The organism is Streptomyces sp. NPDC048523 (assembly GCF_043199815.1).
In the GTDB taxonomy this organism is placed as follows: Bacteria; Actinomycetota; Actinomycetes; order Streptomycetales; family Streptomycetaceae; genus Streptomyces.
This window is the reverse complement of record NZ_JBICWQ010000001.1, coordinates 1467283-1524031: the sequence shown is the minus strand read 5'-3', so window position 1 is coordinate 1524031 and position 56749 is coordinate 1467283. Positions and strand designations below refer to the sequence as shown.

Genomic DNA, 56749 nt, shown 5'->3' with positions numbered 1-56749 from the left:
TCGGGCAGGCGTACGCCTGGTCCGTGTTCAAGCCGCCGCTCGAGTCCGCGCTCGGTCTCAGCGGCACGCAGAGCGCACTGCCCTTCCAGCTCGGCATCGTGATGCTCGGCCTGTCCGCCGCGTTCGGCGGCACGCTCGTGGAGCGCAACGGGCCGCGCTGGGCGATGACGGTGGCGCTGATCTGCTTCTCCTCCGGCTTCCTGCTCTCCGCGCTGGGCGCGGCCACCGAGCAGTACTGGCTGATCGTCCTCGGCTACGGCTTCGTCGGCGGCATAGGCCTCGGCATCGGTTACATCTCGCCGGTCTCCACGCTGATCAAGTGGTTCCCGGACCGGCCCGGCATGGCCACCGGCATCGCCATCATGGGCTTCGGCGGCGGCGCGCTCATCGCCTCGCCCTGGTCGGCGCAGATGCTGGAGTCCTTCGGCTCCGACAGCTCCGGGATCGCGCTCGCGTTCCTCGTGCACGGGCTGTCGTACGCCGTCTTCATGCTCCTCGGAGTCCTGCTGGTGCGCGTGCCGCGCAGCGAGAAGCCGGTCGAGAGCGCCCCCAGTGCCTTCGAAGGGCCGCAGGTCTCGGCGCGCAACGCCGTGCGCACACCCCAGTTCTGGTGTCTGTGGGTCGTCCTCTGCATGAACGTGACCGCGGGCATCGGCATCCTGGAGAAGGCCGCCCCGATGATCACCGACTTCTTCCAGGACACCTCGACGCCGGTCTCGGTGTCGGCCGCGGCCGGCTTCGTCGCGCTGCTGTCGGCGGCCAACATGGCGGGCCGTATCGGCTGGTCGTCGACGTCCGACCTGATCGGACGGAAGAACATCTACCGCGTCTACCTGGGCGTGGGTGCGGTGATGTACGGGCTCATCGCCCTGTTCGGCGACTCCTCCAAGCCGCTGTTCATCCTGTGCGCGCTGGTGATCCTGTCCTTCTACGGCGGCGGTTTCGCGACGGTCCCCGCCTACCTGAAGGATCTCTTCGGGGCCTACCAGGTCGGGGCCATCCACGGCCGGCTGCTCACCGCCTGGTCCACGGCCGGTGTCCTCGGACCGCTGATCGTGAACTGGATCGCCGACCGGCAGGAGGACGCGGGCAAGAGCGGCTCCGCCCTCTACGGGATGTCCTTCGTGATCATGATCGGGCTGCTCGTCGTCGGGTTCGTCGCCAACGAGCTGGTCCGCCCCGTCAGTGCCCGTCACCACATTCCCGCACCGAGGGAGGCCGCCGATGTCACAGCCCGACAGCAGCCAGAGTCCGCCTGACCGGCGTCCGCTGATCGCCCTGGCCTGGGTGTGGGTGGGCGCGCCGCTCGGTTACGGGCTCTACGAGCTCGTCCAGAAGGCGACGCAGCTGTTCACCAAGTAACCGTTCGGCAGGTGTCCGGGCGTCCGAGGGGTGAGGGAAGCCGACAACTCGGGCGCCCGTTTCCTGTGGCCTTACGTGCCCGCGTACCCGCGAGTCACTGATCAGACTGGGGGATCCGGCTACCCAAGGCAACGAGGGGGACCCCCCATGAACGGCTCGCGGATCGCCGCAGTCGGCCACTACCAGCCCGCCAAGGTTCTCACCAACGAGGAACTGGCGGGCCTGGTCGACACCAGCGACGAGTGGATCAGGTCCCGGGTGGGGATCCGGACCCGCCACATCGCCGGTCCCGACGAGCCGGTCGACGAGCTCGCCTCGCACGCCGCCGCCAAGGCGCTGGCCGCGGCCGGGCTCGCCCCCGCCGACATCGACCTGGTCCTGGTCGCCACCTCGACCGCCGTCGACCGGTCCCCGAACATGGCCGCCCGGGTCGCCGCCCGGCTCGGCATCCCCTCGCCCGCCGCGATGGACGTCAACGTGGTCTGCGCCGGCTTCACCCACGCGCTGGCCACCGCCGACCACACCGTCCGGGCCGGTGCGGCGACCCGGGCGCTGGTGATCGGCGCCGACAAGATGTCCGCGGTGACCGACTGGAGCGACCGCACCACGTGCGTGCTCGTCGGCGACGGGGCGGGCGCGGCGGTCGTCGAGGGCGCCGACGTGCCCGGCATCTCGCCGGTGCTGTGGGGATCGGTGCCCGAGATGGGGCACGCCGTGCGGATCGAGGGCGAGCCGGCGCGGTTCGCGCAGGAGGGGCAGAGCGTCTACCGCTGGGCGACCACGAAGCTTCCGGCGCTGGCCCGGCAGGCCTGCGAACGCGCCGGGCTCACCCCCGCCGACCTCGCCGCCGTCGTGCTGCACCAGGCGAACCTGCGGATCATCGATCCGCTCGCGGAGAAGATCGGTGCGGTCAACGCCGTCGTGGCCCGCGACGTCTCGGAGTCCGGGAACACCTCGGCGGCCAGCATTCCGCTCGCGTTCTCCAAGCTGGTCGAGCGGGGCGAGATCTCCACCGGTGACCCGGTGCTTCTGTTCGGGTTCGGCGGGAACCTGTCCTACGCCGGTCAGGTCGTCCACTGTCCATGACGGGCGGGATGTGACGAGGCCGACTCACGGTTTACCTGGCCCCTGTGCGCCGTAGACTGTAGACAAAAGGCAAGCAGTCAGGGGTGTACGGGGGTGTCCGCCGCCGAGGAGGGGGACCGCGATGTTGTCGACGGGACTGCCGCAGGGAGCCGTGCCGAAGCTGGAACGTCCCGGCCCGCTGCGTGACCGCGTGTACGAGGCGTTGCTGGAGTTGATCACGACGCGTGCTCTGCAGCCGGGTCAGCATCTGGTGGAGAGTGAGTTGGCGGGTCATCTGGGGGTGTCGCGGCAGCCGGTGCGTGAGGCGTTGCAGCGGTTGAACACCGAGGGGTGGGTGGATCTGCGGCCGGCTCAGGGGGCGTTCGTGCATGAGCCGACGGATGAGGAGGCGGATCAACTCCTCACCGTGCGCACCCTGTTGGAGGCTGAAGCGGCTCGGCTGGCTGCCGCGAATGCGGGCAGCGCGGGTGTCGCGGCGCTGGAGGCGTTGTGTGCGGAGGGTGAGAAGGCGGTCGAGGCCGATGATGTGGATGCCGCGGTCGCTTTGAATGCCCGGCTGCATGCGAAGGTCATGGAGTTGGCGGGCAACGCGGTCCTGGCGGAGTTGGCGGGGCAGGTGGATCGTCGGGTGCGCTGGTACTACACGCCGGTCGCCCGCCAGCGTGGCCGGCAGTCGTGGATCGAGCACCGTGAACTGATCGCTGCGATCGCCGACCGTGACGAGCGGCGTGCCACCGAGCTGATGCGGGAACACACCGAGCACACGCGGACGTCGTATCACGCCCGCCAGCGGTCGTAATCACCTCAGGGGGACGCGTCCTCGCGGTCCCGGGCCCGGCGGGCGAAGGTGCGCGGTGCGTGCGCCCAGTGCCGGACTCGTCCAGGATGGTCGGCGTGCCACAGCGCCTCGGGTCGGTGACTCCGAGAACCCGGCCCGCGAACTCGGTGGTCCACGCGGCCGGAAACGGCACCCGGACCGTGTCGCCCTCGCGGATCTGGCCCGCGAGCCGGAGCGCGTTGGTCATGAAGCTCGTCGGCGGACGAACGTCCGTGCCAGGCCCGAGTCGCGTACGGCGTCCTCCGCGGTCGGTAGATAGCCGGCGAGTGCGTTGTCCCGGTCCCCGATACCCGCCGACAGACCGCAGAGCAGGACCATGCGACGCACGCCCGCTGCCCGCGCGTCCGCGAGAATCCGCCCCTGGCCGCCGTACCCCGGCATCAGGAACAGCCCCCGTACGCGCCGTCCAGTGCGGCCCGTACGGTCTCGAGTCGGTCATATCTCCCACCACGGTCTCCCCGCCCGCCGGACTCCGCCGGCACCCGCACGAGTTCGGCACCCACCTTCCCCGTCGCACCCGTCACCAGGAACATGCGCTCCCCGCCCCTCGCGTCCATCCTGCGCGGCCACGCGCCGGGACGCCAGAGTGCGGACACGTCTTTGTCCTGTGAGTGGGGAAAGTCGGCATCAATCTCTGCACAGCTTCTTCCCAGGTTCGGCAGCCGCTGCTACGTTCCCCTCGAAAGCCCGGCAACTGGTGGCCGAATGAGGCGGGGAGGGGCTCGTGAGACGCATGACGGCACGACCCGCGAACGCGCATCAGGCCCGGCTGCTCAAGCTGTTGCGCGATGGAGGACCCAACTCCCGTGCGCAACTGGGCGATCAGGTCGACCTGTCACGGTCCAAGCTGGCCGTGGAGGTGGACCGGCTCCTGGAGACGGGCCTGATCGTGGCCGACGGACTCGCCGCCTCCCGCGGCGGGCGCCGCTCCCACAACATCCGGCTCGCCCCCAACCTGCGTTTCCTCGGCGTGGACATCGGCGCGACCTCGGTCGACGTCGCCGTCACCAACGCCGAACTGGAGATCCTCGGACATCTCAACCAGCCCATGGACGTCCGCGAGGGCCCGGTCGCGGTCTTCGAGCAAGTCCTGACCATGGCCGCGAAGTTGCGGGCCTCGGGGCTCGCGGAGGGTTTCGACGGCGCCGGCATCGGCGTCCCGGGACCGGTCCGTTTCCCCGAGGGCGTACCGGTGGCTCCACCGATCATGCCGGGCTGGGACGGCTTCCCCGTACGGGAGGCGCTGAGCCAGGAACTGGGCTGTCCGGTCATGGTCGACAACGACGTGAACCTGATGGCGATGGGGGAGATGCACGCGGGCGTGGCACGCTCCGTGGGCGACTTCCTCTGCGTCAAGATCGGCACCGGCATCGGCTGCGGCATCGTCGCCGGCGGTGAGGTGCACCGCGGGGTGACCGGCAGCGCGGGCGACATCGGGCACATCCAGGCCGTGCCCGACGGCCGCCCGTGCGCCTGCGGCAACCGGGGCTGCCTCGAAGCCCACTTCAGCGGGGCGGCCCTCGCCCGGGACGCCGTGGAGGCGGTCGAGCAGGGGCGCTCCGAGGAACTCGCCGCACGGCGCACGGCGAACGGCGGTCTGACCGCGGTCGACGTCGCCGCCGCCGCTGCCGCCGGCGACCCCACCGCCCTCGACCTGATCCGTGAGGGCGGCAACCGGACCGGTCAGGTCATCGCCGGACTGGTCTCCTTCTTCAACCCGGGCCTGGTGGTGATCGGCGGCGGGGTGACCGGCCTCGGCCACACCCTGCTCGCCGCGATCCGCACCCAGGTCTACCGCCAGTCGCTGCCCCTGGCGACCGGCAACCTGCCCATCGTTCTGGGGGAGTTGGGCCCCACCGCCGGAGTCATCGGCGCGGCCCGGCTCATCAGCGACCACCTGTTCTCACCCGCGTAAGCCATCCAGGTACGGCCCTTTCGGCTGCGGCCCTTCCCGCCGCGCCCGGCCCCTCCAGCACAGCGCCCTGCTTCGCCCTGCCCTGAAACCGGCCCGCACGCCCGCCAAGGGGACCTCATGGCACCAGAACCACCGCTGCTCAGCATGTCCGGCATCACCAAGACGTTCCCCGGAGTCCGGGCCCTCGACGGCGTCGACCTCGACGTCCAGGCCGGTGAAGTGCACTGTCTGCTCGGCCAGAACGGGGCCGGGAAGTCCACCCTCATCAAGGTGCTGGCCGGCGCCCACCAGCCCGACACCGGCCGGCTGCGCTGGCGCGGCGAGGAGGTCACCCTCCGCTCACCGATCGCCGCCATGCGCCTCGGCATCGCCACCATCTACCAGGAACTCGACCTGGTCGAGCACCTGTCCGTGGCCGAGAACGTCCACCTCGGCCATGAACCCACGGCCGCGGGGTTCGTCGTACGGGGCAAGGCGGCCCGTCGGTCGACAGCCGCACTGCTGCGACGGCTCGGCCACCCGGAGATCGATCCGGCGCGCCTCGTCGGGGAGTTGCCGGCGGCGCAGCAGCAGATCGTGTCCATGGCGCGGGCCCTCTCCCACGACGTACGGCTCATCGTGATGGACGAGCCGTCCGCCGCCCTCGACCCGGACGAGGTCGACAACCTCTTCCGGATCGTCGGCGACCTCACCGCCGAGGGCGTCGCCGTCGTCTACATCTCCCACCGCCTGGAGGAGATCCGGCGGATCGGCGACCGGGTGACCGTCCTCAAGGACGGCCGGGCCGTCGCCGTCGGACTGCCCGCGAAATCGACGCCGACGCGCGAGGTCGTGGCGCTGATGACGGGCCGCAACGTCGAGTACGTCTTCCCCGAGCGGCCTGTGGCGGGACCTGGTGGTGAGCCGGTTCTGGAGGTCAAGGGCCTGGCCCGGGCAGGCGAGTTCGAGGCCCTCGACCTCGTGGTCCACCCCGGGGAGATCGTGGGCCTCGCCGGACTTGTCGGCTCGGGACGCTCCGAGATCCTGGAGACGATCTACGGCGCCCGCAAGCCCACCGCCGGTCAAGTCACCGTGGACGGCGCGGCGTTGAAGCCCGGCAGTGTCCGCGCCGCCGTTCGCGCCGGGATCGGGCTCGCCCCCGAGGAACGCAAGGCGCAGGCCCTGCTGATGCTGGAGTCGGTCACCCGCAACGTCTCCGTCTCCTCCATGTCCCGCTTCTCCCGGGCCGGCTGGATCGACCGGGGCGCCGAACTCGGCGCGGCCCGGGCGGCGACCCGCGAACTGTCCCTGCGGCCCGACAACCCCTCCGTGCCGATCCGCACCCTGTCCGGCGGCAACCAGCAAAAAGCCGTCCTGGCCCGCTGGCTGCTGCGCGGCTGCCGCGTCCTGCTGCTCGACGAACCCACCCGGGGCGTCGACGTCGGCGCCCGCGCCGAGCTGTACGCCGTCGTGAGGCGCCTCGCCGACGAAGGGCTGGCCGTGCTGCTGGTCTCCAGTGAGGTCCCCGAGGTGCTCGGCCTCGCCGACCGCGTCCTGGTGCTCCGCGAGGGCCGTGTCGTCCACCGGGCGCCCGCCCGTGAGCTCGACGAACACCGTGTACTCGACCTCGTCATGGAAGGAAGCCCGGCGTCATGACGCAACATGTGTCCCCGCCCCGGGGAAGCGCCGACAAAGTGCCTTCGGTGAGCGAACCGCCCGCCTGGCGAGGGGTGTTCGCCCACGCCGACGTCCGCACCCTCTCCCTCCTCGGTGTGCTCGCCGTACTGGTCCTCATCGGCGGCATCACCAAGCCCGACGAGTTCCTCGACACCCGCAACCTCCAACTCGTCCTCACCCAGGCCTCGGTGATCGGTGTCGTCACCGTCGGCATGACCTTCGTCATCACCTCGGGCGGCATCGACCTGTCCGTCGGCGCGATCGTCGCCCTCTCCTCGGTGTGGGCCACCACCGTCGCCACCCAGGAGTACGGCTTCGCGGGCATCCTCTTCACCGCGGTGATCGTCGGAGTCGGCTGCGGCCTGGTCAACGGGCTGCTCATCGCGTACGGCGCGATGGTCCCCTTCATCGCCACGCTCGCCATGCTCGCCTCGGCCCGCGGACTCGCCCTGCAGATCACCGACGGCAGCACCCAGGTCGTGACCGTGTCCTCCGTCCTCGACCTGGGGGAGCGCGACGCCTACGTTCTCGGGATCCCGCCGCTCGTCCTGGTCTTCGCGGTCGTGACGATCATCGGCTGGCTGGTGCTGAACCGCACCACCTTCGGTCGGCGTACCGTTGCCGTCGGCGGCAACGCCGAGGCCGCCCGGCTCGCCGGCATCGACGTCCGCCGCCAGCGCCTCTACCTCTACCTGCTGTCCGGACTGTGCTGCGGCATCGCCGCCTTCCTGCTGATCGTCCTGTCCGGCTCCGGCCAGAACACCAACGGCAACCTCTACGAACTCGACGCCATCGCCGCCGCGATCATCGGCGGAACCCTGCTCAGCGGGGGCCGCGGCACCATCACGGGCTCCGTGCTCGGCGTCCTGATCTTCACCACGATCACCAACATCTTCGCCCTGAACAACCTGCAGAGCGACGTCCAGCAGATCGCCAAGGGCGCGATCATCGTCGCCGCCGTGCTGGTCCAGCGCCGTACCGCAAGCACGACCTGAGGAAAGGGTTCACCGCCATGCCACAGCACATGAGCCGCTTCACCAGTCGCAGAGGGCTGCTCTTCGGGACCGCCGCCGTCGGGGCCGGTGCCCTCCTCGCAGGTTGCACCAGCAACGACTCCGGCGACGACGAGCCCGCCGCGAACGACCAGCCGGCCGCCTCCGACTCGCCCGGCAAGCCGGTCACCATCGGCTTCGCCGGACCCCAGGCCGACCACGGCTGGCTCAACGCCATCAACGACAACGCCAAGAACCGGGCGAAGAAGTACTCGGACGTCACCCTGGAGATCACCGAGGGCTCCAACGACACCGCCCAGCAGATCGGCCAGATAGAGACCCTGATCAACAAGAAGGTCGACGTCCTGGTCGTGCTGCCCGCGGACGGCAAGGCCCTCACCCAGGTCGGGCTCAAGGCGATGCGCGCCGGGATCCCGGTCGTGAACCTGGACCGCATCTTCAACACCCCGCAGGCGTACCGCTGTTGGATAGGCGGCGACAACTACGGCATGGGCCTCAACGCCGGCCACTACATCGGCGAGAAACTCAAGGGGAAGTCGAACGCCAAGGTCATCGAACTGGCCGGACTCGACAACCTGGAACTCACCAAGCAGCGCACCAAGGGCTTCGACGACGCCCTGAAGAACTACCCGAACGTCAGGAAGGTGGCCCGCCAGGCCGCCGAGTTCACGGTGGAGTCCGGGCAGGCCAAGATGGCCCAGCTCCTGCAGGCCCAGTCGAGCTTCGACGCGGTGTGGAACCACGACGACGACCAGGGCGTGGGCGCGCTGCGCGCCATCGACCAGGCCGGCCGCGACGACTTCCTGATGGTCGGCGGCGCGGGCGCGCTGTCCGCCTTCCAGGCCATCAAGCAGGACAACGGCGTCCTCAAGGCGACCGTCCTCTACCCGCCGACCATGGCCGCCTCCGCGATCGACCTCGCCCGCGCCCTCGGCCAGTCCAAGGGCATCGGCGGCCTCTCCGAGTTCGAGATCCCGGCCTCGCTCACCCTCTACTCGGCCGTCGTCGACAAGACCAACGTCGACCAGTACATGTCCACCGGCTTCAAGTGAGGCGTACCGATCCGGGGCCTGGCTTACGGGCCGAGCCCGCTGTGAGCAGCAGCGCGTCCCGGCCGGAGCGATCCGAGGAGCAGGTCCCAGGTGCCCGGTTCGTCGACGGACCGGGCTGCACCCCCCACCGCGCCACGACGACGAGGAGGACATCGCGCATGGCACAGCCGCAGCAGTCAGGAGAGGCCGAGGTGCCGCCGCTCCGGGTCGGCATGGTCGGTTACGCCTTCATGGGTGCCGCCCACTCCCAGGGTTGGCGGACCGTCGGACGCGTCTTCGACCTGCCCCGCCGCCCGGTGCTCGCCGCGATCTGCGGACGGGACGCGGAAGCCGTGCGCCGGGCCGCCGACCGGCACGGCTGGGCGGCCGCCGAGACCGACTGGCGGGCGCTGATCGAGCGGGACGACGTCGACCTCGTCGACATCTGCACCCCCGGCGACAGCCACGCCGAGATCGCGCTCGCCGCGCTCGCCGCGGGCAAGCACGTGCTGTGCGAGAAACCCCTCGCCAACACCGTCGAGGAGGCACAGGTGATGACCCTTGCCGCCGAAGAGGCGTTCAGGCGCGGCCAGTTGGCGATGGTCGGCTTCAACTACCGCAGGCTGCCCGCCACCGCGCTGGCCCGCCGGATGGTGGCCGAAGGACGGCTCGGCACACTGCGGCACGTGCGGGTGACCTACCTCCAGGACTGGCTCGTGGACCCGCAGTTCCCGCTGACCTGGCGGCTGCGCCGGGAACAGGCCGGCTCGGGCTCGCTCGGCGACCTCGGCGCGCACATCGTCGACCTCGCCCAGTACCTGGCCGGAGAACCACTGTCCGGCGTCTCGGCCCTGACGGAGACCTTCGTACGGGAACGGCCGCTGGCCCAGGGCGCCGTCAAGGGCCTCGCCGCCGCCTCCGGGACCGGCACCGGCCAGGTCACCGTCGACGACGCGGCCCTGTTCACCGGGCGCCTCACCTCCGGCGCCCTCGCCTCCTTCGAGGCCAGCCGCTACGCCACCGGCCGCAAGAACTCCCTGCGCATCGAACTCAACGGCGAGCGCGGCTCGTTGGCCTTCGACCTGGAACGCCTCAACGAACTCTCCTACCACGACGCCACGGAACCCGCGGCGCACGCCGGCTTCCGCCGCATCCTCGTCACCGAGCCCGACCACCCCTACCTGGACGCCTGGTGGCCGCCCGGCCACGGCCTCGGCTACGAGCACACCTTCGTCCACCAGGCCCGCGACCTCGTCCACGCGATCGCCGAGGGCCGCCGCCCCGAACCCTCCTTCGCCGACGGGCTCCAGGTCCAGCGGGTGCTCGCGGCCGTGGAGGAGAGCGCCGAGAAGAACTCCGTCTACACCCCGATAGCCGTCTGAGGAGGCTCCGGAAAATGCCGCGCCAGTTCACGCTCTTCACCGGCCAGTGGGCCGACCTCCCCCTCGAAGACGTCTGCCGCCTCGCCCGCGACTTCGGCTACGACGGACTCGAACTCGCCTGCTGGGGGGACCACTTCGAGGTCGACAAGGCGCTCGCCGATCCGTCGTACCTGGACTCCCGGCACGCGCTGCTCGACAAGTACGGCCTCAAGTGCTGGGCGATCTCCAACCACCTGGTCGGCCAGGCCGTGTGCGACGCCATCATCGACGAACGCCACCAGGCCATCCTGCCGGGCGAGGTGTGGGGCGACGGCGACCCGGAAGGCGTCCGGCAGCGGGCCGCGAACCGGATCAAGGACACCGCGCGGGCCGCACGCGCCTTCGGCGTCGACACCGTCATCGGCTTCACCGGCTCCGCCATCTGGCACCTGGTCGCCATGTTCCCGCCCGCCCCCGAGTCGATGATCGACCGCGGCTACGAGGACTTCGCCGAACGCTGGAACCCGATCCTCGACGTCTTCGACGCCGAGGGCGTGCGGTTCGCCCACGAGGTCCACCCGAGCGAGATCGCCTACGACTACTGGACGACCCAGCGCGCGGTGGAGGCAGTCGGCGGTCGGGCGGCCTTCGGCCTCAACTTCGACCCCTCCCACTTCGTGTGGCAGGACCTCGACCCCGTCGGCTTCCTGTGGGACTTCCGCGACCGGATCTACCACGTCGACTGCAAGGAAGCCCGCAAGCGCCTCGACGGCCGCAACGGCCGCCTCGGCTCCCACCTGCCCTGGGGCGACCCGCGCCGCGGCTGGGACTTCGTCTCCGCGGGCCACGGTGACGTCCCCTGGGAGGACGTCTTCCGCATGCTGCGCTCCATCGACTACCAGGGCCCCATCTCGGTCGAGTGGGAGGACGCCGGCATGGACCGGCTCCAGGGCGCACCTGAGGCACTGAACCGACTGAAGGCGTACGACTTCGAGCCGCCGTCGGCCTCGTTCGACGCGGCGTTCGGCGGCAACGAGTAAGCCGCACTGGTCAGTTCCGGGATGACGGCGCATCCCGGCGTACCGCACCCGCCCGTACAACCGGCCCCACTCCGGAGGCATCCGTGCACGGGAAAGACCGCACCACCCGTACCGACAGAATCGAGACCAACAGACGACGTGCCCCCTGGCGCAGAGCGGCGGCCCTGCTCACCGGCTTTTTGCTGGCCGGCGCCTCCCTCACCCTCGCCGCTCCCCAGGCAGGCGCATCCGTCGCCGAGCAGGGAGCCGCTCAGGCCGCCGCCGAGGACTTCCAGCAGGTCACCCTCGCCAAGGGCGAACCGGAGGTCGGCGAGCCCATGTCGCTCGCCGTCCTCCCCAACCGCTCGGTCCTGCACACCTCACGCGACGGCGAACTGCGTATCACCGACGCGGCCGGCACCACCCGCCTCGCCGGCAAGCTCGACGTCTACTCCCACGACGAGGAAGGCCTCCAAGGCGTCGGCGTGGACCCGCAGTTCACCACCAACCGCTTCGTCTACCTGTACTACGCACCTCCGTTGAACACCCCGGCGGGCGACGCCCCCGAGACCGGCACCGCGGCCGACTTCGCGCCCTTCGACGGCGTCAACCGGCTCTCCCGGTTCGTCCTGAAGACCGACGGCACCCTCGACACCGCCAGCGAGACGAAGATCCTCGACGTCCCCGCCACCCGTGGCATCTGCTGCCACGTCGGCGGCGACATCGACTTCGACGCGGCCGGCAACCTCTACCTGTCGACGGGCGACGACTCCAACCCCTTCCAGTCCGACGGGTTCACCCCCATCGACGAACGCGCGAACCGCAACCCGGTCTTCGACGCCCAGCGCACCGCCGGCAACACCAACGACCTGCGCGGCAAGATCCTGCGCATCAAGGTCAACGCCGACGGCTCCTACGCGATCCCCGACGGCAACCTCTTCGCGCCCGGCACGGACAAGACCCGGCCCGAGATCTACGCCATGGGCTTCCGCAACCCGTTCCGCTTCAGCGTCGACAAGCAGACCGGGATCGTCTACGTCGGCGATTACGGCCCCGACGCCGGTGCCGCGGACCCGGCCCGAGGCCCCGCAGGCCAGGTCGAGTTCGCGCGGGTGACCGGCCCCGGCAACTTCGGCTGGCCGTACTGCACCGGCGACAACGACGCCTACGTCGACTACGACTTCGCCACCGGCACCTCGGGCGCCGCCTTCGACTGCGCCGCGCCGAAGAACAACTCCCCGCACAACACCGGCCTCACCGACCTTCCCCCCGCGCAGGCCGCCTGGATCCCCTACGACAACGGATCGGTACCCGAGTTCGGCACCGGCTCCGAGTCCCCGATGGGCGGCCCGGTCTACCACTACGACCCCGCACTCGACTCACCCGTGAAGTTCCCCGAGGCCTACGACGGCGACTTCTTCGCCGGGGAGTTCGGCCGCCGCTGGATCAAGCGGATCACCAGCGACTCCGACGGAACCGTCCAGTCGATCAACGACATCCCCTGGACCGGCACCCAGGTGATGGACATGGCCTTCGGCCCCGACGGCGCGCTGTACGTCCTCGACTACGGCGTCTCCTGGTTCGGCGGCGACGAGAACTCCGCCCTGTACCGCATCGAGAACGCCACCGACGGCCACTCCCCGGTCGCCCAGGCATCGGCCGACCGGACGTCCGGACAGGCACCGCTGCGGGTCCGGTTCTCCTCCGCGGGCACCAGCGACCAGGACGGCGACGCCCTCACCTACAGCTGGGACTTCGGCGACGGCGGCACGTCCACGGCGGCGAACCCGACACACAAGTACAAGAAGAACGGCACCTACACCGCGACCCTGACCGCCAAGGACCCCTCCGGCCGCACCGGCAGCGCAAGCGTGCAGATCGTCGTCGGCAACACCGCCCCCAAGGTGACCCTCGAACTGCCGCAGGACGGCCAGCTGTTCAGCTTCGGAGACGCGATCCCGTTCAAGGTCCGCGTGAGCGACCCCGAGGACGGCCGGCCCATCGACTGCGCCAAGGTCAAGGTCACCTTCGTCCTCGGCCACGACAGCCACGGCCACCCCGTCACCTCCGCCAACGGCTGCACCGGCACCCTCCAGACCAGCGCCGACGGCGGCCACGACGAGGACGCCAACATCTTCGGCGTGATGGACGCCGAGTACACCGACAACGGTGGCGGCGGCCAGGCCCCGCTGACCACCCACGACCAGAGCGTCCTGCAGCCCAGGCACCGCCAGGCCGAGCACTTCGGCACCGGCTCCGGTGTCTCGGTCATCGCCAAGGACACGGCACACGGCGGCAACACGGTCGGCGACATCGACAACGGCGACTGGATCTCCTTCACCCCGTACGTGCTGAGCAACGCCAAGTCCGTATCGGCGAGGGTGTCCTCCGGCGGTGCCGGCGGCACGCTGGAGATCCGAGCGGGGTCCGCGACCGGCACCCTGCTCGGCAAGGCGACCGTGCCGGTGACCGGCGGCTGGGAGACCTTCCAGGACGTCACCGCGGGCCTGTCCCGCGCACCCAGGGGCACCACCACCCTGTACCTGGTCTTCAAGGGCAGCGGCACCGGCGCCCTGTTCGACGTGGACGACTTCACCTTCACGACCGGCTGAGAGGAGGGGCTCGTATGCACACAACTGGACGATGGACGACGGCGGTTGTGGGAGCTGCCCTGCTCCTCGGCTGCGTGTCCGGACCCGCCGCGTCGCACTCCGCGGACGGCGATCGGGTGCTGGTCTTCTCCAAGACGGCCGGCTTCCGGCACGACTCGATCCCCGAAGGAGTCGCGGCCGTACGGGAACTGGGCGCGAGCGCCGGCTTCTCGGTCGACGCGACGGAGGACGCGGCCGCGTTCACGCCCCGCAACCTGCGCCGCTACGACGCGGTCGTGTTCCTCTCCACCACCGGAGACGTCCTCGACCCCACCCAACAGCGCGCCTTCGAGGGCTACATCCGGCACGGCGGCGGATACGTCGGCATCCACGCCGCCGCCGACACCGAGTACGACTGGGCGTTCTACGGCGGCCTCGCCGGCGCCTGGTTCCAGTCGCACCCGGCGATCCAACCGGCCACCGTGGTGGTCGAGGACCGCGCCCACCCGGCCACGTCAGAACTCTCCCGGACGTGGAACCGCACCGACGAGTGGTACAACTACCGCACCAACCCGCGCGACCGGGTCCATGTCCTGGCCTCCCTCGACGAGTCGTCGTACACCGGCGGCACGATGAACGGCGACCATCCGATCGCCTGGTGCCAGGACTACCAGGGCGGCCGGGCCTTCTACACCGGCTTCGGCCACACCAAGGAGTCGTACGCCGATCCCGCCTTCCGCGGCCACCTGCTGGGCGGAATCCGGTATGCGACCGGCGCCGCACAGGCCGACTGCCGACCGGAGAACGGCTACCGTCCGCTCTTCGACGGCACCGCCGACTCTTTGGCCGGCTGGAAACAGGCGGGCCCCGGCTCCTTCACCCTGTCCGACGACGGCACACTCACGTCGTCGGGCGGCATGGGGATGCTCTGGTACGCCGGTTCCGGGCAGAGCCTCGGGTCGTACTCGCTGAAGCTCGACTGGAAGATGGCCGGCGCCTCGGGGGACGACAACTCCGGTGTGTTCGTGGGCTTCCCACCCTCGGACGACCCCTGGTCCGCCGTGGACAACGGCTACGAGATCCAGATCGACGCCACCGACGTACCCGAGAAGACGACAGGGTCCGTCTACGGCTTCCGCTCCGCCGACCTGAACAAGCGCGACCGTGCGCTGAACCCGCCAGGGGAGTGGAACACGTACGAGATCCGCGTGCAGGGCGAACGCCTGCGCGTCTGGCTCAACGGCGTGAAGATCAACGATTTCACCAACACCGATCCGGCCCGCAGCCTGCGTGACGGGCACGTCGGCATCCAGAACCACGGAGCCGACGACCAGGTGTCGTTCCGCGACATCCGGATCAGGGAACTGCCCGCGAAGGCCTCCTCGACGGTGGCTTCGCAGGGCGACTGAGCGACGGCGGGCGGGGGACGCCGGACTCCCGCCCGCCGTCTTCACCCCTCGTCGTCCATCCCTACGTCGCAGGGTCTGCTCACCCATGTGCTCGGCAAGGAGGCTGCCATGTCCGCGTCCGAATCCGTACCGCGCGTCGGCGTCTGGCTGATCGGGGCCCGCGGTTCCGTCGCCACCACAGTCGTCGCGGGCTGCGCCGCCATGACCGCGGGCCTGCATCCGCCGACGGGCCTGATCACCGAGACCCCGCCCTTCACCGAGAGCGGCCTGCCCGCCCTGTCCGCCCTGGTCTTCGGCGGCCACGACACCCTGGACTGCCCCCTGCCCAAAAGGGCGGAGGCCCTGGCGGCCGGCGGCGTCCTGCCACACGGCCTGCCGACCGCGGTGAGCGCCGAACTCGCCGCCGCCGAACGGGAGATCAGACCAGGCGGTCCCCTCCCCGGCGACACCAGGACCGAGGAGGACCTGATCGCCGCCTTCGCCGCGGACATACGGTCCTTTGTACGACGGTGCCGGCTGGCGCGCGCGGTCGTGGTGAACGTGGCCTCCACCGAGCCCGCCCCGGCCGGCGACGCCCTGCCCCCGAGCTCCCTCTACGCGGCGGCGGCCCTGCGGGCAGGCTGCGCGTATGTGAACTTCACGCCCTCCACGGGCCTGCACCACCCTTCCCTTCGGCGACTGGCCGAGTCCTCGGGCCTTCCGTTCGCGGGCCGCGACGGCAAGACCGGCCAGACCCTGCTCCGGTCCGTCCTGGGCCCGATGTTCACCCAGCGCGCCCTGACGGTCCGGGCCTGGTCCGGCACCAATCTCCTCGGCGGCGGCGACGGAGCCTCGCTCGCCGACCCGGCGGCCGCCGCGGCGAAGAACGCCGGCAAGGAGCGGGTCCTGGCCGACACCCTCGCCACCACCCCCGAGGGCGAGGTCCACATCGACGACGTCCCCGCGCTCGGCGACTGGAAGACCGCCTGGGACCACATCGCCTTCGACGGTTTCCTCGGCACCCGCATGATCCTCCAGACCACCTGGCAGGGCTGCGACTCCGCCCTGGCCGCACCGCTCGTACTCGACCTGGCCCGCCTGGCCGCCCGCGCTCAGGAGCGGGGCCTGTCCGGTCCGTTGGGCGAGCTGGGCTTCTACTTCAAGGACCCGGTGGGGCAGGGGCCTTCGGGACTGGGGGAGCAGTACGCGGAGTTGATGGCCTTCGCGGAACGGCTCCGGGCACGGCCCACCGGGGTCCTGCCGGGAGACGGCCGCGGCCGGAACACGGCTCACGGCGACGGCACGGGGGAGCAGCGATGAAGGCGAGCAGGGCAGCGGTGGACGGCCGGTCCGAGGGGGTGGGCGGGCCGACGACACCCCTCCGCACGACCTCGCTCGAGGAGGCCTCCCCACCCACCCCCTCACCGGGGCGTGCGCACACCAGCCGCGCCCGCGCCTGGGCTGAACTCCTGCGCCTCCCGGCCCTGTTCACCGTTCCCGGCGACGCCCTCGCCGGAGCGGCGGCAGCCTCCGCACGGCCCACTTCCCGCACCCTCCTCGCCATCGCGTCCTCCGTCTGCCTCTACGAGGCCGGCATGGCCCTCAACGACTGGGCCGACCGCGACGTGGACGCCGTGGAACGCCCCCACCGCCCCCTGCCTTCCGGCCGTATCCACCCCACGGCAGCCCTCGGCGCGGCCTGCGCCCTCACCGGCGCGGGCCTCACCCTGGCGGCCTGCGCGGGCCGCCCCGCCCTCACGGTCGCGGTACCCCTCGCGGCCACGGTCTGGGCGTACGACCTGGCCCTGAAGAACACCCCGGCAGGACCGTTCGCCATGGCAGCGGCACGAGGACTGGACCTGCTGCTCGGCGCGGCGGCGACAGCCGGGGCCGACGCCGCGGGTCGGAGGAGTGCGGTGGATGACGGGGGCCGCGAGGGCGGTGCGGTCCGAGTGGAGGCCACAGGCGTCTCTACTCCGAAGGCTGGGGCGGGCGGTGTGGGCCGGAAGGTCGGTGCGTGCCGTACGTGGGTCACGACCGTCGCCGACGAGCGTCGGCCGGCCCGGGGTGCGGCAGCCGTTCCCGGTGCCGTACGCAGCCTCCGCCGAGCCCTGCCCTCCGCCGCACTGCTCAGCGCCCACACTCTCGCGGTCACCACCGTGTCCCGCCGTGAAGCCCAGGGCGGCGCACCCCTGGCCCCCTTCGCAGCGCTTGCCGCGACTGCCGCGCTGACGCGGACGCTGACTCGACGGCGTGCGTTCCCGTCGGACCGGACCGACGGAACCCGGCGAGGTACCGGAGCGCGCGACCTGGCGAGCCCGGCGCCCCTCGCGGACCCGGCCGCCGCGGCGGTGTCCCCGCTGCCACGCCGACCGCGCCGGCCCGGCGCCGACTCCGAACCCCTCGACACGAGCACTGCCCTGCGTCTCGCCCTGGCCGCCACCTACGCGAGCACCACCGCCCGCTCCTACTTCCACGCCACCCTCAACCCCTCACCCCCGCTCACCCAACGAGCCGTCACTGCCGGCATCCGAGCCACGATCCCCCTCCAGGCCGCCCTGACCGCCCGCTCGGGCACCAAGGGCGCGACCGCCACGGCTCTGCTCACCACCGCCCTCGCCCCCCTGGCAGGACGCCTCGCGAGAAAGGTGAGCGTCACATGACCGACCCCCTCGCCCCGCCCCGACCCGCACCCCGTGTCACCCCCCTCCGCTTCGGCTACGGCACCAACGGTCTCGCAGACCTCCGCCTGGACGACGCCCTGACCCTGCTCGCCGATCTCGGTTACGACGGTGTCGGTCTGACGCTCGACCACATGCACCTGGACCCCCTCGCACCGGACCTGGCCGCCCGCACCCGCCGCCTCGCGCACCGACTGGACGCGCTCGGCCTGACCGTCACCGTCGAGACGGGCGCCCGCTATGTGCTGGACCCGCGCCGCAAACACGGTCCCTCGCTGCTCGACCCCGACCCGGACGACCGCGCCCGCCGCGTCGACCTGCTGGTCCGGGCCGTCCAGGTCGCCACCGACCTCGGCGCCCACGCCGTGCACTGCTTCAGCGGCATCACCCCGACGGGCACGGACCCGGACACGGCGTGGAAACGCCTGGCCGAGACCCTCGCCCCCGTCCTGGACACCGCCACCACCGCTGGCATCCCCCTCGCCGTCGAACCCGAACCAGGCCACCTCCTCGCCACCCTCGCCGACTTCCACCACCTCCGCACCACCCTCGGCGACCCGCCGGCCCTCGGTCTGACCCTCGACATCGGCCACTGCCAGTGCCTCGAACCCCTGCCGCCCGCCGACTGCATACGCGCCGCGGGCCCCTGGCTGCGCCACGTCCAGATCGAGGACATGCGCCGGGGCGTCCACGAACACCTCCCCTTCGGCGACGGCGACATCGACTTCCCGCCGGTCCTCGCCGCCCTGGCCGACACCGGCTACCGGGGCCTGACGGTCGTCGAACTGCCCCGCCACTCCCACGCGGGCCCCCATTTCGCCGAACTCTCCCTCCCGTTCCTCCGTCAGGCAGAGGCGCTCTCACAAGGAAGCACCCCATGACCCACGCTGACGCTCATGCCCACCAGGCAACCCCTGCCGCGGACACCCAGGGCACCACCCTCGCCCGAACCCCGCTGCACAACCTGCACAGCCAACTCGCCGAACACCTCGGCGAAACCGCCCGCGCCTGGCTCGACCAGGCCCTCGACGAGGCCGCCGCCCACCCCGGCGCCCACGGCCCCATCTCCGTGTGGGAGCTGCGCCTCGCCGAGGCCGGACGCCGCTGCGGCCCCGAACACGCCGACGCCGCCCGCATCCTGATCCTGCACGCGGCCCACGCCGACACCGCCGCCCTGACCCGGGTCTACTCCCAGGGCACCGCCGCCGAACGCCGTGCCGTCCTGCACGCCCTGCCCCACCTCGTGCCCGGCCCCGAGGCCCTCCCGCTCGTCGAGGACGCCCTGCGCACCAACGACACCCGCCTCCTGGCCGCCGCCGTCGGCCCCTACGCCGCCCGCCACCTCGACGCCCACCAGTGGCGCCACGCCGTCCTGAAGTGCCTGTTCACCGGCGTGCCCGTCGCCGAGGTGGCCGACCTCGACCGGCGGGCCCACGCGGACGCCGAACTCGCCCGGATGCTCGGCGACTACGCCGCCGAACGCACCGCCGCCGGCCGTCCCGTGCCCGAGGACCTGCACCGCGTCCTGACCCTGACCGACCCCACCGCCACCCCACCCGCGCCGGCCGCCGACCACGGCCACAGCGGCGCGGACGGCACCCACGGCAAGGAGTCCTGATGCGCATCTTCGACCCCCACATCCACATGACGTCCCGGACCACCGACGACTACCAGGCCATGCATGACGCCGGCGTCCGCGCCGTCGTCGAGCCGTCCTTCTGGCTCGGCCAGCCCCGCACCTCTCCCGCCTCCTTCCTCGACTACTTCGATGCCCTGCTGGGCTGGGAGCCCTTCCGCGCCGCCCAGTACGGCATCGCCCACCACTGCACCCTCGCCCTGAACCCCAAGGAGGCCAACGACCCGCGCTGCCTCCCCGTCCTCGACGAACTGCCCCGCTATCTCGTCAAGGACCAGGTCGTCGCCGTCGGGGAGATCGGCTACGACTCGATGACCCCCGCCGAGGACACCGCCCTGGCCGCCCAGCTCCAGCTCGCCGCCGACCATCAACTGCCCGCACTGGTCCACACCCCGCACCGCGACAAGCTCGCCGGTCTGCGCCGCACCCTCGACGTCGTCCGCGAATCCGCCCTGCCGACGGACCGGGTCCTGATCGACCACCTCAACGAGACCACCGTCAAGGAGGCCAAGGACAGCGGCTGCTGGCTCGGGTTCTCCGTCTATCCCGACACCAAGATGGACGAGGAGCGGATGATCGCGATCCTGCGCTCCTACGGCCCCGAACAGGTCCTGGTGAACTCCGCCGCCGACTGGGGCCGCAGCGACCCCCTCAAGACCCGCAAAGTCGGCGACCTCATGCTCGCCGAGGGCTTCACCGAGGACGACGTCGACCGCGTCCTGTGGCGCAACCCCGTCGCCTTCTACGGACTCAGCGGCCGGCTCGACCTCGACATCGCGACCACCGAAGCCACCCACGAGGGCAACTCCATCCTCCGCGGCGGGGCGTGAGCCATGCGCTTCCGCCACCCCGACGGCACCACCGTCCACCTCGCCTACTGCACCAACGTCCACCCCGCCGAAACCCTCGACGGCGTCCTCGCCCAGCTCCGCGACCACTGCGAACCCGTCCGCCGCCGCCTCGGCCGCGACCGCCTCGGCATCGGCCTGTGGCTCGCCCGCGACGCCGCCCACGCCCTGGTCAGCGACCCCTCCGCACTGCGCGAACTGCGCTGCGAACTCGACCGCCGCGGCCTCGAAGTCGTCACCCTCAACGGCTTTCCCTACGAGGGCTTCGGCGCCGAGGAGGTCAAGTACCGCGTCTACAAGCCGGACTGGACCGACCCCGAACGCCTCGACCACACCACCGCCCTGGCCCGCGTCCTGACCGGACTCCTTCCCGACGACGTCACCGAGGGCAGCATCTCCACCCTGCCGCTCGCCTGGCGCACCGGCTACGACGACGGAAGCGCCGACAAGGCCCGCACCGCCCTGCTCACCCTCGCCGAACGCCTCGACGCCCTCCAGGAGCTGACCGGCCGCTCCATCCGCGTCGGCCTCGAACCCGAACCCGGCTGCGTCGTCGAGACCACCGGTGACGCCATCGCACCGCTGACCGCGATCGCCCACGACCGCATCGGCATCTGCGTCGACACCTGCCACCTCGCCACCTCCTTCGAAGACCCGCACACCGCCCTGGACGCGCTCACCGCGGCCCGCGTCCCGATCGTCAAGTCCCAGCTCTCCGCCGCCCTGCACGCCGAACACCCCCACCTGCCCGAGGTCCGCGAGGCACTCGCAGCCTTCGACGAACCCCGCTTCCTGCACCAGACCCGCACCTCCACCGCCGCGGGCCTGCGCGGCACCGACGACCTCGGCGAGGCCCTCGCCGGCGACGCCCTGCCCGACGGGGCACCCTGGCGCGCCCACTTCCACGTCCCCCTGCACGCGTCCCCCGCCACACCCCTCACCTCCACGCTCCCCGTCCTCACATCCGCCCTCACCCGGCTCGTCGGCGGCCCGCACCCCCTCACCCGCCACCTGGAGGTCGAGACCTACACCTGGCAGGCCCTCCCACCCGAACTACGCCCCCGCGGCCGCCCCCAGCTCGCCGACGGCATCGCCGCCGAACTCACCCTCGTGCGCGACCTGCTGACGGACCTCGGCCTGAAGGAGCTGCCATGAACCACCACCCCCCGCAGGCGGGACCGGCCCCTCTCCTCGTCCTCGACGTCGTCGGCCTCACCCCCCGTCTCCTCCACCACATGCCCCACCTCAAGTCCCTCGCCGGATCCGGCTCCCACGCCCCGCTCGAGACCGTCCTGCCCGCCGTCACCTGCGCCGCCCAGTCCACCTTTCTCACCGGCGCCCACCCCTCGGAGCACGGCATCGTCGGCAACGGGTGGTACTTCCGCGAGCTCGGCGACGTACTCCTGTGGCGACAGCACAACGGTCTGGTCGCCGGCGACAAGCTCTGGGACGCCGCCCGCCGCGCCCACCCCGGCTACACCGTCGCCAACATCTGCTGGTGGTACGCCATGGGCGCCGACACCGACTTCACCGTCACCCCCCGCCCCGTCTACTACGCCGACGGCCGCAAGGAACCCGACTGCTACACCCGCCCCCCGGCCCTGCACGACGAACTCACCGAAAAACTCGGCACCTTCCCCCTCTTCCACTTCTGGGGCCCCGGCGCGGACCTGGTCTCCAGCCAGTGGATCATCGACGCGACCCGCCACATCATCGACACCCGCCACCCCGACCTGACGCTCTGCTACCTCCCCCACCTCGACTACGACCTGCAACGCTTCGGCCCCGACGACCCACGCTCCCTGAAAGCCGCCGCCGACCTCGACAGGGCGCTGGCCCCGCTCCTGGACGACGCCCGCGCACAAGGCCGTACCGTCGTCGCGCTGTCCGAGTACGGGATCACCCGCGCGGCCCGGCCCGTCGACATCAACCGCGCCCTGCGCCGCGCCGGACTCCTCGAGGTGCACACCCAGGACGGCATGGAGTACCTCGACCCGATGGCCTCCCGTGCCTTCGCGGTCGCCGACCATCAGATCGCCCACGTCTATGTGCGCCGCCCCGAGGACCTGGACGCCACCCGGGCCGCCCTCGACGGCCTGCCCGGCATCGAGCAACTCCTCGACGACGAGGGCAAGAAGGCCCACCACCTCGACCATCCGCGCTCCGGCGAACTCGTCGCCGTGGCGGAGCCGGACGCCTGGTTCACGTACTACTACTGGCTCGACGACGACCGCGCGCCCGACTTCGCGCAGCTGGTCGAGATCCACCGCAAACCCGGCTACGACCCGGTCGAACTCTTCATGGACCCGCTCGACCCCTACGTCAAGGTCAAGGCGGCCACCGCGCTGGCCCGCAAGAAACTCGGCCTGCGCTATCGCATGGCGGTCGTGCCCCTCGACCCGTCACCTATTCGCGGCAGCCACGGCCGCATCCCCGAGAGCGACGACGACGGTCCGCTCCTCATCTGCTCCACCCCCCGCGCCGTCGGCGACCGCATCGCGGCCACCGACGTGAAGTCACTCCTGCTCCGACTGGCCGGTCTTTCCGGACTGCTCACCAGTGAAGCACCCACCACTGACAACGCCCTCTGACCCGAGGAGAACCCAGCCATGAGCCGCATGTTCCAGCCCGACCCCGAACTCACCCACCGCCTCACCAGACGAGGCATGCTCGGCGTGGCGGCCGGCGCCACCGCGGCCGCCCTGCTCGGCGCCGCGACGACCCCGGCGACCGCCGCCACCGCGGCCGCGACCGGCACCACCGGGCACGGCCACGGCCGCGGGCGCCCCGTGCTGCCGCCCGGCCGCCTCGGCATCCAGCTCTACAGCCTCCGCGACAAGGTCTCCACCCTCGGCTTCGCCCCTGTCTTCGCCGAACTGGAGAAGTACGGCTACGACGAGGTCGAGTTCGCCGGCTACACCCAGGGCTCGGCCGGACCGATCACCCTCGCCCAGCTCAAGCGCCTGGCCCGCGACCACGGCCTGACTCCGATCGGCAGCCACGTCGGCTACTACTCCGACGACCCGAACGCCTACACCTTCGCCCAGAACCTCACCAAGGTCCTCGACGACGCCCAGGCCCTCGGCCTCAAGCACATCGGCACCGCCTCAGGGCCGTTCCGCTACGGCTCGACCGTCGACGCGTGGAAGCGCGCCGCCGAGGAGTTCAACACCTACGGAGCCGCGGCGAGGGCACGCGGCATGAAGTTCTACCAGCACAACCACTCCGAGGAATTCTCCTTCGCCACCGACAACCCGAAGGTCCGCCTCTACGACGTCCTGCTCAAGGAGACCGACCCCGACCTGGTGTTCCTGGAGATGGACATCTTCTGGGCGTACTCCGGCCAGTTCCGTTTCTCCCAGCGGCCCGACGGCACACCCGCGCCCTTCGAACCCCTGAACTACGTCCTCAGGCAGCCCCACCGCTACCCGCTCTTCCACGTCAAGGACGGAGTGAGCGACCCGGCCAACACCTACGGCTACCGCATGACCGACGTCGGCGACGGAGACATCGACTACCAGAAGTTCATCTCCGCCGTGACCCGGCTGCGCGGCGAGCGCCTGGCCCACCACTGGCAGGCCGAGCACGACCAGCCCGCCGAATCCCTCACGTTCGCCCGCCGTTCCAGCGCCTACCTGCACTCGCTGCGGGAGAAGTGCTGACGGCACACGACTGAGGCGGGACCCCGAGGGCGCAGGGGGCGCTCCCCGCCGGTCGGGGTCCCGCCGTCGTGCAGCGGGCAGGACCGTCAGCCCTGAGCGGCCGCAGCGGCCGCCAGGGTGACACGGTCCTCGCCCGCGTACACGTTCATGGAGTGGCCGCGCAGGCCCCCGGTCCGGTCGACGACCCGTTGAGCTGCGCGGAGCCGGTCGGGGAGGCTCGCGAGCCCCGGATCGACACGGACCGGGGGAGTGTCGTGGACGGGCCGGCGGGGCGTCGTACACACCGCGTCGAGGCGGATCTCCAGCGGCTCCTCGGGGGCCAGGGTCTCCGGTCGTGACGAGACCGCCCCGGCGCCGAGGCGAACGGCCTTGTGTCGTTCCATGACTCGTTCCATGTCCGGTGTCACCTCCGCATCGCCACGACGGGCAGCTTCTCGATCCGGATCGCGGCGGCCTCGAACTCCACGGCCCCGGCGACCGGGCAACTGTCCTTTCCCGCCACCTGCTTGGGGTCCGCCCCGGTCGGCGGACCGCCGGTCATGAACGCCAGGCCGGGCCGCAGCGCCGGATCCACCCACACCGGCGCCGCCGTTGAGCCCAGCCTGGTCGCGACCCGCACCTCTTCGCCGACCACCACGCCGTAGCGCTCGGCGTCCTCGGGACTCAGCTCGACACACTCGGCCCGCCGCAGCGACGGCGCCGAACCACCTTTCTGCAGGCGGGTGTTGTACGAGTCCAGACGGTGTCCCTTGGTGAGCCGGAGCGGATACGCCTCATCCGTCAGATCGACGGGAGGGGCATGTCGGACGAGATGGAAGGGCATGCGCCGCTCCCGGTCGTCATGACCGCGCCCGGTGAGCAGCGACAGGTTGAGCAGCGCGCGGTCCTCCTCGCCCTCGGTGCCGGCGCCCGCCCGCAACGGCTCACCGCACGCGTACGTGTGCGCCAACTCCCTTAGGACACCGGCCGGTACGCCCGTCACCTTCACCGCGAGCGACACCGTCCAGGGCTCGACGAGCTGCCTGTACTCCTCGAAGCCGGAGGTCGAACGCTCGATGAAGTCCCGGTCGGCCAGCCCCGCCCGGATGATCTGCCGGCCGATCGCATGGGCCATCGGGACCTCGGTGCCGGCGTTCGGCCGGATCCGAGGTCCCGACCCGATGGCGTGGGTGCCCGGTTCCGTCATGCGGCGGACCGGAGCGCGAGCAGGTCGGAGAGGGCGTGGACGGTACGGAGCGTGGGCACGTCCACACCGGTGATCTCCGCCAGCTCGATGACGGCGGTGAGCAGGACGTCGAGTTCCAGGGGCTTGCCACGCTCCAGGTCCTGGAGGGTGGAGGTGCGGTGGTCGCCGACGCGTTCGGCACCGGCGAGACGGCGTTCGATGGAGACGCCGACGGTGCAGCCGAGGGTCTCGGCCACCGCGAGGGTCTCGGCCATCATGGTCTCGATGACCTTGCGCGTGCCGCCGTGCAGGCACATCTGGCGCATGGTGGCACGGGCCAGCGCGCTGATGGGGTTGAAGGAGATGTTGCCCAGCAGCTTGAGCCAGATGTCGTCCCGCAGGTTCGGTTCGACCGGGCACTTGAGCCCGCCGGCCTGCATGGCCTCACTGAAGGCCTGGCAGCGGGGCGAGAGGCTGCGGTCGGGCTCCCCGATGGAGAACCGGGTGCCTTCCAAGTGCCGTACGACACCCGGTCCTTCGAGCTCGGTCGCCGCGTAGACGACACAGCCGATGGCCCGGGAGGGCGCGAGCACCGCACTGACCGCGCCGCCCGGGTCCACGCTGTCGATACGGTGCCCGTCGTGCGGGCCGCCGTGCCGGTGGAAGTACCACCAGGGGATGCCGTTCTGGGCCGCGATCACCGCGGTGGTGTCGGTGAGAAGGGGCTCGATGAGCGGCCCGCACGCCGCGTACGAGTTGGCCTTCAGACCGAGGAAGACGTAGTCGACCGGGCCGATCTCGGCCGGGTCGTCGGTGGCGTGGGCACGGGCGGTGAAGTCACCGCGCGGGCTGAGGACTTGGACACCGTGTTCCCGCAGGGCCGCCAGATGCGGACCGCGGGCGATGAGATGGACGTCGGCGCCGGCGCGGTGGAGTGCCGCGCCGACGTAGGCGCCGATGGCTCCGGCGCCGAGGACTGCGACTTTCATGGGTGGAAGCTCCGTTCGGTGAGGGTGACCGAGGAACTGCCGACTTTGTCGACTGGATATTGTCTACAGGATGGAGTGAGTGCTCAGCAAGAGTCGCGACGTCACTAAGGCCGTGAGCTGCTGTTACGCCCCGGTATGGGGCGATCCTCCACCGGTCGTGCGCCGTGGAACGCCGTAGACTGTAGGCGAAAACCAATTCATACTTGGCTCTCAGCTGCGGCGACGACGCTGCACAGGAGGGACCGTGATGTTGCCGACCACAGGACTGCCGTACGGGACGGTGCCCAGGCTCGAGCGACCCGGTCCCCTGCGTGACCGTGTCTACGGCGCGTTGCTGGAGCTGATCACGACGCGTGCTCTGCAGCCGGGTCAGCATCTGGTGGAGAGTGAGTTGGCGGGTCATCTGGGGGTGTCGCGGCAGCCGGTGCGTGAGGCGTTGCAGCGGTTGAACACCGAGGGGTGGGTGGATCTGCGGCCGGCTCAGGGGGCGTTCGTGCATGAGCCGACGGATGAGGAGGCGGATCAACTCCTCACCGTGCGGACGTTGTTGGAGGCTGAGGCGGCTCGGCTGGCGGCGGTGAACGCGGGCAGTGCCGGTATTGCCGCCCTGGAAGCGCTGTGCACGGAGGGTGAGAAGGCCGTCGACAACGACGACGTGGACGCGGCGGTCGCCCTGAACGCCCGGCTCCATGCGAAGGTCATGGAGTTGGCGGGCAACGCGGTCCTGGCGGAGTTGGCGGGGCAGGTGGACCGCCGGGTGCGCTGGTACTACACGCCGGTCGCCCGCCGGCGCGGCCGGCAGTCCTGGATCGAGCACCGTGAACTGATCGCCGCGATCGCCGACCGTGACGAGCGCCGTGCCACCGACCTGATGCGGGAACACACCGAGCACACGCGGAAGATGTACCACGACCGCGAGAAGTAGCGGATGGCGTGGGTCGGTGTATGGACGAACAGCCCACGGCGCCGCCCCGCCGACGGGCCACCCGGCCACCGGATCAGGCAACCATCGGATCAGGCGGCCCTTCCCCGACGGACGAACGCCGTGGGGAAGGGCCGCCTGATGTCCGAGCCGCTGGACTCAGGCCGTGGCCTGTTGCTGCCGTCCCGCGGCTCCGCTCCGGGGTCGTCCCGGCTGTCGTAGCAGCAGGGCGAGCGCCGCCGCGAGCATCGAGGTGACGCCGGCCAGGGCGTATGCCCCGTCGTAGCCCCAGGCCGCGACGACCATCGAGCCCAGTCCGCCGCCGAACAGGCCGCTGATCAGCTTGCCGCTGTACACCAGCCCGTAGTTGGAGGCGTTGTAGTTCTCCCCGAAGTAGTCCGGGGTGAGTGCCGCGAACAGTGGGTAGAACGCGCCGCCGCCGAACCCGGACAGGAACGCGAAGACCAGGAACAGCGACTCGCTCCTGATGTCACCCGCCCAGATCACTCCGAACTGCGCGAGCCCCAGGACGACGATCACGAACACCAGGGTGGACTTGCGGCCCCACTTGTCGGACAGCCAGCCCACCACCCCGCGCCCGATGCCGTTGATGACCGCCATGACGCCCATCGAGGAGGCCGCCACCAGCGGACCGAAGCCCACCTCCTTCGCGTAGTCGACCTGGAAGGAGATCCCGAAGATCGACACTCCCGCGGTCATCACGAGGGCGACCCACATGAGGGGAAGCATGCCGGTCCTGACGGCCTCCTTCGGTGTGAACTGCCGTACCGCCGGAGGGTTCTTGGCGAGAGCACCGCTTCCCTTCTCGCCGCCGCCGTGGGTGAGCGGGTCGATGTCGGCGGGCCACCAGTTCTTCGGCGGGTCCTTGAAGAAGAACGCACACCCGACGACCACGATCAGGATGTAGCAGCCGATGAGGTCCAGCACGCGGTGGTAGTTCGCGGTGTCGAAGCCGTAGTTGAAGATGAAGATGAAGGGCAGTGATCCGTACGCGAAGCCGCCGTTGACGAACCCGGTCTTGGCGCCCCGGCGTTCGGGGAACCATTTGCCGACCATGTTGATGCAGGTCGCGTAGACCAGTCCGGCGCCGATCCCCCCGATGACGCCGAATCCGAGGATCGCCAGCAGGACGTTGTCCAGGTGCGACAGGGCGAGGAATCCGACCAGACACATGCCCGAGCCGGTGTACATGGCCTTGCGGGCGGTCAGGATGCCCTTCTCCCGCAGCCAGCCCGCCGGGAAGGCGATGCCGGCCTGGAAGAAGACCCAGACGCTGAGGATCCAGAAGGTGTTGCTCTGCGTCCAGCCGTGGGCGTGGGACAGGGTGTCCTCGGCCGAGCCGTACGCGTACTCGAAGACGCTGATGGCCATCATGGTGAGCCAGGGCAGATACACCATGAGGGTGCGGGAGTGGCCGAGGATGTCCCGGTCGGTCTCGCCGATGCGGTAGACACGGCCGTTGGCGTCGGTCACTTCCCGGTAGGGACGTGGTGCGGCGGTGGAGTGTGCGGTCTTGTCGGTGTCACTGCGTGCTGCGTACGGATCTGCCGTCATGTCAGGCCATTTCCTCGCCGAGCGGTTGCGGGTTGGGTACGGTCCGACGGCTGGCCTGGGGCCTGCCGGGCGCCTTCAGGAACAGCGCGAGCACCGCGGACGCCAGGCCGATGGAGCCGGCTATGACGAACGCGCCCTGGTAGTCCCAGGCGCCGACCACGATCGAGCCGACACCGGAGCCGACGAGCCCCGAGATGAGCTTCGAGCTGTAGACCATGCCGTAGTTGGAGGCGTTGTTGTTCTCACCGAAGTAGTCCGCGGTCATCGCGGCGAACAGCGGGAATATCGCGCCGCCGCCGAAGCCGGAGACCATGGAGCAGAAGAGGAAGAACGGCATGCTGCCCATCTGGCCGGAGACCAGCACACCGAACTGCGCGGTGCCCAGCACCAGACACACGATGATCAGCGTGTTGCGGCGCCCGAACTTGTCGGAGATCCAGCCGATGACCCCGCGCCCGGTGCCGTTGACGATCGCCTTCAGTGACATCGCCGTGGCCACGATCCCGCCCGCGAAGCCCATGTCCTTGCCGAACGGGACCTGGAAGGCGATGCCGAAGATGTTGATCCCGGCCGTGCACAGCAGGCAGAACCACATCATCCACAGGACGGGCGTCCGTGCCGCCTCCTTCGGGGTGTACTGCTTGACGGCCGGCGGGTTCTTCTCCAGCGCCCGCCGGATCTTCGGGTCGTCGGTCATCCTCAGCGGATCGACGTGCGGCGGCCACCAGTTCTTCGGCGGGTCCTTGAAGAACCAGCCCGCGAACGCCACCACCGAGCAGCACACGAGGCCCACCGTCACCAGGACGCCCCGGTAGTTGCTCAGGTCCATGTACGAGGTGAACAGGAACACGAAGGGCACCGAGCCGTAGGCGAAACCGCCGTTGACCATGCCGGTCTTGCCGCCCTTGCGCTCCGGGAACCACTTGCCGACCATGTTCACGCAGGTCGCGTAGACAAGACCGGCACCGATACCGCTGCACACACCGAAGCCCAGATAGGCCACGATCACGTTCGGTGCGAACGCGAGCGACAGGTAGCCGAGGACGGTGCCCAGCGCGCCGAGCATCATCGCGTAGCGGGCCGGAAGCCTTCCGCTCTCCCTGAGCTGCCCGGCCGGGAAAGCCACGGCCGCCTGGAAGAACACCCAGACGCCCATCAGCCAGAAGATGTGCCCACTGCTCCACAGATGCGCCTCGTGCAGAGTGTCCTCGGCCGACGTGAACGCGTACTCCGAGGAACTGATGCCCAGCATGCCCATCCACGGGAAGAGCACCATCGTCCATCGTGGTCGTCCCATGATGTGCCGGTCGGTCTCGCCGATCCGGTACACGCGGCCGTTGCGGTCCGTCACCTCCCTGAAGGCGGCGGACGACGAGTAATCGACGGTTGTCATAGTTTTCAAGCACTCCTTGCGTCGAAAGATCTGGCCAGCGCCCCCTGTCCAAATTCCTTTCGTGCGCGCACGGATCCCCGGGGTCCACCGGCGCGCACCGCCGGCCCCCGTGCTCGTTCACGTCATGGACCACCGCCCAACGGCCCGGGAACGTGGCTCCGGTTCACCACGTCAGATCACCCCGCCCGACCTGACATCCGCCCCCAGCCACGCCAGCAACTGCGTCGCCGACTGACCCGACTGCACATGCGTCATATCCAGCACCCGCACACCCTCAAGAGCCGTCCTCGACACAAGCCACCTCACTTGTCCGTTGCCTTGAGCGTTCTGATGGTGCGCTGGGCCTGACCCCTGTTCGGCACATTGCATACAGTCGACGAATACTGTATGAAGATTGTTATCCCGCATCCGGTGGGTGATGTCCAGGGGGCGTGCAGCACTTTTCAGCTGCTTTTCAGTCGTGCATCACTGTCAGACAGGAGCCTCATCATGGACCTGTACGAGCATCAGGCGCGGGCCCTCTTCGAGGAACACGGAATCCCGGTGCCGAGGGCGGAGGTCACCGACTCGCCGCAGGAGGCCCGTGCCATCGCCCGCAGGCTCGGCGGCAGCGTCGTCGTCAAGGCGCAGGTCAAGACCGGTGGCCGAGGCAAGGCGGGCGGGGTGCGGCTAGCCGCCGACCCAGCCGAGGCCGAGAGGACGGCACGCCGGATCCTCGGCATGGACATCAAGGGACACAGGGTCAGCAGGGTCATGCTGGCCCAGTCCGTCGACATCGACACCGAGTTCTACGTCGCCTACGTCCTCGACCGGGCCGCGGGCCGCTTCCTGGCCATCGCCTCGGCGGAGGGCGGCATGGACATAGAGGAGGTCGCCGCGGCCCGCCCGGAGGCGGTCGCCCGTAGACACATCGACCCCGCCGAGGGCGTCACCTCGGCGACGGCGGGCGAGATCGCCGACGCGGCCGGCCTGCCACCGCAGACCGTCGATGTTCTCGTACGGCTGTGGGAGGTGCTGGTCCGCCAGGACGCCGTCCTCGTCGAGGTGAACCCGCTCGTGCGCACCCGGCAGGGGCACGTCCTCGCCCTCGACGGCAAGGTCACCCTCGACGACAACGCCCGCTTCCGGCAGGCCCGTTGGAGCGCAGAGAACATCGCGTACGGCGATCCGCTGGAGGAGGCCGCCGCCGCGAAGGGCCTCAACTACGTCAAGCTCGACGGCGAGGTCGGCGTCATCGGCAACGGTGCCGGCCTGGTCATGTCGACCCTCGACGTGGTCGCCGGCTGCGGGGCCCGGCCCGCCAACTTCCTCGACATCGGCGGCGGTGCCTCGGCCCAGGTCATGGCCGACGGACTGACGGTCATCCTGTCGGACCCGGCCGTGAAATCCGTGTTCGTCAACGTCTTCGGCGGCATCACCGCCTGCGACGCGGTCGCCGACGGCATCGTCAGGGCCCTCGACGAGGTACGGCTCACCAAGCCGCTGGTCGTGCGCCTGGACGGCAACAACGCCGCCCGGGGGAGGGCCGTTCTCGACGAGCGCGCCCACCCCCTGGTCCAGCAGGCCACCACCATGGACGGTGCCGCCCGCCGTGCCGCCGAACTCGCCAACACCAGTCGAAGGAGCGGGACATGGCCATCTTCCTGACCAAGGAGTCCAGGGTCCTCGTCCAGGGCATGACCGGCGGCGAGGGCAGGAAACACACCCGGCGCATGCTCGCCGCCGGCACCCACGTGGTCGGCGGCGTCAATCCCCGCAAGGCCGGGCAGACGGTCGACTTCGACGACCGGACCGTCCCCGTCTTCGGCTCGGTCGCCGACGGGATACGGGCGACCGGAGCGGATGTCACCGTCGTCTTCGTGCCACCCGCCTTCGCCGCAGCGGCAGTTGTCGAGGCCGCCGACGCAGGGATCGGACTGGCCGTCGTCATCACCGAAGGCATCCCCGTCCACGACACCGTCGCCTTCACCTCGTACGCGAAGAAGAAGGGGACACGGATCGTAGGACCCAACTGCCCCGGACTGATCACCCCCGGCCAGTCCAACGCGGGCATCATCCCCGCCGACATCACCCGGCCCGGGCGGGTCGGTCTGGTGTCCAAGTCGGGCACTCTCACCTACCAACTCATGTACGAGCTGCGCGACATCGGCTTCTCCACCTGTGTCGGCATCGGCGGAGACCCCGTCGTCGGCACCACCCACATCGACTGCCTCGCGGCCTTCCAGGACGACCCCGACACCGAACTCATCGTCCTCATCGGGGAGATCGGCGGCGACGCCGAGGAACGGGCCGCCGCGTACCTCCACGAGCACGTCACCAAACCCGTCGTCGGCTACATCGCCGGATTCACCGCGCCCGAGGGCCGGACCATGGGCCACGCCGGGGCCATCGTGTCCGGTTCGGCGGGAACCGCGCAGGCGAAGAAGACGGCGCTGGAGGCGGTCGGCGTCCAGGTCGGGAACACCCCCACCGAGACGGCCCGCCTCGTGCTCGCCCTGCTGGACACGGTTCGCGAGGACACGGTTCGCGAGGACATGGTCCGCGAGGCCCCTCAGGCCTGACCGGGACCACACAGCGGCGGACCAAGCCCTTTCCGGCCCCGCCGCGCTCCCCTATACGCCGCCCCCGACTGTGCACCGAGAGCGGAGACATCGCATGACAACGACCCTCAACTCCACCCACCTCGTGGTGAAGTCCGGTACCTCCTGGAACGACGCCTGGCAGCGCTGCCTCGCCGTCGCCCCCGAGGCCTTCCGGGACGACCGCGTCCTCAACCTCTGGGCCTGCGCCTGGCAGGCCGACGGCCGGGCCCTGCCCGCCACCAGCCCCGTCGACGGCACCCGCATCGCCGGTCCGCCGCGCCTGGACCGGGAAGCCGCTCACCAGGCCGTTCGCGCCTCCCTCGACCAGCACCGCGCCTGGCGCCACATCCGGCTCGAAGAGCGCCGGGCCCGTGTCGCGGCCACCCTCGACGCCCTCACCCAGCACCGCGAACTCCTCGCGCTCCTGCTGGTCTGGGAGATCGGCAAGCCCTGGCGGCTCGCGCAGGCCGACGTCGACCGGGCCATCGACGGCGTGCGCTGGTACGTCGACGGCATCGAACCGATGGTCGAGGGCCGCGCTCCGCTGGACGGCCCGGTGTCCAACATCGCGAGCTGGAACTACCCGATGAGCGTGCTCGTTCACGCCATGCTGGTGCAGGCACTGGCGGGCAACGCGGTCATCGCCAAGACCCCGACCGACGGCGGCGTCGCCTGTCTGACCCTGGCCTGCGCGCTCGCCGCCCGCGAGGGAATCCCCGTCACCCTCGTCAGCGGCAGCGGGGGAGAGCTGTCCGAGGCGCTGGTGCGGGCGCCCGAGATCGGCTGTGTCTCCTTCGTCGGCGGCCGCGACACCGGCGCCGCCGTCGCCACGGCCGTCACCGACCTCGGCAAGCGCCACGTACTCGAACAGGAGGGACTCAATACCTGGGGCCTGTGGAACTACTCCGACTGGGACGCACTCACCGCCGTCATCCCCAAGCTCTTCGACTACGGCAAGCAGCGCTGCACCGCCTACCCGCGGTTCGTCGTCCAGCGCGAGCTGTTCGACGAGTTCCTGACGGCCTACCTCCCCGCGGTGCGCACCCTGCGCCTCGGCCACCCGCTCGCCGTCGAACACGCCGACGACCCGTACCCGGCACTGGACTTCGGGCCGGTGATCAACGCGGCCAAGGCTAAGGAACTCCGCGACCAGGTCGCCGAGGCCATCAACCGCGGAGCCGTTCCGGTCCACCGCGGCAGCGAGGCCGACGCCCGCTTTCTGCCCGGCCAGGACACCTCGGCGTACGTCCAACCCGTCACCCTCCTCAACCCGCCCCCCTCCTCACCCCTGCACCACGCGGAACCCTTCGGCCCGGTCGACACCATCGTCCTGGTCGACACCGAGGCGGAACTGCTCGCCGCGATGAACGCCTCCAACGGCGCCCTGGTGGCCACCCTGTCCACCGACGACCGGGCCACCTTCGACCGACTCGCCCCCCAGATCCGCGCGTTCAAGGTCGGTCACGGCAAGCCGCGTTCCCGCGGCGACCGCGACGAGCTGTTCGGCGGCTTCGGCGCCTCCTGGCGGGGCGCCTTCGTCGGCGGCGAACTGCTGGTACGCGCGGTCACTCAGGGTCCGGCCGGCGAACGGCTGCCCGGGAACTTCCCCGAGTACCAGCTGATGCCGTGAGACGAGCCCGGGCGGCGCTCCGTGAAGGGGCGGCCGCCCGGCCGACGGCGAACACACGACGACGCAGAGATGACGCAGAGATGGGGTGGCGAGCATGTCGTTGGCTCTTGAGGGTGTGCGGGTGCTGGATATGACGCATGTGCAGTCGGGTCCGTCGGCGACGCAGTTGCTGGCGTGGCTGGGGGCGGATGTGGTGAAGGTGGAGGCGCCGGGCGGGGACATCACGCGTCGGCAGTTGCGGGATGTGGCGGAGGCGGACTCGCTGTATTTCACGATGCTCAACTGCAACAAGCGCAGTATCACGCTGAACACCAAGAGCGAGCGGGGCGGGCAGATGCTGGCCGCGTTGATCCGGGGTGCGGATGTGCTGGTGGAGAACTTCGCGCCGGGTGCGGTGGAGCGGATGGGCTTTTCGTGGGAGCGGGTCCGGGAGATCAACCCGCGGATCGTGTACGCGTCGATCAAGGGCTTCGGTGAGGGCCCGTACATGAACTTCAAGGCGTATGAGGTGGTGGCGCAGGCGATGGGCGGGTCGATGGCCACGACCGGGTTCCAGGACGGTCCGCCGCTGGCGACCGGGGCGCAGATCGGGGACTCGGGTACCGGGATCCATGCGGTGGCCGGAATCCTGGCCGCGCTGCTGCAACGGACACGGACCGGGCGGGGGCAGCGGGTGGACGTGGCGATGCAGCACGCGGTCCTCAACCTGTGCCGGGTCAAACTCCGTGACCAGCAGCGCCTGTCCCACGGCCCGCTCGCCGAGTACCCCAACGACGACTTCGGCGAGGAGGTGCCGCGCTCGGGCAACGCCTCGGGCGGCGGACAGCCCGGCTGGGCCGTGCGGTGCGCGCCCGGCGGGCCCAACGACTACGTGTACGTCATCGTCCAGCCCGTCGGCTGGCCGCCGCTGGCCGAGCTGATCGGCCGTCCCGAACTGGCCGCCGACCCGGAGTGGGCCACCCCCGAAGCCCGGCTGCCCAGGCTGGCGAAGATGTTCCAGCTGATCGAGGAATGGACCGCGACGCTGCCCAAATGGCAGGTCCTGCAACAGCTGAACGCGCACAACATTCCCTGCGGGCCGATCCTGTCCCCCAAAGAGATCATCGAAGACCGCTCACTCGCGGCGAACGACATGATCGTCGAGGTCGAGCATCCCGTGCGCGGCACGTTCACCACGGTCGGCAACCCCCTCAAACTCTCCGACTCCCCCACCACCATCACCACCCCACCCCTCCTCGGCCAACACAACGAAGACATCTACGTACACGAACTCGGGCTATCCCCGGCCGAGTTGCCGCAGCTCAAGGAGCAGGGCGTCATCTGACCGACTCGACCGGAGCGAGGTAGCCCCAACATGTCGACTTCACTTCCCCCGACCGCGACGGTCACCGACCGGCTCATGGAAGCCAACCGCGCCTACGCCGCCGGGTTCAGCGACCCCGGCATGGGCGCCCGCCCCGTCCTGCGCGTCGCCGTCGTGGCGTGCATGGACGCCCGCCTCGACCTGCACGCCGCGCTCGGCCTGGCACTCGGCGACTGCCACACCATCCGCAACGCCGGAGGAGTCGTCACCGACGACACGATCCGCTCTCTGACGATCAGTCAGCGCGCGCTCGGCACCCGCAGCGTGGCGCTCATCCACCACACCGGCTGCGGTCTGCAAACCCTGACCGAGGACTTCCGGCACGAACTGGAGCTGGAGGTCGGCCAGCGCCCCGCCTGGGCCGTGGAGGCCTTCCGGGACGTCGACCAGGACGTACGGCAGTCCATGCAGCGGGTGCGCACCTCGCCGTTCCTGCCGCACACCGACGACGTGCGCGGCTTCGTCTTCGACGTCACGACGGGGCTGCTGCGGGAGATCGACCCGAACTCCTGAGCCACCCTTGCCCGGCCGGCCGGCCGGGCGCCCGCGGTGGTGGCCGGCCGGGGTCAGTCGTCCCGGTCGGCCACCGCGGCGATCTGCTCGCAGTAGAAGTCGGTGGTGTTCCGAGTGTGCCGGCGCATGAGCTCCTCGGCGCGGTCGGGGGCGCCCTCGCCGATCGCCTCGATGATCCTCGCGTGCTCGTTCCAGGCGTCCTTGCCACGGGGCTTGGCGATGGGCATGTAGTACCAGCGCACCCGGAGGTCGACCTGCGGGATGAGTTCGGCGAGGACCTGGTTGCGGGACAGCAGGGTGATGTGGCCGTGCAGGGCGGCGTTCGCCTCCACGATGGCCCGGGCGCCCCCGGCCGCGAGGGCGGTCAGACCGGCCTGCTGAAGCTCCCACAGGCGGGCGACGTCGCGGACGGTGGCGTACTGGGCGGCGCCCCGCGCGGAATGGGTCTCCAAGAGGGCCCGCACGCTGAGGAGTTGGGCGCACTCCTCGGTGGTGGGGGAGTGCACGAAGGCACCCTGGGAGGGGCGCAGGTCCACCCAGCCGGCGGTCTGGAGCCGTTGCAGCGCCTCACGGATCGGCTGCCGGCTCACCCCGAGACTCTCCGCCAACTCGGCTTCGACGAGGTGCTGGCCCGGTGTGAGCGAGCCGTTGACGATCAGCTCGGTGAGGGCCTCGTAGACCGCCTGGCGCAACGGAGTGGGCCTGCTGATCGGGCCACGGGCTGTCACGGTGGGCGTATGGGGCATGGGCCCTGTCTCCCTCGTTCGGCTGGTGGGTCCCGGAGATTGCGGAAAATGCACGGCAGGACCCCTGGCGGCGACCTTCCCATGCAGAATACTGTATGCAATTATCGTTCGACAGTGGACAAGCAGCCACGCCCAAGGGGGTCGCCCCGTGTCGTACCGCACCGCTCTCTCCGAAGTCCTGACCGACGTCGTCGGACCCGCCGCCGAAGCGACGGCCCTGCGGGGCCGGTTCCCCCGCGGCGCCGTGACGGCCCTCGGCCGCGCGGGCCTCCTGGGACTCACCGTCTCCACCGAACTCGGCGGCGGGGGACAGGGGTTGCCGGCAGCCGTCGACGTGGTCGCGCGGACCGCGCGTGTCTGCCCGGCGACGGCTGCCGTGCTCCGGTCGCACTACACGGCCACCGCCGTCATCGAGGCGTACGGCGGCCCCTGGCTGCGTGCCGAGATCGCCGCCGGGCGCCACCCCACCAGCCTTGCGCTCGCCGAGTCGGAGTCCGAGTCCGAGTCGGACTCGGCATTGGCGTCGGAGGCCGAGGATGACGGGTCGGCGGCGGAGACCCAGCTCCTCGTGCCGCGCTCCGCGGCCACCCGTTCCGGTGAGGTGGTGGCCCTCCGGGCCCGCAAGCAGCGGGTGGTAGCGGCGGGGGAGGCCGACCTCTACGTCTGGTCCTCCCGGCCCCTCGCCACCCCCGACGGGCTGACGCTCTGGGTGGTTCCGGCACACGCCCCGGACCTGTTCGTCCCCGCGCGACCCGGTGCCGCCGGGCCCCGCGGCAGCGCGACGTCCACCGTGTTCGCCGACCCGGTACTGGTGCCCGCGGAGGCAATGCTCGGCGCGGACGGCGGCGGACTCGACATCGTGCTGCGCACGGTCCTGCCGTGGCTCCTCGAACTGCGGGCCGCCGCCGAGACCCGCCGCCCGCCGGCCCTCGACCCACTTCTCCACCTCGGGAGCACCCGCCCTTCCGCCGACTCTCTCGCCGTGTCCTGAATCGTGCCCGGGAGGACGATCGTGCCCGCGAAGACGTCAGTCCTGGTTCGCCCTGGCCGCGATCTTCCTGCGGTAGAAGTCGGCCGTACGCTCGGTGTGCTTGCGCATGATCTCGCCCGCCTGGTCCGCGTCGCCCTTGGCGATGGCCCTGATGAGCTGGGTGTGCTCGTTCCAGGCCTCCTTGCCGCGGGGCTTGGCGATGGGCGTGTAGTACCAGCGGACCTTCTGGCCCACCTGGGCGATCAGCTCGGCCAGCACGGCGTTGCCGGCGACAGTGGTGATGAAGTCGTGCAGCGCGGTGTTGGCGGAGACCAGCCGCTCGACGTCGCCGTCGGCGAGAGCGGCGATGCCGTCCAGCTGAAGTTCGTCAAGACGAGTGATGTCCTCGCGCTTCGCGTTCTTGGCGGCGAGCTGGGCCGAGTAGGTCTCCAGGACCGCCCGCACGCCGAGGAGTTGGGCGGCCTCCTCCTCCGTGGGGGAGTGGACGAAGGCCCCTTGGGCGGGCCGCAGATCCACCCAGCCGGCGGTCTGCAGCCGCTGGAGGGCCTCACGCACCGGCTGGCGGCTGACGCCGAGGTGTTCGGCGAGCTCGGCCTCGACCAGGTGCTGGCCGGGCTTGAGGGAGCCGTTGACGATGAGCTCGGTCAGGGCGTCGTACACGGCCTGGCGCAGCGGTGCCGGGCGGGTGACGCGCCGGGACGCTGCGGCCGTGAGTGCCTCGCGCATGGTTGTCCCGTTCTGCCGCCGGTGTCGCCGGGCGGCGGCTTCGTCCGAGTAGGGGCCGTTCGGAGGTCGCCGAAGGCCGCGTCAGCATACAGGTTTTGGTATGCAACATGGCGAGGGTCGATAAGCACTCCGTCTGCGGCAGGGTGTGCGGCATGGTTGTGTATACAGAAGTCTGTATGGAGTATGGTCAGAGTCTCCTGCACCCCTCGCCGGGGACCCGCATGACGGAAGGCGAAGCGATCATGACGACCAGCGGGAGTGACGTGACGGTCGAGAGCGTGGTCCGGAGGGTGGTGGCCCGGCACCGGGGCGAGCGCGGTGCGCTGTTGCCGGTACTGCACGCCGTCCAGGCCGAGTTGGGCCATGTGCCGCAGGAAGCCGTGCCGGTACTCGCGGAGGAGCTCAACCTCTCCCGGGCGGACGTCCACGGAGTGGTCACCTTCTACCACGACTTCCGTCGCGAACCCGCGGGCCGCACCACCGTGCGCATCTGCCGCGCCGAGGCATGCCAGGCCCTGGGCGCCGACCAACTGATCGGCTACGCGCGCGAGTCCGGACTGACCCTGGGGGAGACGACGGCGGACGGTTCGGTCACCGTCGAGCAGGTCTTCTGCCTCGGCAACTGCGCGCTCGGCCCCTCCGTCGAGGCGAACGGACGGCTGTACGGACGAGTCGGCCCCGCCCAGCTGGGCTCGATCCTCAACGGGACGGTCTCCTCATGAACAACCCCTCGCACTCCACGGCCACCGTCTACGTCCCCCGCGACTCCGCGGCCAGGTCCGTCGGCGCGGACGAGGTCGCGGCGGCCCTCCAACACGCAGCGTCCCGCGGGGACTTCGTGCTGGACGTCGTGCGCAATGGATCGCGCGGCATGCTGTGGCTGGAGCCCCTGGTCGAGGTGGTGACCCCGCAAGGACGTGTCGGCTACGGCCCGGTGGCCCCGGAGGACATCGACGGACTCCTGGCCGCAGGCATGCTCGACGGCGCGGACCATCCCCTCCGGCTCGGCGTCGTCGACGAACTGACCTGGCTGGCACGGCAGAACCGCGTCACCTTCGCCCGGGTCGGCGTGACCGACCCGCTGTCCGCCGAGGACTACGAGGCGCACGGCGGCCTCGCGGGACTGCGCGCCGCCCTGGAACTCGCCCCCGCGGACGTGGTCGCCGAGGTCACCGCGTCCGGACTGCGCGGCCGCGGCGGGGCCGGTTTCCCGGCCGGCATCAAGTGGAAGACCGTGCTGGACTGCGCCGACGAGCTCAAGTTCGTGTGCTGCAACGCCGACGAGGGCGACAGCGGGACCTTCGCCGACCGGATGGTCATGGAGGGCGACCCGTTCATGCTCATCGAGGGCATGACCATCGCCGCACACGCGGTCGGGGCGAGCGAGGGCTACCTGTACATCCGCTCGGAATACCCCGACGCGGTGGCCACGATGCGCCGGGCGATCGGGATCGCCCGCGAGCACGGCTGGCTCGGCAGGAACATCCTCGGCTCCGCCCTCGACTTCGACCTGCACGTCCGCGTCGGCGCCGGCGCGTACATCTGCGGCGAGGAGACCTCCATGCTGGAGAGCCTGGAGGGCAAGCGCGGCATGGTCCGCGCGAAACCGCCGATCCCCGCGATCGAGGGCCTGTTCGGCAGACCGACCGTGGTGAACAACGTCCTCACCCTCGCCACCGTGCCCGTCGTCATGGCTGAGGGCGCGCAGGCGTACCAGCAACTCGGCGTCGAACGATCCCGCGGCACCCAGGTGTTCCAGCTCGGCGGCAACATCGCCCACGGCGGCATCGTGGAGACCGCCTTCGGCATCACCCTGCGCGAGCTCATCGAGGAGTACGGCGGCGGAACCTTCTCCGGACGTCCCGTGCGCACCGCGCAGGTCGGCGGTCCCCTCGGCGCCTACCTGCCGACGGAGATGTTCGATCTGCCCATGGACTACGAGGCGTTCGCGGCGGCCGGGGCGATGGTCGGCCACGGTGGCGTGGTCGTCTTCGACGACAGCGTCGACATGGCCGCGCAGGCCCGCTTCGCGATGGAGTTCTGCGCCGAGGAGTCCTGCGGCAAGTGCACCCCGTGCCGGGTCGGCGCGGTGCGCGGCGTCGAGGTGATCGACAAGATCGTCGCCGGCACCCACCGGGACGAGAACCTCGCCCTGCTCGAAGACCTCTGCGACCTCATGACCGAGGGCTCGCTGTGCGCGATGGGCGGGCTGACCCCGCTGCCCGTGCGCAGTGCCCTCGCCCACTTCCCCGACGACTTCCTCGGCGGCCGTCGACTCCTGGACATCCAGCCCGTACAGGCGACGGGCCCGAAGACGGAGGGCACGGCATGACACTCCTCAAGGAACCCGACTTCGGAACCCCCGAGAGGCCAGGACCGGCAACAGTGTCCGTCGAGGTGGACGGCCTGCCGGTGACCGTCCCCGAGGGCACCTCGGTGATGCGCGCGGCCGCGCAGGCCGGCGTCGACATACCCAAACTGTGCGCCACCGACAGCCTGGAGGCGTTCGGCTCCTGCCGACTGTGCGTGGTGGAGATCGACGGCCGGCGCGGCACCCCGGCGTCCTGCACCACGCCGTGCGCCGACGGCATGAAGGTGAGCACCCAGACCCCGAAGGTGGAGAAGCTCCGCCAGGGCGTCATGGAGCTCTACATCTCCGACCACCCCCTGGACTGCCTCACCTGCCCGGCCAACGGCGACTGCGAACTCCAGGACATGGCAGGGGTGGTGGGCCTCAGGCAGGTCCGCTACGGCTACGAGGGCGCCAACCACCTCGACGCGGAGAAGGACACCTCCAACCCCTACTTCGACTTCGACCCGGCCAAGTGCATCGCCTGCTCCCGCTGCGTCCGCGCCTGCGGCGAGGTCCAGGGCACCTTCGCCCTCACCATCGAGGGCCGCGGCTTCGACTCCAAGGTCTCCCCGGGCGCCGGCGAGACCTTCATGGACTCCGAGTGCGTCTCCTGCGGCGCCTGCGTCCAGGCCTGCCCGACATCCACGCTCCAGGAGCGCTCGGTCGTCGAACTCGGCATGCCGACCAGGTCAGTTGTGACCACCTGCGCGTACTGCGGGGTCGGCTGCTCCTTCAAGGCCGAGCTGCGCGGCGACGAACTCGTGCGCATGGTGCCGTACAAGGACGGCGGCGCCAACGAGGGCCACTCCTGCGTCAAGGGCCGCTTCGCGTTCGGCTACGCCACCCACCCCGACCGCCGGCTCAAGCCCATGGTCCGCGACCGGATCACCGACCCCTGGCGCGAGGTCGAGTGGGACGAGGCGATCGGCACGGTCGCCCGGCGGATGCGCGAGATCCAGGAACAGCACGGTGCGAGCGCGATCGGCGGGATCACCTCCTCACGGTGCACCAATGAAGAGGTCTACGTCGTACAGAAGATGGTTCGCGCGGCCTTCGGCAACAACAACGTCGACACCTGCGCCCGCGTCTGCCACTCCCCGACGGGATACGGCCTCAAGCAGACCTTCGGCGAGTCGGCCGGTACCCAGGACTTCCGTTCGGTCGCCGAGGCCGACGTCATCATGGTGATCGGCGCCAACCCCACCGACGGCCACCCGGTGTTCGCCTCCCGGATGAAGCGCCGGCTGCGCGAGGGCGCCAAGTTGATCGTCGTGGACCCGCGCCGCATCGACCTCGTGCGCTCGCCGCACATCGAGGCGCAGCACCACCTCCAGCTCCGCCCCAGCACCAACGTGGCCGTCGTCAACGCGATGGCCCATGTCGCCGTCACCGAGGGCCTGGTCGACCGTTCCTTCGTGGACGCGCGGTGCGAAGGCTTCGACGACTGGGCCGAGTTCATCGCCCGCCCGGAGAACAGCCCGGAGTCCGTCGAGGAGATCACCGGAGTGCCGGCCGCCGAACTCCGGGCCGCCGCACGGCTGTACGCCGAAGCGCCCAACGGGGCCATCTATTACGGCCTCGGCGTCACCGAGCACAGCCAGGGCTCGACCATGGTCATGGGAATGGCCAACCTCGCGATGGCGTGCGGGAACATCGGCCGCGACGGCGTCGGCGTGAACCCCCTGCGCGGCCAGAACAACGTGCAGGGATCCTGCGACATGGGCTCCTTCCCGCACGAACTCCCCGGCTACCGGCACGTCTCCGACGACGCCGTCCGGACCGTCTTCGAGAACCTCTGGGGCGGAACCCTCCTCGCCGAACCGGGACTTCGCATCCCCAACATGTTCGACGCGGCCATCGACGGCACCTTCCGCGGCCTGTTCGTGCACGGCGAGGACATCGCCCAGTCCGACCCCAATCTCAAGCACGTCACCGCAGCCCTCGAAGCGATGGAACTCGTCGTCGTCCAGGACATGTTTCTCAACGAGACGGCCAAGTTCGCCCACGTCTTCCTGCCCGGGGCGTCCTTCCTGGAGAAGGACGGCACCTTCACCAACGCCGAACGCCGTATCAACCGGGTGCGCGCGGTGATGAAGCCCAAGACGGGCAAACACGAGTGGCAGATCGTCACCGAGATCGCCACCGCCATGGGCTACGAGATGTCCTACGACCATCCCGGCCAGATCATGGACGAGATCGCGTCGGTCACCCCAACGTTCACCGGGGTCTCCTTCGACCTCCTCGACAAGCTCGGCAGCGTCCAGTGGCCGTGCAACGAGGCGGCACCCGAGGGCACGCCGATCATGCACGTGGACGAATTCGTGCGCGGCAAGGGCAAGTTCGTGGTCACCTCCTACGTGCCGACCACCGAACGCAGCACCCGGCGCTTCCCACTGGTCCTCACCACGGGCCGCATCCTCAGTCAGTACAACGTCGGCGCCCAGACCCGCCGTACCGGCAATGTCGCCTGGCACCCCGAGGACGTACTGGAGCTGCATCCGCACGACGCCGAGGTCCGCGGCATCAACGACGGCGACATGGTCACCCTGGCCAGCCGCGTCGGGCAGACCACTCTGCGCGCGGAGCTCTCCGACCGCATGCCGACCGGGGTCGTGTACACCACCTTCCACCACCCCGTCACCGGTGCCAACGTGGTGACCACCGAGAACTCCGACTGGGCGACCAACTGCCCGGAGTACAAGGTGACCGCCGTACAGGTGGCGCTCGCCCGTCCGGACCGGTCGAGTGACACCGAGGCCGCCGGGAACGACCTCGTGACGGTGGTGGACTGAGATGACGGCGACCGTGCCGGCCGAGTGCAGGATGGCCAACGACATCGCCAGGAACCTCGCCCATCTGCCGGGGGAGGAGGCCGCCGAGGCGATCGCGGGGCACATCGGCAGGTTCTGGGACCCGCGTATGCGCACCCGGCTCCACGAGTTCGCCGACGCCGGAGTGGACGGTCTGGACCCGCTGGTGGTGGCCGCGGTGAAGCTCCTGCGCTGACTGGTGCGGTCTCCTCCCTGTACATCACTCCAGACTGCATACAGTATGGAGCCAGAGATCCGGTGGGCAGGGAGGAGCCGCTCATGCTGTTCCGGCAGCTCGAATACTTCGTGGCGGTGGCGAGGGAACGGCACTTCGCCCGGGCGGCGGAGTCCTGCTACGTCTCCCAGCCCGCGCTCTCGGCGGCGATCGCCAAGCTGGAGCGCGAGCTGAACGTCACGCTGATCAACCGCGGCCACAACTACCAGGGCCTCACCCCCGAGGGCGAGCGGCTTGTCGTGTGGGCCAAGCGGATCCTCGCCGAACAGGACGCCTTCAAGGCCGAGGTGGCCGCCGTTCAGTCCGGCATCACCGGAACCCTCCGCCTCGGCACCGACCCGACCGCGTCCACGACCCTCGCCCTCCCCGTGGCCGCGTTCTGCGCGGCGCACCCCCTGGCGAAGGTGCAGGTCCGCTCCCGGCTGTCGACGAAGGAACTCCACCGCCAGCTGCGCGACTACGAACTCGACGTTGCCATCGCCCACTTCGACCCGGACGACCAGGAAGGCCTCCAGATCGTCCCCCTCTACCAGGAGAGATACATGCTGCTGGTCTCCGACGACCAGCTGGTGGCCCAGTCAGCCACCGTCTCCTGGGCGGACGCGGCCCAGTTGCCGCTCGCGCTGCTGACGCCGGACATGCGGATCCGCCAGATCGTCGACACGGTGTTCGCGGAGAAGGGGTACGTGGTCACCCCGCAGGTCGAGACGGACTCGATCGCCTCCCTCTACGCGCACGTCGGCGGCGGTGGCTGGGCGAGCATCGTTCCGCACACCTGGCTGCGCGCGATGCCGGTGGTCGGCCGGACGAGAGCCCTGCCGCTGGTCGACCCGGAGGCCGGGGCCCAGGTCTCGGTGGCCATCCACGCGGCAACCCCCGGCTCGGTCGCCGCCCGGGCCTTCGTCAACGCGGCGACCGGCCTGTCCCTGGACGACTTCTTCGCCCGCCCGCTGCCACCGGAACACCGAGTGCGCTGAGCCTGCCGGCGGTTGCGGTGGGGGGGGGGGGAGGCGCGGGCGCGTGCCGTCTCGGGTCGGGTTTGTTGGCGGTGAGGTCCGTCGGGGCGGCGAGGGTTCGGGCATGGGATGGTTGTTGGCCGGTTCTGCAGGGCGCGCTCCTGCTGCGGGGTGGGTCCAGCGGTTGTCGTGAGGGCGAGAGCCCGGGCGCGTGCCGTCACCGGGTCGGTTGGGTTCATGGTGAGGTACGGCAGGGCGGCGGCTTGGCGTCGGGCTGGCTTGGGCCCCGGCCGCTCGCACCCCGAGTGCGCTGACAGCCGCCGAGGTCCCGGCACCGCGCGTGCCGACCCCGTTGCTACCGGCCCAGCCGCTCCGGCGGTCACCCCAACGCGGCGACCGGCCTTCACCGGGCACCTTCCTGCCCCCCCGGCCGACACCCCTCACTGCGCACAACGCCCCCTGCGCCCCTCAGGACCCGTACCGCGCCTGCACCGCCTTCCGGTCCAGTCCCCCCTTCGCGGTGTACGGCAGCGCGGCCACCAGCTCCAGCCGGTCCGGTACCTCGAAGGCGGCCAGCCGGTCACGGCAGTACCGCAGGATCTCCTCGCGCCCGCTGCCGTCCACCTCGCGCACCACCACGGCGGCACCGACCCGCTGCCCGTACACCGCGTCGGGGACCGGGAACACGGCCGCCTCCGCGACCCCCGGGCACCCGGCGAGGATGTCCTCGACATGTTCGGGCGAGATCTTCTCCCCGCCCCGGTTGATGAGGTTCTTGATCCGCCCGGTCAGTGACAGGTACCCGTCCTCGTCCAGCACCCCCAGATCACCCGTGCGCAGCCACCCGTCGACGAAGGTTCGCGCCGACTCGTCCCCGTCGGCCAGATAACCCCGGGCGACCGTGGGCCCCTGCACCCACACCTCGCCCTCCACGCCCGCCGGACAGGAACGTCCGCCGCCGTCCACGACCCGCACCGCGACCCCGGTCGGCCGGCCCACCGACCCCTGCCGGAGCGCCCCTCGCTGCGGCATGGGCTCGCTGGTCGCCTGGTGCGAGGACTCGGTCATCCCGTACGCGGACAGCAGCGGAGCGCCGAACGTACGCTCCAGCGCCCGCTGTGTCGCCGTGTTCAGGGGCGCGCTGCAACTGCGGACGAACTTCAGCGGCGGCGCCTGCGGGCCCGGGTGCTCCCGCTCCGACCGGTCCAGAAGGATCTCGTGGATGGCCGGTACCGCCGTGAACCACGTGGCGCCCACGGCCCGCATGTCGTCCCAGAACGTGCCCGCCGAGAACCGCCCCCGCTCGGGCAGCAGTACACAGCCCCCGCTCGCCAGGGTGGACAACAGCGCCGCGAACAGCCCGTGGCCGTGGAACAACGGCATCGCCGCGACCGTCGCGTCACCGGGCCCCAACTCGTAGGTGGCACAGATGTTCCGCAGGGAGGCGGCCACATTGGCGTGGGTCAGCGGGACCATCTTCGCCCGGTCGGTGGTCCCGGCGGTGAACAGCACGAGGGCGTCCCGCTCCGACAACTCACCTGCCGCGCCCAGGTCTTGGGGCGTCTCGCAGGCGCCCGGTTCGAGCACCACCGCAGCCGTCCCCGCCCCGGACACGTCCACGCGCAGCGGCCACGCGGGCACCGGAAGCGTGCCGACACCGGACAGCGACGAATCGACGAGGACCGCCCGCGCCCCCAACGCACGCAGTCGCGCCGAGAGTTGCGACCCCGGAAGCGCCGGATCCAGTGGAGCCGTGACCAGCCCGGCCCGCGCCGCACCGAGCAACCCGACCACGAACTCCGCCGTGTTGGCACAGATCAGACCGACCGCGTCACCACGGCCCAGCCCCGCGCCACCGAGCAGCGCCGCCACGTCGTCGGCCAGGGACGCCAGAGTCCGGTACGACAGCTGCACCCGCTCACCGGTCACCACCAGGGCCCGTGCGTACGGGCGTTCGCGCACCTGCCGGTCGAGGAGATCGACGAGGCCCGTGACCTCCACAGATCCGTACCGGTCCGCGTCACGCACGGATGCCGCGGCCGGAACGGCCATGACCCCACCCCCTCGCACAGCTCCGATGAAACATCCTCTGCGAGCCTGCGGCGGCACCGGTTGGACGTCCAATACCCGCTGGCGAACGGCCGATAGCAACTGTCTATCAAGGCAGGTGCCAGGCCCCTGACCAGCCCTCGATAGACGCCGTTTATCGGCTGGTCGCCGATGGGTCTTGGACGCGGACAAGCGCGCTGCCGATGGTGAGAGAAGTAGCCGCTCCGGCAGGACCTGCCCAAGGAGGACCTCGGACCATGACCGCTCCCTCGACCCTGGAGACCGCGGCAGCAGCCGACGTTCCGACCGAGCTCACCGACGGGTACCACCTGGTCGTCGACGCGCTCAAGCTGAACGACGTCGACACCATCTACGGCGTGGTCGGCATCCCGATCACCGACCTGGCCCGACTCGCCCAGGCACAGGGCATCCGCTATATCGGCTTCCGTCACGAGAGCAACGCCGGTCACGCGGCCGCCATCGCCGGCTACCTCAACAAGAAACCCGGCGTGGCCCTCACCGTCTCGGCCCCCGGCTTCCTCAACGGCCTGGTCGCGCTGGCGAACGCGACCACCAACTGCTTCCCCATGGTCCAGATCTCCGGCTCCAGCGAGCGCCACCTCGTCGACCTCAAACAGGGCGACTACGAGGAGATGGACCAACTCGCCGCCGCGCAGCCCTTCGTGAAGGCCGCCTACCGGGTCAGCCGGGTCGAGGACATCGGCCGCGGCATCGCCCGCGCCCTGCGCACCGCGATCTCCGGGCGCCCCGGCGGTGTCTACCTCGACATCCCCGCCGCGGTGCTCGGCGCCATCATGCCCAAGGCGGAGGGCGACCGGACACTGAGCCGCCTGGTCGACCCCGCCCCGCGCCAGCTGCCGGCGCCGGAGGCCGTGGACCGGGCGATCGAGCTCCTCGCCTCCGCCGAGCGCCCGCTGGTGGTGCTGGGCAAGGGCGCCGCGTACGCCCAGGCCGACGCGAAAGTACGGCAGTTCATCGAGTCGACCGGCATCCCCTACGTACCGATGTCCATGGCGAAGGGCCTGCTGCCCGACGACCACCCGCAGTCGGCCGCCACCGCACGCTCGCTCGCCCTGAAGAAGGCCGACGTCGTGATGTTGATCGGCGCCCGCCTCAACTGGCTGCTCGGCCACGGCCAGGCGGGATGGAACCCCGACGCCAAGTTCGTCCAGATCGACATCGACCCCAAGGAGATGGACAGCAACCAGCCCATCTCCGCACCCCTCGTCGGTGACATCGAGTCGGTGCTGGACACCCTCGCCGAACGCACCAAGCCCGGTCAGATCACGGCCCCTTCGGCCTGGCGCGAGGAGCTCGGGGCGCGGTCGGCGCAGAACGTCGCCAAGATGGCCGAGCGGCTCGAAGCCGACCCGCACCCCATGCAGTTCATGGGCGCCCTGAAGGCCGTACGCGACGTCGTGCACGCGCACCCGGAGACGTACATCGTCAACGAGGGTGCCAACGCGCTGGACATCGCGCGCAACGTCATCGACATGCACGTGCCGCGCCACCGCCTCGACAGCGGCACCTGGGGTGTCATGGGCATCGGCATGGGCTACGCGATCGCCGCCGCCGTCGAGAGCGGCGCCCCGGTCGTGGCCATCGAGGGCGACAGCGCCTTCGGGTTCAGCGGCATCGAGATCGAGACGATCTGCCGCTACCAGCTGCCCGTCGTCACCGTGATCATGAACAACGGCGGTGTCTACCGCGGCGACGACACCAACCCGTACGACGACGCCCCGTCGCCCACGACCCTCATGTCGGCCGCCCGCCACGACCTGCTCATCGAGGCGTTCGGCGGCAAGGGCTACCGGGCCACCACGCCCGCCGAGGTGACCGCAGCCCTCACCGAGGCCCTGGCCTCCGGCGGTCCGGCGCTCATCGACTGCGTGATCGATCCCTCGGCCGGCACCGAGAGCGGCCACATCTCGCACCTCAACCCCAAGGGCATCACCGTCGGCAACATCACGCCGGCCGCCAAGTGACCACGTACCTTCACGAAAAGGAAGCACACATGAGTGAAAAGCCGCTCGCCGGAATCAAGGTGATCGACTTCACCGGGGTCCAGGCCGGTCCCGCCTGCACACAGATGCTCGCCTGGTTCGGCGCCGACGTCCTGAAGGTGGAGCGCCCCAACGGCGGCGACGTGACACGCCGTCAGCTCAGGGACATCGAGGACCTGGACGCGCTCTACTTCACGATGCTCAACAGCAACAAGCGCTCCCTCGCCATCAACACCAAGACCGCCGAGGGCAAGGAGGTCCTGGAAAAGCTCATCAAGGACGCCGACGTGCTGGTGGAGAACTTCGCGCCGGGCGCCCTGGACCGGATGGGCTTCACCTGGGAGCGCATCCAGGAGCTCAACCCGCGCCTGATCTTCGGCTCGGTGAAGGGCTTCAACGACCAGTCGTCCTGGAACGACCTCAAGGTCTACGAGAACGTCGCCCAGTGCGCGGGCGGCGCCGCCTCCACCACCGGCTTCTGGGACGGTCCGCCCACCATCTCCGGCGCCGCCATCGGCGACACCAACACCGGGATGCACCTGGCGATCGGCATCCTCACCGCGATCATCGACCGGGGGAGGACCGGCCGCGGCCAGAAGGTCTCCGTCTCCATGCAGGACGCCGTGCTCAACCTCTGCCGGGTGAAGCTGCGCGACCAGCAGCGCCTGGAGCGGGTCGGCTACCTGGAGGAGTACCCGCAGTACCCGAACGGCGAGTTCACCGACGTGGTGCCGCGCGGCGGCAACGCGGGCGGCGGCGGCCAGCCCGGCTGGGTCCTCAAGTGCAAGGGCTGGGAGGACGACCCGAACGCGTACATCTACTTCACCGTCCAGGAGCAGAACTGGAAGCGCACCGCCGAGGTGATCGGCCGCCCCGAGTGGGCCGAGGACCCGGAGTACGCCACCGCGCGCGCCCGCCAGTCCCACATCTTCGAGATCTTCGAGGAGATCGAGAAGTGGCTCGCGGACAAGACGAAGTACGAGGCGGTGAACATCCTGCGGGAGTGGGAGGTGCCCTGCGCCCCCGTGATGAGCATGAAGGAGATCGCCTACGACGAGGACCTGCGCAGGAGCGGCACGGTCGTCGAGGTCGAGCAGAAGGGCCGCGGCACGTACCTGACGGTCGGCAGCCCGGTGAAGTTCTCCTCCTTCGAGCCGGAGGTCGTCGGCGCCCCGCTCCTCGGCGAGCACAGCTCCGAGGTGCTGGTGGAGCTGGGCTACGACGAGGAGACCATCGGCCGGCTGAAGGAGAGCGGGGTCATCGTCTGAGCGGCACAGTGAAGGGGCCGTGACCTCACAGGTCACGGCCCCTTCACCATGGTCCGGCGCCGCTCAGACCGAAGCCTCGGCACGGCGCCGCATCAGCTCCCGCTCCTTCTCCCGCCGCGCGGTGACGTCCCGGATGACCGCGCCGCAGTAGGTGCTGCCGTCGGGGCGGGGCAGCAGCACCACGCTGAACTCGATGGACAGCTTGCGGCCGTCGGCAGCCAGCGCCGGCACGTTGAGCAGATCCGCGTCGCCGTACTTGCTGGACCCCCGCTCCATGGCCGCGTCGAAGCCTTCCTGGTGCCGCTTGCGGTGCCTCTCGGGAATGATGACGTCCAGGCTGCGACCCGCCACGTCGGCCGCCGGAAACCCGAAGATGCGCTCCGCACCCCGGTTCCAGTAGCGGATCAGTCCTTCGCTGTCGATGATCACTATGCCGTCGGGTGCCTGGTCTGCCATGCCCAGCACCACCGCGGAATCCAGATCGTCCATGTCGCCTCCGAGAAGGGGCCATTTGTCGGCCAACAGTATACAGAATACTGTCGTCACGTGGTCTCGTCGGACGGATATGCAGGTGAAGGGCACTGCGAAAGCTTGGTATTGTTGTGCGTGTCGCCGCGGGGAACACCTTCGCCAAGGCGGCAGACACCTGGTCCGGGTGGCGGAATGGCAGACGCGCTAGCTTGAGGTGCTAGTGCCCTTTATCGGGCGTGGGGGTTCAAGTCCCCCCTCGGACACCAGCCGAATCCCCCGGCCGCTCAGCGGCCGGGGGATTCGTCGTCGGCAGGACGGCCGAACGCGCCGCATCGATCCCGGAGCACCGAGGTCAGCGGGGACAAGAGCCACGCTCAGGTCAAGACCGTTCCCAGCAGCTCGACGCGATGCGAAGTCGTTCGGGCGCTGACACCGAGTATGCCGAAGATGAGATCACGGCCCATCGTCGCGCCCACCAGCGTATTGACCGGGCCGAACGAGGCCGCCATCGGCGTGACCGCGGCTCCGGCCGTGGCCTTTGCCTCTTGGCGTGACGCGATGAACGCCGGGGCATCGGCGGGCCGGATCAAAGGGCCACTCGACCCGACTCGGAGGCCGCAGCCTCCCGTGATCATCGACACTCCGCGCTCAAGACAGGCTTGAGCGCACAGTTCCGGCAGCGATGCAGGACGGTCGGCCGCGACAACGAGGAACCCACCTTCTCGCAGGTACGGCACCAACGCCTCGCTGGTCGTGATGGTTTCCATGACAGCGGTCGGCTCCGCTTCAGGGAGGCGCTCGCGCACCCACTCGCGGGCCACATCGACCTTCGCCCGTCCGACGTCACAACGCCGGTAGAGATATTGGCGGTTCAAGTTCTCCAGCGCGACCCGGTCGCCGTCCACGAGCGTGAGCCCGCCCACGCCCGCACCCACGATCTCAGCCAGCACCGCACCGCCGATGCCGCCGACGCCGAGAACGGTCACGTGCGCCGCGCGCAGCCGATCCTGTGCCGCGCCGGCATCCAGACCCAAGGCCGCGAAGTACTCGACCTGGTTCCTCCAGGCGGACGAGTGCCACGAACGGTCGAACGGTGCGACTACGAGGCGAAGCCGAAGAAGCGTACGCACGATGGCGTCCACCTGGCCTCCGCTCGGCGCCGGGAGGCCGGCCGGCTCGTCGGAGACCGCTTTGAGCCATGCGAACACCGATTCAGGGCAGCGTCGGACCAGCAGTACCTCGTCGGAAAAAACGCGCAGCTCGTCACCGTCGCGGGACCAAGTCGCCGCGGGCGAGAGAACATAGCGGTCGATTCCGTCAGTCATCCCTGGCCTCCCTTCGTCACGAGATCACCGTTGGGGAAGATCATGAAGAATCGGCGTTCCAGCTGAACCGGGGAAAACGCACGGCGCCCATCGGCGGCCAGGGCCGACCTGTCAGTGTCTCGCGCTGCAGCCAGTGGCCTCGGAGTCGCAGGAGCGGCAGGACCGGACACTGCTCGCGGACGGCTCGCCGCAGCTCGTCGTACGCCGCATCGTCGTCCGGGATTTCGGACAGCCGGTGCAGCAGCGGCGCGAGGACGGGGTCACGGCGCGCCGGGTCGAGCAGGTCCAGAGCACAGATCGGATCCTCGAAGAGCGGGCCCCGCAACGCGAGGAGTACGTCGCAGGACTGAGCCGAGCCCGAGATGAAGTCGACGGGTGCCAGCTCGACGTCGACACCGAGGTTCTCGGTCAGCTGGGCCACGACCTCTTCGGCCACGTCCCGGTTGGGGTAGTAGTCCCAGTACCCCAGGCGCAGCCGTACGCCGGAGCCGATGGTGCTGGGCGGTGCCTCGACGTGGTGGCCGGACGCTGCCGACTCCACACCGTTCCAACAGCGTGCGACAAGGCGGTCGTAGCGAATCGCGCCGAGGAGCCGGCGACGGAACTCCGCGTCGCCCACCGCCGACGGGCTGTCGGGGTTGATCTCAAGACGCATCTCGATCGCGGTCGGTGCTGTGTGGAACACCTGACTGTCCGCGAAGTCTGGGACGCGGTCGAGCGGAAACGCCGTCGCGCACGTCACATCGACCTCGCCCCGCCAAAACCTCTCCGGGGCGCCGTGCGGATCGCGGCGGACGAGCACCCGCACCGGTGGTGTGCCGGCCTTGACGGGTTCGAGCCAGTACTCGTCATCGGCGGTGCGCGCGGCACGCTGGTACGTACCGGAAGACAGCTGCCCGCACGACGAGATGGGAGCGAGATCGACGCTCCGCAGCAGGCTGGGAAGGTGCGGCGCCTGGCGGCGGAGCTCGATGACGAGCGCGTCCTTCGATGTGCGGACCGCCCTGATGTCGCGCAGGAACCGCTGGAGCGACGGAACCGTGAGCGCGGTCTTGATCGCCCGGGCGTGATCGCGCGCACGCACCGGGCTCCCGTCGGAGAAGGACGCGCCCTGCTGGACGCGGTAGTGCTGGCTCAGCCCGTCGTCCGCGACCCACATGAGATCGAGCCGACTGCGTTGGCTCGCCGCCGCGAACCAGCGGCTCAGGTAGTCGCCTCCCGTGGGCCCGTGCCATCGAATCGGGTCGTCGTCGACCTCGACAATGACGGGGCGCGTCACGTTCACGTGGTCACGAGGGGGCTGTCGGCCACCGGAGGAGTCCGTCCGGGAGCGTCCGGCGAGGCGTCGATCTGCGCACACAGCCCTGCCACCGCCGTCGCGACCTCGCGCAGCCGCCCAGGGGCGATGTTCGCGAGGAGAGCTTCGCGTTCTTCCGGCCCGCGCGGCATGAGGGCCTTGAACATCTTGGCCTGCGCCGGCGTCAGGCGGAGAGTCGACACCTCTGCCTCACTTGCGCGATACACGACCACGACTGTCGGACGGCTCAGCTCCGGCTTCCAGATGATATCGCGCGGGTCGGAAATCATCGTGACGACGTCGACATCGAAGTCCGTGATCAGGAAGTGCGGCTTTTCCTCCACGGTGGCGGGCCGCCGGTATACGTTGACGAGCTCTTCCTCGACCTCGTCCCCCCGGAACTCCGCAAGCATCGAGTCGTATGCGAACAGCGCCCTGGCGGCCTGCGCGTGCACGCCCTCCAGGTGCGCCAGAATCTCAGCGAGCGCTTCCTCGATGGGCATTGCAGCCCGTTCGAGCAGTGCGTCGATGAGTTCGACATACGTGTGTCCGGCATCTTGCTTGAGGAATCTCAGCAGGTGGTAATAGCGGCGCGTGAAGTACCGCGAAAGGCGCAACACGTCCTGGTAGTACTCGTAGTCCCGATTCCCGCTGCGAATGAAGGTGAATCCGGTGAAAGTCGCCAGATCGTCCTTGATGAGCGCGCGGACGTCCGACGGGAGGAAGGTGCCCAGGACGTCGAGTCCGCTTTCGAGCGGTTCGAGTTGAGCCCGGTACTCATCCGTGATCTCGGCGCCGGGAAGCGGCTGAAGCACACTGAGATCACTGTTGACGGCACCGTAGGCGATCGCGTCGAAGACGACCTCCAGTGCCTTCTCGAGGTCGTCGGCGTTTTCGTCCGGGTATCCCACGATCGTGTTGGTCTCGAACTGGATGCCGACTTCCTGGGCGGACCGGAAGAACTCGTAAGTCCGCTTCGTCGAGGGCATCTTCAGCATGGCTTTGAGGATCTTCTCCGACCCCGCGTCCGTGCCGCAGAAGATGTTGAAGCATCCCGCGTCGGCCATGCGCCGCAGAAGGGACGGGTTGACATTGTCCGGTCGGACCGCGCAGCCCCACTCGAACATGTCGTTGTGCTCGGCGAAGTAGGCCACGAACTCGTCAAGGTACGTGCGCTTGTTGGCGAAGTTGTCGTGCAGGAAGTTGAACTGGGTCACCCCGTACGTGCGATGCAGGAAGCGCAGCTCTTCGAGGATGACCGCGGGATCCTTGATCCGGAAGTCGCGGTCCCAGAACGTCGACGTCATGCAGAACTTGCACGAGTAGGTGCACCCGGAGCCGATGTGCACGTCGAAGATGTGCGGGGTCGACAGCCGGATGTAGTCGCCCATCGGGACGGCGTCATACGCGGGCATCGGCACGAGGTTCAGGTTCGTGGTCGGCTGGGGCCCGCTGGAGACGACCTGGCCGTTCCTGCACGACCAGAAGCCCCGTACCCCCGCGGGATCGGCCCCGTCGGCAATGGCATCCGCGAGGTCGGTGATCGCGAGCTCTCCCTCGCCGCGGCACACGAAGTCGACGCAGTCGGCGAAGCGTGGGAGGGCGTCGGGGAAGACACCGAACGTACCGGGCCCACCGAGGACCACGGTGACATCGGGCCGGAGCCGCTTGACCTGACGCCCGATGAGAAGGCATGCCGGGAGGGTGTCCGCGAGACAGGTGAGGCCGAGAATGTCGGGATCGTCTGCGAGGAAGCGAGCGCAGGTCTGGTCGAGCCAGTCGGCGTCACTGGGCTCGAAGGCACCGATCCGGTGCTCGTACTCCAGGTCGACGACGACGGCGGGATGACCGTGTGCCATCAGAGGCGAGGCAATGCAGAGCAGTCCGAGAGGAACGAAGAACGGGGAATTGACGTCGGAATTGATCAGGGGGCGGCCGAGCGTCACGCGAGCCTGCCGCGTGGACGATCGAACCGACACCTGGCCCTCTCCAGCGAACGAGAGGGCCAGTCGTTTCTGAGTCGGCATCAGATGCGGTCAGCAGCGCCGCGCAACGATGGCGCCCAAAGTAGCCGATGACAGGGCGATCAACTCGACGTCATCGTCAAGATCAAGACCTTCTTCGTCGGTGAAGAGCACCATGTCCGGTTTTACCTCATCCGTCATGGTCACCGAACGCTCCGTCACTGCCTGCGCCATTTTTGACCCCTCTTCGCCTTGACTGATTCCAACATCCTTATCTCATACAGTCTTTGGCGTTCCGTCAATGGGCAGTGCACACAGCCGTTGTGCGGCTGGGCTGTTGCCAGGCACGAGGAGGTGCCCTGTGGCCTGCGACGATGGAAGTTCTGCAGTCCTTCCGGCGCGCAGGATCGCGAGGCACTCCAAAGAGGGCGCACGGGGCCGCGAAACGGGTGGACGAGCGGGCCGCTGACGTCCAATCGAGTCCGGTTCTCCCGCAGTTGTCAGCGCAGTAGGTCGTGAATGTCCTGTTCGGAGCCCTCGTCATCTCAGTGGGGGGAGTGGTACTTCACCATCGCGCAGGTGCCCCGATGACCGCCGACCGAGGGATGCCAGGCTTTTTCCCACCCCTTGTAGAGCTTGATCGAATCTGGGTAGGCTGCTGCCGGTCCGGAACAGTGCCAGGCGGAGAGGCTGCCGTTTGATGCTGCTCACCTTCGGCGGACAAGGGCCGCACATGGATCGTTTCTCGCCATGTGGCGCGAAAGATTGAAGACCGGAATCCGCAGGTCGTGGAAGCCGATTCGGCGATCACTCCATTGAGCGAGCCCAGTCATCCAGGGCATCCTGCAGGTCTTCCTGCCGGCGGTCATGAGGTCTCTCGAGGCTGAGGGACCGTCTACCGACGAACACTCGGCCCATGGTTGCTGCATCAGCTTGGAGGGTGTAGGCGCCATCGGCCCCCACTTTTGAAGTGTCTTCCGCTATGTGACATTCGGGACGGAGCTAGGATTGTGACGTCTTCGCAGGCCAATGTTCCTGATCTGGAATCCACGGCAGTCCCGTCCTTTCCGATTCCCAGGGCGCCTGGTTGCCCGCTGGATCCGGCACCTGAGCTCGCCGAGCTACAGGAACGGGCGCCGCTGGTCCGAGTGCGGCTTTGGGACGACAGCACTCCGTGGTTGGTGACGAGGCATGCGGAGCAGTGCGCGCTCCTGTCGGACCGCCGGGTCAGCGCGGACTGGATGCAGCCGGGCTACCCGTTCCACAGTCAGTTTCTGCGGGACCACCATGAAGAAGGCCAGTTCCTGACCGCCAT

The 56749-nt window shown here is 70.0% G+C and carries 47 protein-coding genes, 1 tRNA gene and 3 pseudogenes (2 of these 51 running past the window's edge); 36 read left to right on the top strand and 15 right to left on the bottom strand.

Features of this window, described 5'->3' with window-relative positions; genetic code table 11:
- From ACGFWE_RS06950 to ACGFWE_RS06935, 4 genes are all read left to right on the top strand, one after another.
- A protein-coding gene (locus tag ACGFWE_RS06950) for an OFA family MFS transporter (protein WP_352381237.1) crosses the window boundary here: on the top strand, nt 1–1259 show its 3' portion. 76 nt of this gene lie to the left of the window's left edge; 1259 of the gene's 1335 nt are visible here — the last part of the coding sequence; its start codon lies beyond the left edge, outside the window; its stop codon occupies nt 1257–1259.
- Nucleotides 1225–1362, top strand: coding sequence for a hypothetical protein (locus tag ACGFWE_RS06945; protein ID WP_352381235.1), 138 nt, complete (start codon nt 1225–1227; stop codon nt 1360–1362). Before ACGFWE_RS06950 ends, ACGFWE_RS06945 begins: the two co-directional genes overlap by 35 nt.
- 147 nt (nt 1363–1509) lie before the next feature.
- Nucleotides 1510–2448 carry a beta-ketoacyl-ACP synthase III gene (locus ACGFWE_RS06940; RefSeq protein ID WP_352381234.1) on the top strand — a complete coding sequence of 313 codons (939 nt, stop codon included), beginning with the start codon at nt 1510–1512 and terminating at the stop codon, nt 2446–2448.
- Nucleotides 2449–2569: 121 nt separating this feature from the next.
- Nucleotides 2570–3247 (top strand): GntR family transcriptional regulator, encoded by a 678-nt coding sequence (locus ACGFWE_RS06935; protein WP_393598418.1) that lies wholly within the window; start codon nt 2570–2572, stop codon nt 3245–3247.
- 222 nt (nt 3248–3469) lie between these two features.
- Here the strand turns inward: ACGFWE_RS06935 and ACGFWE_RS06930 are convergent, their stop codons facing one another.
- A complete protein-coding gene (locus tag ACGFWE_RS06930) occupies nt 3470–3667 on the bottom strand; it encodes a hypothetical protein (RefSeq protein WP_393598416.1) in 198 nt (65 codons plus the stop codon).
- A gap of 352 nt (nt 3668–4019) precedes the next feature.
- On the opposite strand from ACGFWE_RS06930, the gene ACGFWE_RS06925 reads away from it, so the two are divergent.
- From ACGFWE_RS06925 to ACGFWE_RS06850, 16 genes are all read left to right on the top strand, one after another.
- Nucleotides 4020–5201: an ROK family transcriptional regulator gene (locus ACGFWE_RS06925; RefSeq protein ID WP_352381229.1), complete on the top strand. Its 1182-nt coding sequence runs from the start codon at nt 4020–4022 to the stop codon at nt 5199–5201.
- A 117-nt stretch (nt 5202–5318) separates the two neighbouring features.
- The gene (locus ACGFWE_RS06920; RefSeq protein WP_393598414.1) at nt 5319–6836 is read left to right on the top strand and encodes a sugar ABC transporter ATP-binding protein; all 1518 of its coding nucleotides are present in this window, start codon (nt 5319–5321) and stop codon (nt 6834–6836) included.
- Nucleotides 6833–7852, top strand: coding sequence for an ABC transporter permease (locus tag ACGFWE_RS06915; RefSeq protein ID WP_352381225.1), 1020 nt, complete (start codon nt 6833–6835; stop codon nt 7850–7852). Before ACGFWE_RS06920 ends, ACGFWE_RS06915 begins: the two co-directional genes overlap by 4 nt.
- 29 nt (nt 7853–7881) lie before the next feature.
- Nucleotides 7882–8922 (top strand): substrate-binding domain-containing protein, encoded by a 1041-nt coding sequence (locus ACGFWE_RS06910; RefSeq protein WP_393598958.1) that lies wholly within the window; start codon nt 7882–7884, stop codon nt 8920–8922.
- A gap of 158 nt (nt 8923–9080) precedes the next feature.
- A complete protein-coding gene (locus ACGFWE_RS06905) occupies nt 9081–10283 on the top strand; it encodes a Gfo/Idh/MocA family protein (RefSeq protein ID WP_393598412.1) in 1203 nt (400 codons plus the stop codon).
- A 14-nt stretch (nt 10284–10297) separates the two neighbouring features.
- Nucleotides 10298–11302 carry a sugar phosphate isomerase/epimerase family protein gene (locus tag ACGFWE_RS06900; RefSeq protein WP_393598410.1) on the top strand — a complete coding sequence of 335 codons (1005 nt, stop codon included), beginning with the start codon at nt 10298–10300 and terminating at the stop codon, nt 11300–11302.
- 83 nt (nt 11303–11385) lie between these two features.
- The gene (locus ACGFWE_RS06895; protein WP_393598408.1) at nt 11386–13893 is read left to right on the top strand and encodes a PQQ-dependent sugar dehydrogenase; all 2508 of its coding nucleotides are present in this window, start codon (nt 11386–11388) and stop codon (nt 13891–13893) included.
- Between the two features lie 14 nt (nt 13894–13907).
- Entirely contained in the window at nt 13908–15281 is a 1374-nt protein-coding gene (locus ACGFWE_RS06890; RefSeq protein WP_393598406.1) for a ThuA domain-containing protein, read from the top strand.
- A gap of 108 nt (nt 15282–15389) precedes the next feature.
- Nucleotides 15390–16580 (top strand): inositol-3-phosphate synthase, encoded by a 1191-nt coding sequence (locus ACGFWE_RS06885; protein WP_393598404.1) that lies wholly within the window; start codon nt 15390–15392, stop codon nt 16578–16580.
- The gene (locus ACGFWE_RS06880; RefSeq protein WP_393598402.1) at nt 16577–17923 is read left to right on the top strand and encodes an SCO3242 family prenyltransferase; all 1347 of its coding nucleotides are present in this window, start codon (nt 16577–16579) and stop codon (nt 17921–17923) included. The genes ACGFWE_RS06885 and ACGFWE_RS06880 overlap by 4 nt, the downstream gene beginning before the upstream one ends.
- A complete protein-coding gene (locus ACGFWE_RS06875) occupies nt 17920–18822 on the top strand; it encodes a sugar phosphate isomerase/epimerase family protein (protein WP_393598400.1) in 903 nt (300 codons plus the stop codon). Before ACGFWE_RS06880 ends, ACGFWE_RS06875 begins: the two co-directional genes overlap by 4 nt.
- Nucleotides 18819–19559, top strand: a complete 741-nt coding sequence (locus ACGFWE_RS06870; protein ID WP_393598398.1) for an EboA domain-containing protein — start codon at nt 18819–18821, stop codon at nt 19557–19559. Before ACGFWE_RS06875 ends, ACGFWE_RS06870 begins: the two co-directional genes overlap by 4 nt.
- The gene (locus tag ACGFWE_RS06865; protein ID WP_352381205.1) at nt 19559–20407 is read left to right on the top strand and encodes a TatD family hydrolase; all 849 of its coding nucleotides are present in this window, start codon (nt 19559–19561) and stop codon (nt 20405–20407) included. Before ACGFWE_RS06870 ends, ACGFWE_RS06865 begins: the two co-directional genes overlap by 1 nt.
- 3 nt (nt 20408–20410) lie before the next feature.
- Complete coding sequence (gene eboE / locus ACGFWE_RS06860) at nt 20411–21580, top strand: metabolite traffic protein EboE (protein ID WP_352381203.1); 1170 nt, start codon at nt 20411–20413, stop codon at nt 21578–21580.
- Complete coding sequence (locus ACGFWE_RS06855) at nt 21577–23016, top strand: nucleotide pyrophosphatase/phosphodiesterase family protein (RefSeq protein WP_352381201.1); 1440 nt, start codon at nt 21577–21579, stop codon at nt 23014–23016. The genes eboE and ACGFWE_RS06855 overlap by 4 nt, the downstream gene beginning before the upstream one ends.
- An 18-nt stretch (nt 23017–23034) precedes the next feature.
- Entirely contained in the window at nt 23035–24087 is a 1053-nt protein-coding gene (locus ACGFWE_RS06850) for a sugar phosphate isomerase/epimerase (RefSeq protein WP_352381199.1), read from the top strand.
- 128 nt (nt 24088–24215) lie between these two features.
- On the opposite strand, the pseudogene ACGFWE_RS06845 reads toward ACGFWE_RS06850, so the two are convergent.
- The 3 genes and pseudogenes from ACGFWE_RS06845 to ACGFWE_RS06835 all read right to left on the bottom strand — a co-directional run.
- Nucleotides 24216–24482, bottom strand: a pseudogene (locus ACGFWE_RS06845) (hypothetical protein); the annotation flags it as partial.
- A gap of 8 nt (nt 24483–24490) precedes the next feature.
- Nucleotides 24491–25222, bottom strand: a pseudogene (locus ACGFWE_RS06840) (molybdopterin dinucleotide binding domain-containing protein); the annotation flags it as partial.
- Nucleotides 25223–25269: 47 nt separating this feature from the next.
- On the bottom strand, nt 25270–26241 hold the full coding sequence (locus ACGFWE_RS06835) for a 2-dehydropantoate 2-reductase (protein ID WP_352381197.1): 972 nt from the start codon (nt 26239–26241) through the stop codon (nt 25270–25272).
- A gap of 250 nt (nt 26242–26491) precedes the next feature.
- Between ACGFWE_RS06835 and ACGFWE_RS06830 the strand changes: the two genes are divergently transcribed.
- The gene (locus ACGFWE_RS06830; protein ID WP_393598956.1) at nt 26492–27166 is read left to right on the top strand and encodes a GntR family transcriptional regulator; all 675 of its coding nucleotides are present in this window, start codon (nt 26492–26494) and stop codon (nt 27164–27166) included.
- Between the two features lie 156 nt (nt 27167–27322).
- Here the strand turns inward: ACGFWE_RS06830 and ACGFWE_RS06825 are convergent, their stop codons facing one another.
- The 3 genes and pseudogenes from ACGFWE_RS06825 to ACGFWE_RS06815 form a co-directional block, all read right to left on the bottom strand.
- Nucleotides 27323–28738 carry an OFA family MFS transporter gene (locus tag ACGFWE_RS06825; protein ID WP_393598395.1) on the bottom strand — a complete coding sequence of 472 codons (1416 nt, stop codon included), beginning with the start codon at nt 28736–28738 and terminating at the stop codon, nt 27323–27325.
- A 1-nt stretch (nt 28739) separates the two neighbouring features.
- Nucleotides 28740–30131 carry an OFA family MFS transporter gene (locus ACGFWE_RS06820; protein WP_352381193.1) on the bottom strand — a complete coding sequence of 464 codons (1392 nt, stop codon included), beginning with the start codon at nt 30129–30131 and terminating at the stop codon, nt 28740–28742.
- Between the two features lie 192 nt (nt 30132–30323).
- Nucleotides 30324–30425 (bottom strand): annotated as a pseudogene (locus ACGFWE_RS06815) (CoA transferase); the annotation flags it as partial.
- 195 nt (nt 30426–30620) lie between these two features.
- Between ACGFWE_RS06815 and sucC the strand changes: the two are divergent.
- From sucC to ACGFWE_RS06790, 5 genes are all read left to right on the top strand, one after another.
- Entirely contained in the window at nt 30621–31778 is a 1158-nt protein-coding gene (sucC, locus tag ACGFWE_RS06810) for an ADP-forming succinate--CoA ligase subunit beta (protein ID WP_393598392.1), read from the top strand.
- Nucleotides 31763–32692 carry a succinate--CoA ligase subunit alpha gene (gene sucD, locus ACGFWE_RS06805; RefSeq protein ID WP_393598391.1) on the top strand — a complete coding sequence of 310 codons (930 nt, stop codon included), beginning with the start codon at nt 31763–31765 and terminating at the stop codon, nt 32690–32692. Before sucC ends, sucD begins: the two co-directional genes overlap by 16 nt.
- A 94-nt stretch (nt 32693–32786) precedes the next feature.
- Nucleotides 32787–34343: an aldehyde dehydrogenase family protein gene (locus ACGFWE_RS06800; RefSeq protein WP_352381187.1), complete on the top strand. Its 1557-nt coding sequence runs from the start codon at nt 32787–32789 to the stop codon at nt 34341–34343.
- 94 nt (nt 34344–34437) lie between these two features.
- Complete coding sequence (gene frc, locus ACGFWE_RS06795) at nt 34438–35667, top strand: formyl-CoA transferase (RefSeq protein WP_352381185.1); 1230 nt, start codon at nt 34438–34440, stop codon at nt 35665–35667.
- 30 nt (nt 35668–35697) lie between these two features.
- Nucleotides 35698–36219 carry a beta-class carbonic anhydrase gene (locus ACGFWE_RS06790; protein WP_393598388.1) on the top strand — a complete coding sequence of 174 codons (522 nt, stop codon included), beginning with the start codon at nt 35698–35700 and terminating at the stop codon, nt 36217–36219.
- Nucleotides 36220–36272: 53 nt separating this feature from the next.
- Here the strand turns inward: ACGFWE_RS06790 and ACGFWE_RS06785 are convergent, their stop codons facing one another.
- Nucleotides 36273–36965 carry a GntR family transcriptional regulator gene (locus ACGFWE_RS06785; protein ID WP_352381181.1) on the bottom strand — a complete coding sequence of 231 codons (693 nt, stop codon included), beginning with the start codon at nt 36963–36965 and terminating at the stop codon, nt 36273–36275.
- Nucleotides 36966–37113: 148 nt separating this feature from the next.
- On the opposite strand from ACGFWE_RS06785, the gene ACGFWE_RS06780 reads away from it, so the two are divergent.
- Nucleotides 37114–37956, top strand: a complete 843-nt coding sequence (locus tag ACGFWE_RS06780) for an acyl-CoA dehydrogenase family protein (protein WP_393598386.1) — start codon at nt 37114–37116, stop codon at nt 37954–37956.
- Between the two features lie 36 nt (nt 37957–37992).
- Here ACGFWE_RS06780 and ACGFWE_RS06775 read toward each other — a convergent pair whose 3' ends face one another.
- Nucleotides 37993–38682, bottom strand: coding sequence for a GntR family transcriptional regulator (locus ACGFWE_RS06775; RefSeq protein ID WP_393598384.1), 690 nt, complete (start codon nt 38680–38682; stop codon nt 37993–37995).
- A gap of 221 nt (nt 38683–38903) precedes the next feature.
- Between ACGFWE_RS06775 and ACGFWE_RS06770 the strand changes: the two genes are divergently transcribed.
- From ACGFWE_RS06770 to ACGFWE_RS06750, 5 genes are all read left to right on the top strand, one after another.
- Nucleotides 38904–39404: a formate dehydrogenase subunit gamma gene (locus ACGFWE_RS06770; RefSeq protein ID WP_352381176.1), complete on the top strand. Its 501-nt coding sequence runs from the start codon at nt 38904–38906 to the stop codon at nt 39402–39404.
- Complete coding sequence (locus ACGFWE_RS06765; protein WP_393598382.1) at nt 39401–41014, top strand: formate dehydrogenase beta subunit; 1614 nt, start codon at nt 39401–39403, stop codon at nt 41012–41014. Before ACGFWE_RS06770 ends, ACGFWE_RS06765 begins: the two co-directional genes overlap by 4 nt.
- Nucleotides 41011–43827 carry a formate dehydrogenase subunit alpha gene (fdhF, locus tag ACGFWE_RS06760; protein WP_393598380.1) on the top strand — a complete coding sequence of 939 codons (2817 nt, stop codon included), beginning with the start codon at nt 41011–41013 and terminating at the stop codon, nt 43825–43827. Before ACGFWE_RS06765 ends, fdhF begins: the two co-directional genes overlap by 4 nt.
- A 1-nt stretch (nt 43828) precedes the next feature.
- A complete protein-coding gene (locus ACGFWE_RS06755; protein WP_393598378.1) occupies nt 43829–44041 on the top strand; it encodes a formate dehydrogenase subunit delta in 213 nt (70 codons plus the stop codon).
- Nucleotides 44042–44124: 83 nt separating this feature from the next.
- Nucleotides 44125–45057 (top strand): LysR family transcriptional regulator, encoded by a 933-nt coding sequence (locus ACGFWE_RS06750; RefSeq protein ID WP_352381169.1) that lies wholly within the window; start codon nt 44125–44127, stop codon nt 45055–45057.
- A 447-nt stretch (nt 45058–45504) separates the two neighbouring features.
- Here ACGFWE_RS06750 and ACGFWE_RS06745 read toward each other — a convergent pair whose 3' ends face one another.
- The gene (locus ACGFWE_RS06745) at nt 45505–47088 is read right to left on the bottom strand and encodes a FadD7 family fatty acid--CoA ligase (protein ID WP_393598376.1); all 1584 of its coding nucleotides are present in this window, start codon (nt 47086–47088) and stop codon (nt 45505–45507) included.
- A 254-nt stretch (nt 47089–47342) separates the two neighbouring features.
- On the opposite strand from ACGFWE_RS06745, the gene oxc reads away from it, so the two are divergent.
- Both oxc and frc (ACGFWE_RS06735) read left to right on the top strand, forming a co-directional pair.
- Nucleotides 47343–49091 carry an oxalyl-CoA decarboxylase gene (gene oxc / locus ACGFWE_RS06740; protein WP_393598374.1) on the top strand — a complete coding sequence of 583 codons (1749 nt, stop codon included), beginning with the start codon at nt 47343–47345 and terminating at the stop codon, nt 49089–49091.
- A 29-nt stretch (nt 49092–49120) separates the two neighbouring features.
- Nucleotides 49121–50377 (top strand): formyl-CoA transferase, encoded by a 1257-nt coding sequence (frc, locus tag ACGFWE_RS06735; RefSeq protein ID WP_352381163.1) that lies wholly within the window; start codon nt 49121–49123, stop codon nt 50375–50377.
- Nucleotides 50378–50440: 63 nt separating this feature from the next.
- Here the strand turns inward: frc (ACGFWE_RS06735) and ACGFWE_RS06730 are convergent, their stop codons facing one another.
- Nucleotides 50441–50866, bottom strand: coding sequence for a PAS domain S-box protein (locus ACGFWE_RS06730; protein ID WP_352381161.1), 426 nt, complete (start codon nt 50864–50866; stop codon nt 50441–50443).
- 160 nt (nt 50867–51026) lie between these two features.
- Between ACGFWE_RS06730 and ACGFWE_RS06725 the strand changes: the two genes are divergently transcribed.
- Nucleotides 51027–51114 (top strand) — tRNA-Leu (locus ACGFWE_RS06725).
- Nucleotides 51115–51222: 108 nt separating this feature from the next.
- Here the strand turns inward: ACGFWE_RS06725 and ACGFWE_RS06720 are convergent.
- The 4 genes from ACGFWE_RS06720 to ACGFWE_RS06705 are packed head-to-tail and all read right to left on the bottom strand — an operon-like array spanning nt 51223 to nt 55668.
- Nucleotides 51223–52173, bottom strand: coding sequence for a ThiF family adenylyltransferase (locus tag ACGFWE_RS06720; protein ID WP_352381159.1), 951 nt, complete (start codon nt 52171–52173; stop codon nt 51223–51225).
- A gap of 40 nt (nt 52174–52213) precedes the next feature.
- Nucleotides 52214–53452, bottom strand: coding sequence for a hypothetical protein (locus ACGFWE_RS06715; RefSeq protein ID WP_393598371.1), 1239 nt, complete (start codon nt 53450–53452; stop codon nt 52214–52216).
- A 2-nt stretch (nt 53453–53454) separates the two neighbouring features.
- Entirely contained in the window at nt 53455–55497 is a 2043-nt protein-coding gene (locus ACGFWE_RS06710) for a B12-binding domain-containing radical SAM protein (RefSeq protein ID WP_393598369.1), read from the bottom strand.
- A gap of 9 nt (nt 55498–55506) precedes the next feature.
- Nucleotides 55507–55668, bottom strand: coding sequence for a hypothetical protein (locus ACGFWE_RS06705; protein ID WP_352381153.1), 162 nt, complete (start codon nt 55666–55668; stop codon nt 55507–55509).
- 776 nt (nt 55669–56444) lie between these two features.
- Between ACGFWE_RS06705 and ACGFWE_RS06700 the strand changes: the two genes are divergently transcribed.
- Nucleotides 56445–56749: the 5' portion of a cytochrome P450 gene (locus ACGFWE_RS06700; RefSeq protein ID WP_352381151.1), read on the top strand. The gene runs 934 nt beyond the window's last position; the window shows 305 of its 1239 coding nt (coding positions 1–305); its start codon is at nt 56445–56447; its stop codon lies beyond the right edge, outside the window.

Excerpts from the sequence above, each read along its gene's own strand:
- ACGFWE_RS06745 (WP_393598376.1), bottom strand. The coding sequence starts at position 47,088 with ATGGCCGTTCCGGCCGCGGCATCCGTGCGTGACGCGGACCGGTACGGA.
- ACGFWE_RS06835 (WP_352381197.1), bottom strand. The coding sequence starts at position 26,241 with ATGAAAGTCGCAGTCCTCGGCGCCGGAGCCATCGGCGCCTACGTCGGC.
- ACGFWE_RS06850 (WP_352381199.1), top strand. The coding sequence starts at position 23,035 with ATGAGCCGCATGTTCCAGCCCGACCCCGAACTCACCCACCGCCTCACC.
- ACGFWE_RS06905 (WP_393598412.1), top strand. The coding sequence starts at position 9,081 with ATGGCACAGCCGCAGCAGTCAGGAGAGGCCGAGGTGCCGCCGCTCCGG.
- ACGFWE_RS06775 (WP_393598384.1), bottom strand. The coding sequence starts at position 38,682 with ATGCGCGAGGCACTCACGGCCGCAGCGTCCCGGCGCGTCACCCGCCCG.
- ACGFWE_RS06825 (WP_393598395.1), bottom strand. The coding sequence starts at position 28,738 with ATGACGGCAGATCCGTACGCAGCACGCAGTGACACCGACAAGACCGCA.
- ACGFWE_RS06900 (WP_393598410.1), top strand. The coding sequence starts at position 10,298 with ATGCCGCGCCAGTTCACGCTCTTCACCGGCCAGTGGGCCGACCTCCCC.
- ACGFWE_RS06940 (WP_352381234.1), top strand. The coding sequence starts at position 1,510 with ATGAACGGCTCGCGGATCGCCGCAGTCGGCCACTACCAGCCCGCCAAG.
- ACGFWE_RS06755 (WP_393598378.1), top strand. The coding sequence starts at position 43,829 with ATGACGGCGACCGTGCCGGCCGAGTGCAGGATGGCCAACGACATCGCC.
- ACGFWE_RS06855 (WP_352381201.1), top strand. The coding sequence starts at position 21,577 with ATGAACCACCACCCCCCGCAGGCGGGACCGGCCCCTCTCCTCGTCCTC.
- eboE (WP_352381203.1), top strand. The coding sequence starts at position 20,411 with ATGCGCTTCCGCCACCCCGACGGCACCACCGTCCACCTCGCCTACTGC.
- ACGFWE_RS06945 (WP_352381235.1), top strand. The coding sequence starts at position 1,225 with ATGTCACAGCCCGACAGCAGCCAGAGTCCGCCTGACCGGCGTCCGCTG.
- ACGFWE_RS06885 (WP_393598404.1), top strand. The coding sequence starts at position 15,390 with ATGTCCGCGTCCGAATCCGTACCGCGCGTCGGCGTCTGGCTGATCGGG.
- sucC (WP_393598392.1), top strand. The coding sequence starts at position 30,621 with ATGGACCTGTACGAGCATCAGGCGCGGGCCCTCTTCGAGGAACACGGA.
- ACGFWE_RS06705 (WP_352381153.1), bottom strand. The coding sequence starts at position 55,668 with ATGGCGCAGGCAGTGACGGAGCGTTCGGTGACCATGACGGATGAGGTA.
- ACGFWE_RS06785 (WP_352381181.1), bottom strand. The coding sequence starts at position 36,965 with ATGCCCCATACGCCCACCGTGACAGCCCGTGGCCCGATCAGCAGGCCC.
- ACGFWE_RS06720 (WP_352381159.1), bottom strand. The coding sequence starts at position 52,173 with ATGACTGACGGAATCGACCGCTATGTTCTCTCGCCCGCGGCGACTTGG.
- ACGFWE_RS06910 (WP_393598958.1), top strand. The coding sequence starts at position 7,882 with ATGAGCCGCTTCACCAGTCGCAGAGGGCTGCTCTTCGGGACCGCCGCC.
- ACGFWE_RS06800 (WP_352381187.1), top strand. The coding sequence starts at position 32,787 with ATGACAACGACCCTCAACTCCACCCACCTCGTGGTGAAGTCCGGTACC.
- oxc (WP_393598374.1), top strand. The coding sequence starts at position 47,343 with ATGACCGCTCCCTCGACCCTGGAGACCGCGGCAGCAGCCGACGTTCCG.
- ACGFWE_RS06790 (WP_393598388.1), top strand. The coding sequence starts at position 35,698 with ATGTCGACTTCACTTCCCCCGACCGCGACGGTCACCGACCGGCTCATG.
- ACGFWE_RS06765 (WP_393598382.1), top strand. The coding sequence starts at position 39,401 with ATGAACAACCCCTCGCACTCCACGGCCACCGTCTACGTCCCCCGCGAC.
- ACGFWE_RS06730 (WP_352381161.1), bottom strand. The coding sequence starts at position 50,866 with ATGGACGATCTGGATTCCGCGGTGGTGCTGGGCATGGCAGACCAGGCA.
- frc (WP_352381163.1), top strand. The coding sequence starts at position 49,121 with ATGAGTGAAAAGCCGCTCGCCGGAATCAAGGTGATCGACTTCACCGGG.
- fdhF (WP_393598380.1), top strand. The coding sequence starts at position 41,011 with ATGACACTCCTCAAGGAACCCGACTTCGGAACCCCCGAGAGGCCAGGA.
- ACGFWE_RS06930 (WP_393598416.1), bottom strand. The coding sequence starts at position 3,667 with ATGCCGGGGTACGGCGGCCAGGGGCGGATTCTCGCGGACGCGCGGGCA.
- ACGFWE_RS06880 (WP_393598402.1), top strand. The coding sequence starts at position 16,577 with ATGAAGGCGAGCAGGGCAGCGGTGGACGGCCGGTCCGAGGGGGTGGGC.
- frc (WP_352381185.1), top strand. The coding sequence starts at position 34,438 with ATGTCGTTGGCTCTTGAGGGTGTGCGGGTGCTGGATATGACGCATGTG.
- ACGFWE_RS06920 (WP_393598414.1), top strand. The coding sequence starts at position 5,319 with ATGGCACCAGAACCACCGCTGCTCAGCATGTCCGGCATCACCAAGACG.
- ACGFWE_RS06890 (WP_393598406.1), top strand. The coding sequence starts at position 13,908 with ATGCACACAACTGGACGATGGACGACGGCGGTTGTGGGAGCTGCCCTG.
- ACGFWE_RS06820 (WP_352381193.1), bottom strand. The coding sequence starts at position 30,131 with ATGACAACCGTCGATTACTCGTCGTCCGCCGCCTTCAGGGAGGTGACG.
- ACGFWE_RS06750 (WP_352381169.1), top strand. The coding sequence starts at position 44,125 with ATGCTGTTCCGGCAGCTCGAATACTTCGTGGCGGTGGCGAGGGAACGG.
- ACGFWE_RS06925 (WP_352381229.1), top strand. The coding sequence starts at position 4,020 with ATGACGGCACGACCCGCGAACGCGCATCAGGCCCGGCTGCTCAAGCTG.
- ACGFWE_RS06710 (WP_393598369.1), bottom strand. The coding sequence starts at position 55,497 with ATGCCGACTCAGAAACGACTGGCCCTCTCGTTCGCTGGAGAGGGCCAG.
- ACGFWE_RS06865 (WP_352381205.1), top strand. The coding sequence starts at position 19,559 with ATGCGCATCTTCGACCCCCACATCCACATGACGTCCCGGACCACCGAC.
- ACGFWE_RS06915 (WP_352381225.1), top strand. The coding sequence starts at position 6,833 with ATGACGCAACATGTGTCCCCGCCCCGGGGAAGCGCCGACAAAGTGCCT.
- ACGFWE_RS06875 (WP_393598400.1), top strand. The coding sequence starts at position 17,920 with ATGACCGACCCCCTCGCCCCGCCCCGACCCGCACCCCGTGTCACCCCC.
- ACGFWE_RS06870 (WP_393598398.1), top strand. The coding sequence starts at position 18,819 with ATGACCCACGCTGACGCTCATGCCCACCAGGCAACCCCTGCCGCGGAC.
- ACGFWE_RS06935 (WP_393598418.1), top strand. The coding sequence starts at position 2,570 with ATGTTGTCGACGGGACTGCCGCAGGGAGCCGTGCCGAAGCTGGAACGT.
- ACGFWE_RS06770 (WP_352381176.1), top strand. The coding sequence starts at position 38,904 with ATGACGGAAGGCGAAGCGATCATGACGACCAGCGGGAGTGACGTGACG.
- sucD (WP_393598391.1), top strand. The coding sequence starts at position 31,763 with ATGGCCATCTTCCTGACCAAGGAGTCCAGGGTCCTCGTCCAGGGCATG.